Raw genomic sequence first — 57,671 nt, forward strand, 5'->3', positions numbered from 1 at the left:
GGGGCGGTCGTCTTCGATCAGAAGGAGTCGCATGAAGTTCGCTCAAGTACAATGGGTTGGCGGTTCAGGCACGCGGACAGCACGACGCCGTTTCCACAGGGGTGCCGCGACACCTGACATCAAGCATGGCGGCCAGCGAACGATTAAATCCAATCATGTCCGATATTTCGATCAACGACCTAGAAGCCGCGATCAATTTCTGGCGCGCCCGCTCGCCGTCGAGCGGCGACGAACTCAAACTCTGCGAAGAGGCCAGCGCGCTTTCCAAGCCGTATGCGCTGCTGATTGTACAGCGCCAAGGCGCGCTGCAACTGGAAGGTTTGGACCCCAAGGCACGGAATGCGTACGAGACTTACGTGCGCCTTAAGGATGGCTTGGAAAGCTGAAGGCTTTCGCTGACTACATCCTAGAAAACGTTCATCGAAATGAAAAGTTGACGCGCCGCGCATCGAAGGACGCGCGGCGGTAGAGGAAAGTGTCAGGCGGCCGGTTTCGCGTGCGCGCCGGCAAGGTCGATGAAAAGCGCCAGTTCGATGTCGCGTTCGGTCAGGCCGTCGGCGTCGTGGGTCGACAACGTGATGTCGACGCGGTTGTACACGTTGAACCATTCCGGATGGTGGTTCATTTCCTGCGCCTTGATCGCGACGCGCGTCATGAAGCCGAAGGCTTCGTTGAAATCGGCGAAGCGCAGGCTGCGCTGGATCGCGTCGCGGCCCGGTACGGCCGACCAGAGCGGCAGGCCTTCGAGCCGGGTCTTGCGTTCTTCTGATGTGAGCTTGTGGATCATCTTGCACCTCTCGTTCGGTAACGGCGCCCGCGCGCGGCTGCGCCGCGCGACGAAGCCGGCACCGGTCATTGTTTCATAGTTGTGGGACGGCCATCCGGCGACGGGCATCCGGGGACGGGCATCCGGCGACCATCGGCGCCCGCTCGCGGGTCACGCGTCGGCGTCGTCGGGCCAGCCTTCGCCGGTGCCGCGATGCAGCACGCGATCGGTATCGAGCACCGCGCCGGCCGCGAACTCGGGCAGCGCCGCCAGCCGGTCGGCCAGCGCGCGGCCGTCGACGTCGGCGAGCGCGAACAGCTGCGCGAAATCGTCGATCACGAAGTAGGTCTTCTGGAACGTGTCGATCCGGTACTGCGTACGCATCACGCGCTCGAGGTCGAAGCCGAGCCGGTTCGGCGCCGCGCTTTCCAGGCTGTACAGGCTTTCGCCCTTGCTCGACACGATCCCGGCGCCGTAGATCGACAGGCCGTTCGTGCCGCGCGGATCGCGGATCAACCCGAATTCCACCGTATACCAGTAGAGTCGCGCGAGCCGCGCCAGCGCCGCTTCGTCGTCGGCGACCGCGAGCGCGGTGCGGCCGTACGCCTGCATGTAGTCGGCGAACACCGGGTCGATCAGCAGCGGCACGTGGCCGAAGAGATCGTGGAAGCAGTCGGGTTCCTGCAGGTAGTCGAGCTGGTCGGGGCGGCGCATCCACCAGGTGACCGGGAAGCGCCGGTTCGCGAGATGCTCGAAGAACACGCGGTCGGGCACGAGGCCCGGCACGGCGACGATCTCCCAGCCCGTTGCCGGCTTCAGCTGGCGGTTCACGTCGGCGAACGACGGCACGCGATCGGCCGGCAGGTCGATCTTCCCGAGCCCCGCGACGAACGCGTCGCACGCGCGCCCGCGCAGCAGCGCCGACTGGCGTGCATAGAGCTGCTTCCACACCGCGTGGTCGACCTGGCCGTATCGCGCGAGCGGCTGGTCGATGGTGAAATCGGCGCGGGTTTCGAGGCCCGCATCGAACTGCTCCTGCAGTTTCGCGGTGACGACGGTGGACATGATCTGGCTCTGCACGTGGCGGTTGTGAACCATGCAAGTGTAGAGCGGGCTGCGCGCGGAATGGGCGCAATATTGGCGTTGATTCGCGCGATGATGCGATAATCGCGCATCAAATCAGGAATCAATGCGGAGAATGCTCATGCTGGAACTCGATCACTTCGATCTCGCGCTGCTGGACGTGCTGCAGCGCTTCGGCCGCGCGACGCATCAGCAGCTCGGCGAGGAGGTGCCGCTGTCGCCGTCGCAGATCGGCCGGCGGCTGCAGCGGCTCGAGGCGGCCGGCGTGATCGAAGGCTACCGCGTGATGCTCCGGCCCGAAAAGCTCGGGCTCGGCGTCACCGCGTTCACGAGCCTCAAGCTCAAGCACCACGGCGATTCGATCATCGAGCAGTTCCAGCAGCAGATCGACGTGCTGCCCGAAGTGCTCGAATGCCATGCGGTGGTGGGCGACGCGGACTACCTGCTGCGAATCGTCGCGCCCGACCTGAACGCGCTGTCGCAGTTCGTGATGAAGAAGCTGATGCGCGTGCCGGGCGTCGACAGCGTGCGCTCGAACATCGTGCTGACGACCTTCAAGCGCAACGGCGCGCTGCCGCTCGCGCACCTGGCGCCCGGCGCGGCCTGACACGGCGACAGGGCGACAGGGCGGCGGCGGGGCGTCAGGGTCGAAGGCGGCGCGGGTTGCGCCGCCCCGGCGCAGGGCCGGATCAGGCGGCTTCGGGCTGCGTGTCGGCGTTCAGCAGGTCGACGTATGCGACCGCGACGAGATCGTCCGGCGACACGCCGAGCTTCGCGAACACGGCGTGCGCTTCGGCTTCGCCGCCGGCTTCGTCGTCGTCGGGGCCGAGCACGACTTCCAGTTCGATGAAATCGCCGAGGCCGTCGACGCGGTCGAGATGGATGCGCGTGCGGCCCGCCAGGTACACGTGCCGTTCCTTCGTCACGATCCCGCGCGTGGTCAGCGCGGTGGCGAGCAGCGCGTGCATCGCGTCGGGGTTCGTCACCGGGCTGCGCGTGTAGTACGACGCCTTCGGGCCGTCGCGGTCGTCGCGCTGGTAGAAGATCAGTTCGGCCGGCGTGCCGTCCTCGAAGCGGCGCAGCTTCAGCCGGCCGCGCGGCACGTCATAGAAGAAATCCTGCTGCCGATAGAAGAGCGGCGCTTCGGTCGCGAGTTTGGCCGCCTGTTCGCGCAGCTGGTCGAATTCGCGGGCGCGGGCTTTGATCTCGATGTTGCGGGCCATGCGGGTCTCCTTCAATCGGGGTCTCGCGGTGTGCGAACGCACAATCTAGCAAAAACGCGGAGACGGTGGCGTGACGGCAGGGGCGGGGTGCGGCGCGATGACGCGTGTCGTGCCCGGCAGCGGAATGCCCGACGCCCGACGCCCGATGCCCGATGCCCGATGCCCGGAACGCGCACTTTCATCAGCACCGCTCATATCGCCCACTGCGCTTCGATCAGCCGCAGCGCCGCCGCGATCGCGGGTTCGTCGCGCCGCTCGGCGAGCGTCACGAACGTCAGTTCGGTCGGCACCGTCACGCGTTCGACGATCGTCAGCGCATGCGCGTGCGCTTCGGCCAGCGCGGTCGAGTCGCGCGCGAGCGTCAATCCGATGCCCGATTTGACGAGATCGAGCATCGACTGCTCCTGGTCGACCTCGGCAACCTTGAGCGGCTGCGCGCCGGCGTCGGCGAAGCGCCGCGACAGCAGCCGGTGGTGCGCGGATGCCGGCGGCGTCCAGATCCACGGCAGCGTGGCCAGCGAGCGCCAGTCGTTTACGCGCTGTACGCGCTCCTTCCATCCGGCCGGCGCGAGCACGCGGTACTCGAACTGCGTGAGCGTGACGGTGTGGAACAGTGCGCCGTCGAGCGGATCGTCCTCGCCCGGCCGGCCGATGTAGTAGCCGACGTCGAGCGCCTGCGTGCGCACCTGTTCGATGACCCACCCCGACATCCCGTGCCGCAGCGCGGTTTCGATCTGCGGATGGGTTTCGACGAGCGCGCGCAGGAAGCCGCCGAGCCGCAGGAAGCCCGGATCGAGGATCGTGCCGATCCGCAGCCGGCCGCGCACCTCATGCCGCAGCGCAGCAGCGGCGCGCTGTACGTCGGCGGCCGCGGCGAGCGCGCGTTCCGCATGCGGCAGCAGGGTCTGGCCATCGCGCGTGAGCGAGAGCCCGCGCGACGTGCGCGTAAACAGCGTGACGCCGAGCGTTTCCTGCAGATGCTTGATCTGCAGGCTGACGGCCGGCTGCGTCAGGTGCAGCTGCACGGCGGCGCGTGTCAGGTTGCCCTCGCGTGCGACCGTCGCGAACGCACGGAGCAGGGTGAGATCCATCGTCGTGATATGAGCGCGGCTTATAACGCAGTTCAGCATAACTCATTGGATCGCCAGCCGGCGGCGGGAGTACGCTTCATCGGTCGTGTCGGGCGGCCGCCAGCGCGGGCCGCGACGCACTATGCTGAAAATGCGCGCGGCACCGCGCCGCGCGGCGCACAACAACGAAGAAGGGGACACGCCGTGAGTACTCCACGCACGCTCGAAGGCGAATTCGACTACGTGATCGTCGGCGCGGGCACCGCGGGCTGCGTGCTCGCGAACCGCCTGACCGAGGATCCCGACATCCGCGTGCTGCTGCTCGAAGCAGGCGGCAAGGACGACTATCACTGGATCCACATCCCGGTCGGCTACCTGTATTGCATCGGCAACCCGCGCACCGACTGGCTGTACAAGACCCAACCCGAAGCGGCGCTCAACGGCCGGGCACTGTCGTATCCGCGCGGCCGCGTGCTCGGCGGCTGCTCGTCGATCAACGGGATGATCTACATGCGCGGCCAGCGCGAGGATTACGACAGCTGGGCGCAGGAAACCGGCGACGCCGGCTGGTCGTGGGACAGCGTGCTGCCGATCTTCAAGCGCAGCGAGGATCACCATGCGGGCGCGAGCGACGCACACGGCGCGGGCGGTTACTGGCGTGTCGAGAAGCAGCGGCTGCGCTGGGAGATCCTCGAATCGTTCGCGCAGGCCGCGCAGCAGACGGGCATCCCGGCAACCGACGACTTCAACCGCGGCGACAATTCCGGGGTCGGTTATTTCGAGGTGAACCAGAAGCGCGGCGTGCGCTGGAATACGTCGAAGGCGTTCCTGCGCCCCGCGATGGCGCGCCCGAACCTGACCGTGATCACCGGCGCGCACGCGCAGCGCGTGATTTTCGACGGGCGGCGCGCGGTCGGCGTCGAATATCGCGGCGGCGGCACCGATTACGTTGCGCGGTCGCGCGCGGAGGTGCTGCTGACGTCCGGCGCCGTGAATTCGCCGCAGCTGCTCGAACTGTCGGGCATCGGCGACGGCCGGCGGCTGCAGGCGCTCGGTATCGACGTCGTGCAGGATCTGCCGGGCGTCGGCGAAAACCTGCAGGATCACCTGCAATTGAGGATGGCGTTTCGCGTCGAAGGCGTGCGCACGCTCAACACGCTGTCCGCGCACTGGTGGGGCAAGCTGATGATCGGCGCGGAATATGCGTTGCTGCAGCGCGGGCCGATGTCGATGGCGCCGTCGCAGCTCGGCGCATTCGCGAAATCCGATCCCGACGATCCGGCACTCACGCGCCCCGATCTCGAATACCACGTGCAGCCGCTGTCGCTCGAACGTTTCGGCGAGCCGCTGCACAGCTTCAATGCATTTACGGCGTCCGTGTGCCATCTGCGGCCGACGTCGCGCGGCAGCGTGCATGTCGCGAGCGCCGATCCGGGTGTCGCACCCGCAATCGCGCCGAACTATCTGTCGACCGACCACGATCGCCACGTCGCCGCGAACGCGTTGCGCCTCACGCGCCGGATCGCGTCCGCGCCGGCGCTCGCGCGTTATCGGCCCGAGGAGATCCTGCCCGGCACGCAATACCGCAGCGAAGCCGAGCTGATCGACGCGGCGGGCGCCGTCGGCACGACGATCTTCCACCCGGTCGGCACCTGCCGGATGGGGCGGGCCGACGACGAGCGTGCGGTCGTCGACAGCCGGCTGCGCGTACGCGGGATCGCCGGGCTGCGGATCGTCGATGCGTCGGTGATGCCCTTCATTACATCGGGCAATACCAATTCGCCGACGCTGATGATCGCCGAGCGCGCGAGCGACATGATCCGTGCCGATCGCCGCGCGGCGCGCGAAGCGACGACGGTGCGAACGGAGCCCGCGGCGACGGCCGCGTGACGGAACGCTGACACGCACGACAGCGGGCCGTCATGATGACGCCCGCTGATTCGATATGCGAAACAAGCTGCCGGTGCCGATCGTGTCGATTGCGTCGCTTCACCGGCAAGATCCATGCAAGCCGTGCAGTCGCACGGCTTTCATGTTGCGTGCCTGCCGCGCCGCGCGAAGAGGCAACGGTCGATGATGCACGTGTCAAAAAAACGTGGCGAAAAACCGTGCACAGCCGCGTGCGACATGGCGGCCAGCCCTATAAGTGCAAATCCCGATGATTGCACTGCACCAACGGCGAGACAATGTGGCGCAGTGTGCATACGCGTCGGCGCGGGAGACCACCCTCGAGGCGTAACACGGCGCCCGGGGCAGCCTGCTCATCCGCTGACGTGTTTCGCGGCCGCTTCGCGCGAATCTTCCCGGTGCTTCGCCTGACTTCGTACGGAAGGGAACATGATTCTCGGCGACACGATTCTGGAAACACGCGGACTGACCAAGGAATTCAGGGGTTTCACGGCCGTCAACGGCGTGAACCTGCGTGTGCGTCGCGGTGCGATCCATGCGTTGATCGGACCGAACGGCGCGGGCAAGACGACCTGCTTCAACCTCCTCACCAAATTCCTGACGCCGACGGCCGGCCAGATCGTCTTCAACGGGATCGACATCACCGACGAGCGGCCCGCGCAGGTCGCGCGGCGCGGCATCATCCGTTCGTTCCAGATCTCGGCCGTCTTTCCGCACCTGACCGCACTGCAGAACGTGCGCATCGGCCTGCAGCGCGCGCTCGGCACCGAATTCCATTTCTGGCGCAGCGAACGCACGCTCAAGCGGCTCGACGACCGCGCAATGGATCTGCTCACGCAGGTCGGCCTCACCGATTTCGCGCAGGTGCCGACCGTCGAACTCGCATACGGCCGCAAGCGCGCGCTGGAGATCGCGACCACGCTCGCGATGGAGCCCGAGCTGATGCTGCTCGACGAGCCCACGCAAGGGATGGGCCACGAGGACGTCGATCGCGTGACCGCACTGATCAAGAAGGTCGCGAGCGGCCGCACGATCCTGATGGTCGAGCACAACATGAACGTGATCGCGGGCATCTCCGACACGATCACCGTCCTGCAGCGCGGCGAGGTACTGGCCGAAGGCTCGTATGCGGAAGTGTCGAAGAATCCGCTCGTCATCGAAGCCTACATGGGCAGCGCCGACGCGGCGCTCGCGGGGGCGCACGCATGAAGCACAGCGAACGGGAGGAACGCGAATTGAGCGGCGTCGAAAGCGGTACGCCCGCGCTGGAGATCACGGGCCTGGAGGCCTGGTACGGGGAATCCCACATATTGCACGGTGTCGACCTGACGGTGCATCGCGGCGAGGTCGTCACGCTGCTCGGCCGCAACGGCGCGGGCCGCACGACGACGCTGCGCGCGATCATGGGCCTCACGGGCCGCCGCAGCGGGTCGATCAAGGTCGCGGGCAACGAGACGATCGGCCTCGCGACACACCGCATCGCGCATTTCGGTGTCGGCTACTGCCCGGAGGAGCGCGGGATCTTCTCGAGCCTGTCGTGCGAGGAGAACCTGATGCTGCCGCCGCCGATCGGGCCGCGCGATCACGCGATGTCGATCGACGAGATCTACACGATGTTCCCGAACCTCGCATCGCGCCGGCAGAGCCAGGGCACGCGGCTGTCCGGCGGCGAGCAGCAGATGCTCGCGGTCGCGCGGATCCTGCGCACCGGCGCGAACCTGCTGCTGCTCGACGAGATCTCCGAAGGCCTCGCGCCGGTGATCGTGCAGTCGCTGGCGCGGATGATCGTCGCGCTGAAGGCACGCGGCTACACGATCGTGATGGTCGAACAGAATTTCCGCTTCGCGGCGCCGCTCGCCGACCGGTTCTACGTGATGGAGCACGGCAGCATCGTCGAACATTTCCAGGCGGCCGAACTGGAAAGCAAGATGCCGACCCTGCACGACCTGCTCGGGGTGTGACGCCGCCCCGTCTCTCTCGCCGCTAGCCGTGGCGGCTTCGAACAACCACAACGCATCAGAACAACAGGAGACGTCAATGAAAATGAAGACCCTCGCACAGGCCTGTCTCGCGCTCGCGGCCGCCGCGTTCACCGCCGGCGCCGCACACGCGGCGGATACCGTGAAGATCGGCTTCATCACCGACATGTCGGGGCTTTACGCGGATATCGACGGGCAGGGCGGCCTGGAGGCGATCCGCATGGCGGTCGCCGATTTCGGCGGCAAGGTGCTCGGCAAGCCGATCGAGGTCGTCTATGCCGATCACCAGAACAAGGCCGACATCGCCGCGTCGAAGGCGCGCGAATGGATGGACCGCGGCGGGCTCGACCTGCTGGTCGGCGGCACGAACTCGGCCACCGCGCTGTCGATGAACCAGGTCGCGGGCGAGAAGAAGAAGGTCTACATCAACATCGGCGCGGGCGCCGACACGCTGACGAACGAGCAGTGCACGCCGTATACGGTCCACTACGCATACGACACGATGGCGCTCGCGAAGGGCACTGGTTCGGCGGTGGTGAAGCAGGGCGGCAAGAGCTGGTTCTTCCTGACCGCCGACTACGCGTTCGGCAAGGCGCTCGAGAAGAACACGTCGGATGTCGTGAAGGCGAACGGCGGGCAGGTGCTCGGCACGGTGCGTCACCCGCTGTCCGCGTCGGACTTCTCGTCGTTCCTGCTGCAGGCGCAGGCGTCGAAGGCGCAGATCCTCGGCCTCGCGAACGCGGGCGGCGACACGATCAACTCGATCAAGGCCGCGAAGGAGTTCGGCATCACGAAGACGATGAAGCTCGCCGCGCTGCTGATGTTCATCGACGACGTGCACAGCCTCGGCCTCGAGACGACGCAGGGGCTCGTGCTGACCGACAGCTGGTACTGGAACCGCGATGCGGCGTCGCGCCAGTGGGCGCAACGCTACTTCGGCAAGATGAAAAAGATGCCGTCGAGCCTGCAGGCGGCCGATTACTCGTCGGTGACGACCTACCTGAAGGCCGTCCAGGCTGCCGGCACGACCGATTCCGACAAGGTGATGGCCGAGCTGAAGAAGATCAAGATCAACGACTTCTACGCGAAGGGCTACATCCGCACGGACGGCAGCATGATCCACGACATGTACCTGATGGAAGTGAAGAAGCCTGCTGAATCGAAGGAGCCGTGGGATTACTACAAGGTGCTCGCGACGATTCCGGGCGAACAGGCGTTCGGGACCAAGCAGGAATCGCGCTGCGCGTTGTGGAAGTAAGCGGGGCTTGGCGGCGCGCGAGTTGCGCGCCGCACGGTGGCGGCCGCAGCGATGTGCCCCGCTGCGCCGCCCGCGTGCGTGTCCCTGGAAGGTTGCGCACGCAACGAAACTCATACTGACGGCTAAGTCGATGGAAATCTTTGGCATTCCGTTGCCGGCGATGCTGAGCCAGTTGCTGCTCGGGCTCGTCAACGGCTCGTTCTACGCGATCCTGAGCCTCGGGCTCGCGGTGATCTTCGGGCTGCTCAACGTGATCAACTTCGCGCACGGCGCGCTGTTCATGCTGGGCGCGATGCTCGCGTGGATGGGCCTGTCGTACCTCGGGCTGCCGTACTGGGCGATGCTCGTGATCGCGCCGCTGGTCGTTGGTGCGTTCGGGATCCTGATCGAACGCTCGATGCTGCGCTGGCTGTACAAGCTCGATCACCTGTACGGGCTGCTGCTCACGTTCGGGCTCACGCTGGTCGTCGAGGGCGTGTTCCGGTCGATCTACGGCTCGTCCGGCCAGCCGTACGACGTGCCGTCGCAGCTGTCCGGCGCCACCAACCTCGGCTTCATGTTCCTGCCGAACTACCGCGCGTGGGTGGTCGTCGCGTCGCTCGCGGTGTGTCTCGTGACCTGGTTCGTGATCGAGAAGACGCGCCTCGGCGCCTACCTGCGCGCGGGCACCGAGAACCCGAAGCTTGTCGAGGCATTCGGCGTGAACGTGCCGATGATGATCACGCTCACCTACGGCTTCGGCGTCGCGCTCGCGGCGTTCGCGGGCGTGCTGGCCGCGCCGGTGATCCAGGTGTCGCCGCTGATGGGCCAGCCGATGATCATCACCGTGTTCGCGGTGGTTGTGATCGGCGGGATGGGGTCGATCCTCGGCTCGATCGTCACGGGCCTGATGCTCGGCGTGATAGAGGGTTTCACGCGCGTGTTCTACCCCGAAGCGTCGGCCACCGTCGTGTTCGTGATCATGGCGATCGTGCTGCTGTTCCGCCCGGCGGGCCTCTTCGGCAAGGAAAAATGATGCAGAGAAAAGTGCTCTACGGCGTGCTGCTTGCCGCACTGCTCGCCGCGCCGTTCATCGGCGCGTACCCGGTGTTCGTGATGAAGGTGCTCACGTTCGCGCTGTTCGCGGCCGCATTCAACCTGCTGATCGGCTATACGGGGCTGCTGTCGTTCGGCCATGCGATGTTCCTCGCGACCGCCGGTTATGCGACCGGTTATTCGATGCAGACGCTCGGCTTCACGCCGGAACTCGGGGTGCTCGTCGGCACCGTCGCCGCGACGCTGCTCGGGCTCGTCGTCGGGCTGTTCGCGATCCGCCGGCAGGGCATCTACTTCGCGATGATCACGCTCGCGTTCGCGCAGATGGTCTATTTCATCTACCTGCAGGCGCCGTTCACGCACGGCGAAGACGGGTTGCAGGGCGTGCCGCGCGGCCACCTGTTCGGGCTGCTCGACCTGTCGAACGACGTTGCGCTGTACTACGTCGTGGTGGCGGTGGTCGTCGCCGCGTGCGCGTTCATCGTGCGGGTCGTGCATTCGCCGTTCGGCCAGGTGCTCGTCGCGATCAAGGAGAACGAGGCGCGCGCGATCTCGCTCGGCTACGACACCGACCGTTTCAAGCTGCTCGCGTTCATCCTGTCGGCGAGCATCGCGGGGCTGGCCGGCTCGCTGAAGGTGCTCGTGCTCGGCTTCGAGACGCTGTCGGACGCGTACTGGACGATGTCGGGCCTGGTCGTGCTGATGACGCTCGTCGGCGGCATGGGCACGCTGTTCGGGCCGCTGCTCGGCGCCGCGCTGATCGTCGCGCTCGAAGACCGGCTCGGCGACATCGGCGAATGGCTCGCGTCGACGACGGGCGTCGCGTGGTTCCATTCGCTCGGCGAATCGGCGACGATCGTCACGGGGCTGATCTTCATCGTGTGCGTGCTCGCCTTCCGGCGTGGCATCGTCGGCGAGATGGTCGCGCGGATCAAGCCGCTCAGGGCCTCCTGAGCGCATGCCGCGCACGTCGCCGCGGGTTGATGCGAAGCACCATCCGGCATGCTCGTGAAGCGCGTCGCAGCGCGCTCGGGGCGGCACCGCGCGGCTGGCTGCTGCCCCATTTTCGTGCGGCGATGCACCATAGGGGTAAATGCTAAGTTGCCGTGGTGCTTAAGCCTCTTTAAGATTCATTTCAGTTCTGATGCACCGCGAAACGAATTTGCAGGTGGAGAACGAGGAGACAATCGAGGCACAAAGTGCCCGGACCCTAAAGCGCTGTTGGACGGAATCCAACAGCGCTTTTTCATTTGGTGCACGAATTTCCATCGACGGTGCAGGCAAATCGCGCTGCGTTCCGCGCGCCCGTGTTCTGCCTCGCGTCACTCGCGCGTCATCCCGTCCCCCGATTTCATCCATTCCTGCCGGTCGATCGCCGCCGGCGCGCAGCCGTGCGCGTGCCGTCCGGGCTTACCCGGTTGGCGTGCGCAAAAAGCGTCCGTTACACTCAGCTTTCGCCGACCGTGCGGTCGGGAAAACGGTCGGCAGTTCTCCTACAAGCACAATGCAGAAGAGGGAGTGCGGTTGGATGAGAAGCGCGGGACGAAGGATCGGGGCGGGAGGGGCGGCTGGCGCCGCTCGTTCGGGGGCGGACGTGCATCGGTATGCCGCGGCTTTCACGAGCCGCCCTGCGGCCGGCATGTGCGTTCCGATGCAATCTGCCGGCACGATGGTGTGTCCGGTCGTTGCGTTCGCATCCGATGTGTCGTTCGCATTCGCATGAACGGCCGTTTTTCCGATCCTGCATTGCCCGCGCGTGGGGCCGTATCAGGCCCGGCCGGCCGACCTTCCGGCGATCGTTGCGGCCGCATCGATCGCGTTTCGCGCAGCGCCGCTTTTCTCCGTTCCCTTCATCCTGACGACATTGCCGCCGCGCATCGTGGCGGTCGAACGACCGTATCGGCACGCACCGCGGCGCGTGCATGTGCAGTATCGCCGGGGCTCGATGGCGGCGCCGGCGTGTCACGGGAAAACGAGTGTAGGCGGGGCAAGGCGAGATAGTTAAATTATTAACTTGTTTGGAGACCGGGAGCCGCCCGAGCGACCCGAGGCTTTTTCGAGCAGCGTTTGGAGACGACATAAATGAAGATGAATCGATGGATGGAAGTTCTGCTTGCCGCGGGCCTCGTGTGCGCGGCCGCCACGGCGTCGGCGCAGGTGAAGATCGGCGTGACGCTGTCGGCCACCGGCCCGGCCGCGTCGCTCGGGATTCCGGAAAAGAACACGATCGCGCTGCTGCCGAAGGAAATCGCGGGCAAGAGCGTGCAGTACATCGTGCTCGACGACGCATCCGACACGAGCCGCGCGGTGCAGAACGTGCGCAAGCTGATCGACGAGGATCACGTCGACGCGATCATCGGTTCGTCCGTCACGCCGAACTCGCTCGCGATGCTCGATCCCGTGTCGCAGGGCAAGACGCCGACGATCTCGCTCGCGGCGAGCGCGCAGATCATCTCGCCGATGGATGCGAAGCGCGCCTGGATGTTCAAGGTGCCGCAGAACGACCAGCTGATGGCCGACGCGATCGCCGGCTACATGGCGAAGCACGGCGTGAAGACGGTCGGCTTCATCGGCTTCGCCGATGCGTACGGCGACAGCTGGTACAACACGTTCAACGCGGCGGCCGCGAAGAACGGCCTGAAGGTCGTGTCGAACGAGCGCTTCAACCGGACCGACGCGTCGGTGATGGGGCAGGTGCTGAAACTGATGGGCTCGAATCCGGATGCGGTGCTGATCGCCGGCTCGGGCACGCCGGCGGCGCTGCCGGCGAAGACGCTGAAGGAGCGCGGCTACAAGGGCAAGGTGTACCAGACGCACGGCGTCGCGAACAACGACTTCCTGCGTGTGTGCGGCAAGGACTGCGAAGGCGAGATCCTGCCGGCCGGCCCGGTGCTCGTGACCGACCAGCTGCCCGATTCGAATCCGGTGAAGAAACCGGCGCTCGGGTACAAGGCCGCGTACGAGAAGGCCTACGGCGCGGGCTCGCTGGCGACGTTCGGTGGCCATGCGTGGGATGCGGGGCTGCTGCTGCAGCGCGCGATTCCGGAAGCGCTGAAGAAGGGCCAGCCGGGCACCGAGGCGTTCCGCGAAGCGCTGCGCGCGTCGCTCGAAAGCGTGAAGGACCTGCCCGTGTCGCACGGCGTGATCAACATGACGCCGACCGATCACAACGGCTTCGATACGCGTGCGCGCGTGATGGTGCAGATCGTCGACGGCAAGTGGAAGCTGCAGGCCGAGTAAGCATCACGTGAAACCGGCGTGCGCGGCGCGAACGGCGCCGTGCGTGCCGTCGGCAGGGGGCGGGGCCCGACGGGTCGCGCCCGTGCCGCCTGGAACCGCCGGGGCCCGTCGCCGGGTGCCTGCGCACCGGTCTTGCCGTCCGCGCGCCCCGGCCGTTTCCGTCTTTCGTTTCTCCGCAGCATTCTCGATACACGAAACGTATGGATCTCTCGATTGCAGCGATCCTCGCGCAAGACGGCATCACGACCGGCGCCATATATGCATTGCTGTCGCTGGCGCTCGTGCTGGTATTTTCCGTCACGCGGGTGATCTTCATTCCCCAGGGCGAATTCGTCGCCTACGGTGCGCTGACGCTTGCCGCGTTGCAGGCGCAGAAATTTCCCGCCACCTGCTGGCTGTTGTTCGTGATGGGCATCGCGTGCTTCCTGCTCGAAGTCGGCGGCCTGATCCGGCATCGCGAACGGCGCCATCAGCTCGGCCGCACACTCGCGACACTCGGCAGCCGCTACATCCTGCTGCCGCTCGCGGTGTTCGCGATCACGCGCAGCTTTGCCGCGCAGCCGCTGCCGATGCTCGCGCAGATCGCGCTGACGCTTGCGATCGTCGTGCCGATGGGGCCGTTCGTCTACCGGCTTGTGTACCAGCCGATCGCCGAAGGTACGACGCTGCTGCTGCTGATCGTGTCGGTCGCCGTCCACTTCGCGATGGTCGGCCTCGGGCTCGTGATGTTCGGCGCGGAGGGTTCGCGCACCAACGGGTTCTCGGATGCGTCGCTCGCGATCGGCAGCATGACCGTGTCGGTGCAGAGCATCCTGGTCGTCGTGACGGCACTCGTGCTGATCGGCGCGCTCTACGTGTACTTCGGCCGCACGATCGCCGGCAAGGCGCTGCGCGCGACGTCGGTGAACCGGCTCGGCGCGCGGCTCGTCGGCATCGGCACGACCGAGGCGGGGCGGCTCGCGTTCACGTTCGCGGCGGGGCTCGGCGTGCTGTCCGGGATCCTCGTCGGCCCGCTGACGACGATCTACTACGACTCGGGCTTCCTGATCGGCCTGAAGGGTTTCGTCGGCGCGATCATCGGCGGGCTCGTCAGCTATCCGCTCGCGGCCGCCGGCTCGCTGCTCGTCGGCGTGCTCGAATCGTATTCGTCGTTCTGGGCGAGCGCGTACAAGGAGGTGATCGTGTTCACGCTGATCATTCCGGTGCTGCTGTGGCGGAGTTTCGCGACGCCGCACGCGGAAGAGGAAGAGGAGTGACACGATGAAGACGATGGTACGCAACAAGACCTTCTGGGTGTTTCTCGTGGTGCTGTTCGCGCTGCCGGTGCTGCCTGGTGCGCTGCAGGTGCCCGAATACTGGATCACGCTGCTGAACTACATCGGCCTCTACGCGATCGTCGCGATCGGGCTCGTGCTGCTGACGGGCGTCGGCGGGATGACGAGCTTCGGGCAGGCCGCGTTCGTCGGCATCGGCGCCTATGCGACCGCGTTCCTGACGACGCGCTACGGCGTGTCGCCGTGGCTCGCGCTGATCGTCGGCGTCGTACTGACGGCGCTCGTCGCGCTCGTGCTCGGCGCGGTCACGATGCGGCTGTCCGGCCACTTCCTGCCGCTCGGCACGATTGCGTGGGGCCTCGCGCTGTTCTACCTGTTCGGCAACCTCGAACTGCTCGGCAAGTACGACGGCATCAACGGGATTCCTGCGCTGAACCTGTTCGGCATCGAGCTTGGCAGCGGGCGCAGCCTGTATTTCCTGATCTGGGCCGTCGTGCTGGCCGCGATCGTGTCGGTGCAGAACCTGCTGAACAGCCGCCCGGGCCGTGCGATCCGCGCGCTGCGCGGCGGCGGCGTGATGGCCGAGGCGATGGGCGTGAACACCGCGTGGATGCGCGTCGTGATCTTCGTCTATGCGGCCGTGCTCGCGGCCGTGTCGGGCTTCCTGTACGCGCACCTGCAGCGCGCGGTGAACCCGACGCCGTTCGGGCTGAACCACGGGATCGAGTTCCTGTTCATGGCCGTGGTCGGCGGCGTGTCGCACGTGTGGGGCGCGGTGCTCGGCGCGGCGATCCTGACCGTGCTGCAGGACTATCTGCAGACGCTGCTGCCGAAGCTGCTCGGCTCGGAAGGCAACTTCGAGATCATCGTGTTCGGCGTGCTGATGGTGCTGCTGCTGCAGTACGCGCGCCAGGGCGTGTGGCCGTTCGTCGCGAGGCTGTTCCCGCGCGGGCCGCGCGCGCATGTGCCCGAGCACGCCGATCCATTGCCGCAGCGCGCGAAGCCGACGGCCGGCGAGCCGCTGCTCGTCGTCGACAACGCGCGCAAGCAGTTCGGAGGGCTCGTGGCCGTCAACGACGTCAGCTTCGACGTAAAAGCGGGGCAGATCATCGGGCTGATCGGCCCGAACGGCGCCGGGAAGTCGACCACGTTCAACCTCGTGACGGGTGTGCTGAAGCCGACGGGCGGCACGATCACGTTCCGTGGCGAGCGTATCGACGGGCTCACTTCGCGCCAGATCGTCCGCCGCGGCGTCGGCCGGACGTTCCAGCACGTGAAGCTGTTGCCGGCGATGACGGTGCTCGAGAACGTCGCGATCGGTGCGCACCTGCGTGGCCGTACGGGCGTGTGGCGCAGCGTCGCGCGGCTCAATGCCCATGAGGAAGCGCAGCTGCTGGCTGAGGCCGCACGCCAGATCCGCCGCGTCGGGCTCGAAAAGCACATGTACGACGAAGCGGGCAGCCTTGCGCTGGGGCAACAGCGGATTCTGGAAATCGCGCGGGCGCTGTGCTGCGATCCGACGCTGCTGCTGCTCGACGAGCCGGCCGCCGGGCTGCGTTACCAGGAGAAGCAGCAACTCGCCGATCTGCTGCGGCGGCTGAAGGCGGAAGGCATGAGCGTGTTGCTCGTGGAACACGACATGGATTTCGTGATGAATCTCACCGATCGTTTGGTGGTGATGGAGTTCGGCACGCGGATCGCGGAAGGACTGCCGCAGGACGTGCAGCAGGATCCGGCGGTGCTGGAAGCGTATCTGGGCGGGGTGGAGTGATGACGGACACGACGATGCCGATTCTCGAAGTGCGCGGGCTGGCAGTCCGATACGGGAAGGTGGAGGCGCTGCACGGCGCGGCGATCAAGGTTGGCGCGGGGCAGATCGTCAGCGTGATCGGCCCGAACGGCGCCGGCAAATCGACGCTGCTGAACGCGATCATGGGCGCGCTGCCGGTGACCGGGCATGCATCGGGTGCGGTCGTGTACCGCGGTCATGACGTCGGTGCATTGCCGGTCGAGCAGCGCGTCGCACGCGGGATGTGCCTCGTACCGGAGAAGCGTGAGCTGTTCAGCACGATGACGGTCGAAGACAACCTCGTATTGGGTGCGTATCGGCGCAAGCAGGCCGGTGAAGCGAACTTCCTCGACCAGCTCGATCACGTGTTCACCCTGTTTCCGCGGCTGAAGGAGCGCCGCAAGCAGGCGGCCGGCACGCTATCCGGCGGCGAGCGGCAGATGCTTGCGGTTGGACGCGCGCTGATGGGCAAGCCCGATCTGCTTATGCTCGACGAGCCTAGCCTCGGGCTGGCGCCGCTGATCGTGAAGGAGATTTTTCATATCATCAGCGCGTTGCGCGGTACGGGCGTGGCGACGCTGCTGATCGAGCAGAACGCACGGGCTGCCCTGCAGATCTCCGATTACGGGTATGTACTGGAGACAGGCGAATTTGCGCTGGAAGGGCCGGCGGCCGAACTCGCGCAGAATCCACGCGTGATCGAGACGTACCTCGGGTTGGCGAAGAAAACGGCCTGATCGGTGGCGTGGTAGGCGGGAAACGGGCGGCGTGTTTCACGTGAAACACGCCGTTTTTGTTTTTGGGTGAGATGCGACCTCGACACACGACGGCTAGTAACCGGGGGATAAGTGCCACGGAAACAGTCGGAAGCTCTGTGCAAGCGGATGACGATCCGGAGCATCGTTCGCGGGTGGCTGCCGCCTGTTCCACACACCGGGGATGTTGTGCCGGGTCACAGGGGATAAGTGTCGGGCGAACCGTCCGAAATTCTGTGAGGGAGAGGTGGGCGCGGTCGCACAGGGTGTTCCGTCCAGATTGCCGTGCGGGGCACGGGCATCGAACGGGTATGTGTTCCACGTGAAATTTCCCGGCAAGCGAATTTTTTGCACAGGCGTAACGATGTGCTGCCGGCGGGCCGGAAGCGTTGCCGGAGCGGGCTCTGCGCCACGGATTCGGCGTCTGAGCACAGAAAAATCGCCGAAATGCACAGACCCTACCATTCGGACGGCCTTCGGGTGAAAAGCGAACCCGCTATAATTCGGCCCATACATTTCTCAGATAGGTTCGTGCGCAGTCCTGCGTACGGAATCCACCATGCTTTTTCCCACAGAATTTGACGTCATCGTCGTCGGTGGCGGTCATGCCGGCACGGAAGCCGCGCTGGCGTCCGCCCGCATGGGCGCAAAGACATTACTGCTGACCCACAACATCGAAACGCTTGGGCAGATGAGCTGCAATCCGTCGATCGGCGGCATTGGCAAGGGCCATCTGGTCAAGGAAGTCGATGCGCTGGGCGGCGCAATGGCAGCCGCAACCGACGAGAGCGGTATTCAGTTCCGGATCCTCAATTCGTCGAAAGGGCCGGCCGTGCGCGCGACGCGTGCGCAGGCCGATCGCATCCTGTACAAGGCCGCGATTCGCCATCGGCTCGAGAATCAGCCGAACCTGTGGCTGTTCCAGCAGGCCGTCGACGACCTGATGGTCGAAGGCGACCGCGTGGTGGGCGCCGTCACGCAGATCGGCATCCGCTTCCGTGCGCGTGCGGTCGTGCTGACCGCCGGTACGTTCCTCGACGGCAAGATTCACGTCGGCCTGAACAACTATACGGGCGGCCGTGCGGGCGATCCGGCGGCCGTGTCGCTGTCGTCGCGCCTGAAGGAGCTGAAGCTGCCGCAGGGCCGCCTGAAGACCGGTACGCCGCCGCGTATCGATGGTCGTTCGATCGACTTCTCGCAGCTGGATGAACAGCCGGGCGATCTCGATCCGATCCCCGTTTTCTCGTTCCTGGGCCGTGCGGAGCAGCATCCGCAGCAACTGCCGTGCTGGGTCACACATACGAACGAGCGCACGCACGAGATCATTCGTGGCGGCCTCGACCGTTCGCCTATGTATACAGGCGTGATCGAAGGCGTCGGGCCGCGCTATTGCCCGTCGATCGAGGACAAGATTCACCGGTTCGCTTCTAAGGAATCGCACCAGATCTTCCTGGAGCCGGAAGGGCTGACGACCAACGAGTTCTACCCGAACGGGATCTCGACGAGCCTGCCGTTCGACGTCCAGCTCGAGCTCGTGCACTCGATGCGCGGCCTCGAGAACGCGCATATCCTGCGCCCCGGCTACGCGATCGAGTACGACTACTTCGACCCGCGTGCGCTGAAGGCGTCGCTCGAAACGAAGGCGATCAACGGGCTGTTCTTTGCGGGACAGATCAACGGGACGACGGGCTATGAAGAAGCGGCCGCGCAGGGGCTGCTGGCCGGTCTCAACGCCGGCCGCTACGTGCAGGAGAAGGACGCATGGTGCCCGCGCCGTGACCAGGCCTATCTTGGCGTGCTGGTCGACGATCTCGTGACGCGCGGGGTGGCCGAGCCGTACCGGATGTTCACGAGCCGCGCCGAGTATCGCCTCAGCCTGCGTGAAGACAATGCCGACATGCGCTTGACCGAGATCGGCCGCGAACTGGGGCTCGTCGACGACGCGCGCTGGGATGCATTCAGCCGGAAGCGCGACGCTGTTTCACGTGAAACCGAACGCCTGAAGTCGACGTGGGTCACGCCGAAGACGTTGCCGCCGGAAGAGGCGACCGCGCTCCTCGGCAAGGCGATCGATCACGAATACAGCCTCGCCGAACTGCTGCGCCGTCCGGGTATCGGCTACGACGGTGTGTGCGGACTGAAGGGCGGCGAGTGCGGCCCCGCAGAGCCGCTGGCCGACGATCCGGTGCTGCTCGAGCAGATCAAGGAGCAGGTCGAGATCGGCATCAAGTATCAGGGCTACATCGAGCGGCAGGCATCGGAAATCGAACGCAACGATGCGAACGAGAACACGCGTCTGCCCGACGGTATCGATTACCGCGAAGTCCGCGGCCTGTCGTTCGAGGTGAGCCAGAAGCTCAACGAGTTCCGGCCGGAAACGATCGGGCAGGCGTCGCGCATCTCGGGTGTCACGCCGGCGGCAATCTCGCTGCTGATGGTGCACCTGAAGCGTCGCGGCCTGGGCCGTCGTAATGGCACGGCCGAAGCGGCAGCGGAGCAGGGGGACGGCGCCGTCCCGACGCAACAATGACGGCGCGTCGCGCGCCGGCGGTTAATCGGGACGTACTGGAACAGATGCTCGTCGAAGGCACGACGGCGCTCGGCCTCACGCTGACGGATGCACAGCGCAACCAGCTGCTCGACTACGTCGCGCTGCTCGGCAAGTGGAACGCGGTCTACAACCTGACCGCGATCCGCGACCCGAAGCAGATGCTGATCCAGCACATCCTCGATTCGCTTTCCATCGTTCCGCATCTGCGTGGCCGTGCATCGGCCCGCGTGCTCGACGTCGGCTCGGGCGGCGGGTTGCCCGGTATCGTGCTGGCGATCGTCGAGCCGGATTGGCAGATCACGCTGAACGATATCGTGCAGAAGAAGTCTGCATTCCAGACCCAGATGCGTGCGGAGCTGAAGCTCGCGAACCTGTCGGTGGTCACGGGGCGGGTCGAATCGCTGCAGCCGGGTGTCGAAGTGCCGGAAAAATTCGACATGATCGTCTCCCGCGCTTTCGCGGACCTGTCCGACTTCGTTAAACTTGCTCGTCACCTGGTTGCGCCGGGCGGATCGATCTGGGCAATGAAGGGTGTTCATCCGGACGACGAGATTGCGCGGTTGCCGGAAGGCAGCCGCGTGAAGCAGACGATACGGCTGGCGGTGCCGCTGCTCGATGCCGAACGGCATCTGATCGAAGTGGCCGTCGACGAAGCGAATTGAAGGGCCGGCGCGCGATGGCGCGCCGTTTGTTTGAAGGTAAAGGGAACACACCAACGATGGCAAAGATCTTCTGCGTTGCGAACCAGAAGGGGGGCGTCGGCAAGACGACGACATCGGTCAATCTCGCCGCAAGCCTTGCAGCGCAGGAGCAACGAGTCCTGCTGATCGATCTCGACCCGCAGGGTAACGCGACGATGGGCAGCGGGATCGACAAGGCTGCTTGCGAAGCGACCGTGTACGAGGTGCTGGTCGACGGCGTGTCGGTGACCGACGCGCGCATCCGGCCGGACGGCGTCACCTACGACGTGCTGCCCGCGAATCGCGAGCTGTCCGGTGCCGAGATCGAACTGATCAGCATCGACAACCGCGAGCGCCGGCTGAAGGCCGCGCTCGAGCACGTGGCCGACGACTACGATTTCGTGCTGATCGATTGTCCGCCGACGCTGTCGCTGCTGACGCTGAACGGCTTGTGCGCGGCGCATGGCGTCGTGATCCCCATGCAGTGCGAGTACTTCGCACTGGAGGGGTTGTCTGACCTCGTCAACACGATCAAGCAGGTTCACGCGAACATGAACCGCGACCTGAAGATCATCGGCTTGCTGCGTGTGATGTTCGATCCGCGCATCACGCTGCAGCAGCAAGTCTCCGATCAACTGAAAGCGCACTTCGGCGACAAGGTGTTCGACGCGGTGATTCCGCGCAACGTGCGCCTGGCGGAAGCGCCGAGTTACGGGCTGCCGGGCGTCGTGTTCGACCGCAGCTCGCGCGGTGCGCAAGCGTATCTCCAGTTCGGTGCCGAGATGATCGACCGCGTTCGCGCGTTCGAGGTGTCGTGATCCGGACATGAGCGAAGCGAGGAAGAAAGACATGAACGCGGTACCAAAGAAGAAGGGCTTGGGACGTGGCCTCGAAGCGCTGCTCGGCGGCAGTGCCGATATCACCGAAGCGGTGAAGATCGAAGGGGCACCGAACACGCTCGCGCTCGGCAAGCTGCAGGCCGGCAAGTACCAGCCGCGGACGCGGATGGACGAAGGCAGCCTGCAGGAGCTCGCGGCGAGCATTCGCGCACAGGGCGTGATGCAGCCGATCCTGGTACGGCCCATTTCATCAGACAAATACGAGATCATCGCGGGCGAGCGCCGTTTCCGCGCGGCGCGCCTGGCGGGCCTCGATGAAGTGCCGGTGCTCGTGAAGGATGTGTCCGACCAGGCCGCCGCGGCGATGGCGCTGATCGAGAACATCCAGCGCGAGGATCTGAACCCGCTTGAAGAGGCGCACGGTATCCAGCGCCTGCTCGACGAGTTCGGTTTCACGCACGAACAGGCGGCCGAATCGGTCGGCCGTTCACGCAGCGCGGTGTCGAACCTGCTGCGCCTGCTGAACCTGGCTTCGCCGGTGCAGACGATGCTGCTGGCCGGTGATCTCGACATGGGGCACGCGCGCGCGCTGCTCGCCGTCGATGCAGCCACGCAGATCACACTCGCCCATCAGGTCGTCAACAAGCGCATGTCGGTGCGGGAGACCGAGAAACTCGTCTCGCACACGACGAAGGAAGCGCCGGCCGTGAAGGCGCGCGCGAAGGACGACGGCGGCCGCGATACGCGCCGTCTCGAGGAGGAGTTGTCCGACCTGCTCGCGTCAACGGTGAAGATCAAGCTCGGCCGCCGCGGGCGAGGGCAGGTCACGATCGACTTCGGCAACCTCGACGCGCTCGAGGGCATTCTCGTGCGGCTGCGCGGCAACGTCGCGACCGAAGAGTAACGCGGTGCCGATGGAGAAGACGGGCGCGCCGACTCCGCGCCGGTGGTTGGGATGGCTTGCGCAGGAGCCGGTGCTGTCGGTTCTCGTACTTGGCCTGATCGTGCTGCAATGGGTGCGTCCGCAACCATTTTCCGTGTTGGCCGGTCGTGTCGACTGGCAGACGGTCGCAACGCTGGCGGGCCTGCTGATGCTGACCAAGGCGCTCGAGTTGTCCGGCTGCCTGATGTGGCTCGCACACCGCATCGTGCATCACGTGCATTCCGAACGCGGGCTCGCGTTGTTGCTCGTGGGGTTCGCCGCGTTGTTGTCGATGTGGCTCACCAACGACGTCGCGCTGTTCGTCGTCGTGCCTTTGATGGTCTCGTTGCGTGCGCTGACGCCATTGCCGTTCCGGCGGCTCGTGATCGTCGTCGCGCTGGCGGTCAACGCGGGGTCCGTCGCGACGCCGCTCGGCAATCCCCAGAATCTTTTCCTGTGGCAATTGAGCGGCGTGTCGTTCGGCCGCTTCGTCGTCACGCTCGGGCCGCTCGCGATCGCGCTGATGGCGCTGCTGCTCGTGCTGACCGCATGCGCGTTTCGCGCAAAGCCGCTCGACTTGTCCGGTGATGCCACTGCGCTGCCCGTGCAACGCATGCACGCGCTGATCGCGGCGGTGCTGTTCGCCGCGTTCGTGCTGCTCGCCGATGCGCATCATCCGCTGCCTGGTCTCGTCGGTGTAGCCATCGTGCTGCTCGCCGTCAAACGCGACGCAGTCCTGAAGATCGACTGGCTGCTGCTGCTGATCTTCGTACTGATGTTCGTCGTGCTGCGTACCGCGGCTGCGCTGCCCGTCGTGCACGACACGATTGCGAATGCGCAACTCGATTCGCCGCTGCGCGTCTACGCGGCCGGCGCGCTGTTGTCACAGGTCATCAGCAATGTACCGGCCGCGATCCTGTTGTCGGAATTCACGCATGACTGGCGTGCGCTCGCGTTCGGCGTATCGGTCGGCGGCTTCGGCTTCGCGATCGGCTCGCTTGCGAACCTGATCGCGGTGCGTCTCGCGAAGGAGCCGCGCATGTGGCTGCCGTTCCATCTGGTCTCGATTCCGTTCGCACTCGCCAGCGCGGCGGTCGGCGCGTGGCTGCTCGTTCATGGTTGAGTGACGCGGCTGCGCGCGGCACAGCCGTGCGATTCGGGTGGCGGGGCGGGTGCACAGTGTTCGCGCTGGTTGCGGGGCTGTTGATAAGTCCGGCAATTCACAGTCGATTGCCTGTGGTGGCATGACAACTGATTGGATGATCCGACGCGTCGACGTCGGCCCGGATTTCGTGCATCCGGTGCTGCCGGGTGGTCACAGGGTTTTGCCTGCTCGGTGCTTCGTGCCGGGCGCGAGCGCGGGGCCGCGTCACGGCGCGGATTCCGGACGGCGTTCGTGCCGTCCCGCCGGCACCCGCATCGGGCCTCGTTTCCTTGCCATTTCCTCGTCGCCGGGTTTTTTCGAGCAAGAAATACCGGTGCAAAAAAGCGACCTTACAACTGTCATCGTACGTCGTCGAATCGCGTGTTTTTTCACATGATGAGGCGTCGTTTTACGCAGGTTTTTGTCGCGTCTAAAGCCTTGAATCACTTGCAACTATCGCTTACAATCGCCCGGATTTGTTAGCTAGGCACCCCTGAAAGCTTTCAGAAAGCTTGGGGCCGGGTTCAAGGATTTTGCGGAAGATTGCGATGGCGGGTCAGGCGCCGGACGACAGGCACGATGATCAGCGCACGCAACGCACCGCTTCGGCGGCCGGCGAGCGGCGCGAATCCGACGATGACTGGGACGCCGAGCAGCAAGATAACAACATCGTTCCGCTCACGCGGGCAGAAGCCGAAAAGCTGTTCGGCCCGAACGTGAGCAAGCCCTCGCGCGTGACCCCCTATAAGGTGGTATTCGCGCAAGTGGTTCTGTCCCTGGTTGCAACGCTGGCGTGGTGGCTGTTTTCGAAGTCGCCGGGCGCCGCTGCGCAATCCGCGTTTCTGGGCGGAGCGATCGGCTGGGTGCCAAGTGCGGTATTCGTGGCACGACTGAAGGCAGGTGGTTCGGCCACCGTGATGAGCTGGGTGATGGGCGAAGCCCTGAAGCTCGCTCTGACGATCGGGATGTTCACTGCAGTGGCGTTCGGCTGGGCCGGCGTGCACTGGGTGCCGTTCCTCGTCACATACCTCGTCGTGCTGAAGACGTACTGGATCGCGCTGGCCTGGCGGTAAGGAACAAGCAGCGTGCGGTTTCGACAACGAACCGCACCGGCCCGTTCCCGCAATAGCGTGTTGCGGAACGGGCAAAACGATTTTCGACAATTTGGGTGGCATTAACGATATGGCAGCTAGCGAAGGCACGCGCGGTCCGGATCCGTCCGAGTACATTGCGCACCACTTGCAGAATTTCTCCACCTCGCATCAGACGTCGATTTTCGACATCCACGTCTGGAATCTCGACACGCTGTTCTGGTCGATCGTTTGCGGCATCGTGACGATCGTCTTGCTGCGTCTGGCTGCCCGCAAGGCGACGTCGGGCGTGCCGGGCCGTTTCCAGTGCGCGATCGAGATGCTCGTCGAGATGGTCGAAGACCAATCGAAGGCCATCGTTCACGGCAATCGTACCTTCATCGCTCCGCTCGCGCTCACGGTGTTCGTGTGGGTCGCGCTGATGAACTCCCTCGACTTCCTCCCGGTCGACCTGCCGGGTCGCGTGATCGGCCTGCTCGGTCTGTCGGACGTGATTTCCCACCATCGCATCGTCCCGACGGCCGACCTGAACGGCACGCTCGGCATCGCGCTCGGCGTGTTCGTCCTGATGATCTACTACAGCATCAAGATCAAGGGCGCGGGCGGCTTTGTGCATGAGCTGCTGTCGGCACCGTTCGGCGCCCACCCGCTGCTGTGGATCCCTAACCTCGCGCTCAACATCGTCGAATATCTCGCCAAGACCGTCTCCCTCGGTATGCGGCTGTTCGGCAACATGTACGCGGGTGAGCTGTTGTTCCTGTTGATCGCCCTGCTCGGCAGCATGTGGAGCTTCGGTGGCGACGCAACGTTCCTCGGCTTCGTTGGCCACGTGATCGCGGGCAGCGTCTGGGCAATCTTCCACATCCTGATTGTTCTGTTGCAGGCATTCATTTTCATGATGCTGACGCTGGTGTATCTCGGCCAGGCGCACGACAAGCACTAAGCGCGGCGTGCAAAAAAGAGTTTCCGTTTTAGTTTTTTAAATCTCAGTTCCAAGTCTTTTCACAAAGGAGTGATCATGCAAGCTTACATCGCCAACATCCAGGGTCTGACCGCCATCGGTATCGGCATCATCATCGGCCTGGGTGCAATCGGCGCCTGTATCGGTATCGCGCTGATGGGTGGTAAGTACATCGAAGCCTGCGCACGTCAGCCGGAACTCATCAACCCGCTGCAAACGAAGATGTTCCTGCTGGCTGGTCTGATCGACGCGGCATTCCTGATCGGCGTGGGTGTTGCAATGCTGTTCGCGTTCGCGAACCCGCTCCTGTCGAAGCTCGTCGCAGGCTAAGGTTCCTCGGAAATATGCGTCCGGCGTGAGCCGGCGCAGGGCGGAACGGAGACTTGGGGCGCTGATCGAATGCAACTCGATGAGCGCCTTACCGTTTCATTTTTCCGGAATAGCAGATAAGGAAACACCGTGAATCTCAACGCAACTCTGTTTGCGCAAATGGTCGTGTTCCTGGTCCTCGCGTGGTTCACGATGAAGTTCGTGTGGCCGCCGTTGATCAACGCCCTCGACGAACGTTCGAAGAAGATCGCCGACGGCCTCGCCGCCGCCGAGAAGGGCAAGGCAGAACTCGACGCAGCGCACAAGCGCGTGGACCAGGAACTCGCGCAGGCCCGCAATGACGGCCAGCAGCGCATCGCCGACGCTGAAAAGCGTGCCCAGGCGGTCGCCGAGGAAATCAAGGCCAACGCCCAGGCTGAAGCCGCCCGCATCGTCGCCCAGGCGAAGGCGGAAGCAGAACAGCAAATCGTGAAGGCGCGCGAAGCGCTGCGTGGCGAAGTCGCTACGCTGGCCGTGAAGGGCGCCGAGCAGATCCTGAAGCGCGAAGTCGATCAAACGGCCCACGCCCAACTGCTGAATCAACTGAAAGCCGAGCTCTGATCATGGCCGAACTTGCAACCATCGCCCGCCCTTACGCAGAAGCGCTGTTCCGCGTGGCCGAGGGCGGTGACATCGCCGCCTGGTCCACGCTCGTGCAAGAGCTGGCCCAGGTTGCGCGTCTGCCGGAAGTGCTGTCGGTCGCGTCGAGCCCGAAGGTGACGCGCACGCAAGTAGCCGAGTTGCTGCTTGCTGCTGCGAAGTCGCCGCTCGCGGCCGGCGCCGAAGCGAAGAACTTCGTGCAGATGCTGGTCGACAATCATCGCATCGCGCTGCTGCCGGAAATTGCCGAGCAGTTCGAGGCGCTCAAGAACGAACGTGAAGGTGCAGCCGACGCCGAGATCGTGAGCGCGTTCCCGCTGAACGGCGCGGATCTCGACAGTCTCGTCTCGGGCCTCGAACGCAAGTTCAAGCGCAAGCTGAAACCGACGGTCGAAGTCGATTCGTCGCTGATCGGCGGCGTGCGCGTGACGGTCGGCGACGAAGTGCTCGACACCTCGGTTCGCGCGCGCCTCGCATCGATGCAGGCTGCCTTGACCGCCTGAGCGCCACGCCGGCACGCAACAGAATTGACTATCAGGAGCGAATAATGCAACTCAATCCCTCTGAGATCAGCGAGCTGATCAAGAGCCGGATCCAGGGCCTTGAAGCGAGCGCAGACGTTCGCAACCAGGGCACCGTGATCTCCGTGACCGACGGTATCGTGCGTATCCACGGCCTGTCGGACGTGATGCAGGGCGAAATGCTCGAGTTTCCGGGCAACACGTTCGGCCTCGCGCTGAACCTCGAGCGCGACTCGGTCGGCGCGGTGATTCTCGGCGAATACGAACACATCTCGGAAGGCGACATCGTCAAGACGACGGGCCGCATTCTCGAAGTCCCGGTTGGCCCGGAACTCGTCGGCCGCGTGGTCGATGCGCTCGGCAACCCGATCGACGGCAAGGGCCCGGTCAACGCGAAGCTGACCGATGCGATCGAAAAGATCGCCCCGGGCGTGATCTGGCGTAAGTCGGTGTCGCAGCCGGTGCAGACGGGCATCAAGTCGATCGACGCGATGGTGCCGATCGGCCGTGGCCAGCGTGAGCTGATCATCGGCGACCGTCAGTGCGGCAAGACCGCGGTGGCGCTCGACGCGATCATCAACCAGAAGGGCAAGGACCTGATCTGTATCTACGTCGCGATCGGCCAGAAGGCTTCGTCGATCATGAACGTGGTTCGCAAGCTCGAAGAAACGGGCGCGATGGAATACACGATCGTCGTCGCCGCTTCGGCTTCGGATTCGGCAGCGATGCAGTACCTCGCACCGTACGCCGGCTGCACGATGGGCGAATACTTCCGCGATCGCGGCCAGGACGCGCTGATCATCTATGACGACTTGACCAAGCAAGCCTGGGCATACCGTCAGATCTCGCTGCTGCTGCGCCGCCCGCCGGGCCGTGAAGCGTACCCGGGCGACGTGTTCTATCTGCACTCGCGTCTGCTCGAGCGTGCGGCTCGCGTGTCGGAAGAGTACGTCGAGAAGTTCACGAACGGCGAAGTGAAGGGCAAGAGCGGCTCGCTGACGGCACTGCCGGTCATCGAAACGCAGGCTGGCGACGTGACCGCGTTCGTTCCGACGAACGTGATCTCGATTACCGACGGCCAGATCTTCCTGGAAACCGACCTGTTCAACGCAGGCATCCGCCCGGCAATCAACGCCGGCGTGTCGGTGTCGCGCGTCGGTGGCGCCGCTCAGACGAAGGTCGTGAAGAAGCTGTCGGGCGGTATCCGTACCGACCTCGCGCAGTACCGTGAACTGGCGGCATTCGCGCAGTTCGCATCGGACCTCGACGAAGCGACCCGCAAGCAGCTCGAGCGCGGCCGCCGCGTGACGGAACTGCTGAAGCAGCCGCAGTACCAGCCGCTGCAGGTCTGGGAACTGGCCGTGTCGCTGTACGCCGCGAACAACGGCTACCTCGACGACCTCGACGTCAAGCAAGTGCTGTCGTTCGAGAAGGGCCTGCGCGAAAACCTGAAGACCAGCCACGCTGACCTCATCAAGCGCATCGAAGACACCAAGGATCTCTCGAAGGACGACGAAGGCGCACTGCGCTCGGCGATCGAATCCTTCAAGAAGTCCGGTGCCTATTGATCCGCGAGTGACACACTGAGGCCGCGCGGGTGCTGATGCGCCCGCGCCGCTTCGGTGAGCGATGCATGAGCCCCGAGTAAAGCGCTAAAGCGCTAACTCGGGGCGCAAAGGAGCAAGCTATGGCTGGAATGAAGGAAATTCGCGGGAAGATCAAGAGCGTGCAGAACACGCGCAAGATCACGAAGGCGATGGAGATGGTGGCCGCATCGAAGATGCGTCGCGCGCAGGAACGCATGCGCGCCGCTCGTCCTTATGCGGACAAGGTCCGTGCCATCGCCGCGCACATGAGCCGTGCGAACCCGGAGTACCGTCACCCGTTCATGGTGGCGAACGAAGGTGCGAACACGGCCGGCATCATTCTCGTTACGACGGACAAGGGTCTGTGCGGCGGTCTGAACACCAACGTGCTGCGTGCGACGGTTCAGAAGTTCAAGGAGCTGGAAGAGAAGGGCCAGAAGGTCGAAGCTACCGCGATCGGTAGCAAGGGCCTCGGGTTCCTGAACCGCTTCGGCGCGAAGGTGATGTCGCAGGTCGTGCACCTCGGCGACACCCCGCATCTGGACAAGCTGATCGGCGCCGTGAAGACGCAGCTCGATCTGTACTCGGAAGGCAAGCTGTCGGCGGTTTATATCGCTTACACGCGCTTCGTCAACACGATGAAGCAGGAAGCCGTGATCGAGCAGTTGCTGCCGCTGTCGTCGGAACACTTCGAAGCCGATGACGGTACGCCGGCCACGTCGTGGGACTACATCTACGAGCCGGACGCGCAGGCAGTCGTCGACGAACTGCTCGTGCGTTACGTCGAGGCGCTGGTGTACCAGGCCGTCGCGGAAAACATGGCGTCCGAGCAATCGGCGCGCATGGTCGCGATGAAGGCCGCGTCCGACAACGCGAAGACGGTGATCAGCGAACTGCAGCTCGTATACAACAAGAGCCGCCAGGCCGCGATCACGAAAGAACTGTCGGAGATCGTCGGCGGCGCAGCCGCTGTTTAAGCGCGCGCCACGGACGACAACTGCGCCTTTGCGCGAGTAAAGAATCAGGTATTTAAAGGAAAAGCGATGAGTACTGCTGCTTTGGTAGAAGGCAAGATCGTACAGTGCATCGGCGCCGTTATCGACGTGGAATTCCCGCGCGACAGCATGCCGAAGATCTACGACGCGCTCATTCTCGATGGCTCGGAACTGACGCTCGAAGTCCAGCAACAGCTGGGCGACGGCGTGGTCCGTACCATTTGTCTGGGTGCATCCGACGGCCTGCGCCGCGGCCTGACCGTGAAGAACACGAGCAAGCCGATTTCGGTGCCGGTCGGCAAGCCGACCCTCGGTCGTATCATGGACGTCCTCGGCCGTCCGATCGACGAAGCCGGCCCGATCGAAAGCGAACATACGCGTTCGATCCACCAGAAGGCTCCGGCGTTCGACGAACTGTCGCCGTCGACCGAACTGCTCGAAACGGGTATCAAGGTCATCGACCTGATCTGCCCGTTCGCAAAGGGCGGCAAGGTCGGCCTGTTCGGCGGTGCAGGCGTGGGCAAGACCGTCAACATGATGGAGCTCATCAACAACATCGCGAAGGAGCACGGCGGTTACTCCGTGTTCGCGGGCGTGGGCGAGCGTACCCGTGAAGGGAACGACTTCTACCACGAAATGAAGGACTCGAACGTTCTCGACAAGGTCGCGCTGGTGTACGGCCAGATGAACGAGCCGCCGGGCAACCGTCTGCGCGTCGCGCTGACCGGCCTGACGATGGCCGAGCACTTCCGTGACGAAGGCCTCGACGTGCTGTTCTTCGTCGACAACATCTACCGTTTCACGCTGGCCGGTACCGAAGTGTCGGCACTGCTCGGCCGTATGCCGTCGGCAGTGGGCTATCAGCCGACGCTGGCTGAAGAAATGGGCAAGCTGCAAGAGCGCATCACGTCGACCAAGAAGGGCTCGATTACGTCGGTCCAGGCCGTGTACGTCCCTGCGGACGACTTGACCGACCCGTCGCCGGCTACGACCTTCGGCCACCTGGACGCAACCGTCGTTCTGTCGCGTGACATCGCTTCGCTGGGTATCTACCCGGCGGTCGACCCGCTCGACTCGACGTCGCGCCAGATCGACCCGAACGTGATCGGTGAAGAGCACTACTCGATCACCCGTCGCGTTCAGCAGACGCTGCAGCGCTACAAGGAACTGCGCGACATCATCGCGATTCTGGGCATGGACGAACTGTCGCCGGAAGACAAGCTGTCGGTCGCACGTGCGCGTAAGATCCAGCGTTTCCTGTCGCAGCCGTTCCACGTCGCTGAAGTGTTCACGGGCTCGCCGGGCAAGTACGTGCCGCTGAAGGAAACGATCCGTGGCTTCAAGATGATCGTCGACGGCGAGTGCGACCACCTGCCGGAACAGGCGTTCTACATGGTCGGCACGATCGACGAAGCCTTCGAAAAGGCCAAGAAGATCTCGTAAGGGTCAGGCGTAACGCAGCGGGCGCCGCTACGTCCGTGACGGATACCTTGATGGTATCCGTTCGCGGACAGGCGCTCACGTAATACGCTCAACCCGCCGTGCATGGGATCGGAACCGGCGCTGAAGCGCTCGTTCCGATCGACAGGAGTCGATATGGCAACCATCAAAGTAGACGTCGTCAGCGCGGAAGAGCAGATCTTCTCGGGCGAGGCGAAATTCGTCGCGCTGCCGGGCGAAACGGGTGAGCTGGGCATTCTGCCGGGTCACACGCCGCTGATCACGCGGATTCGTCCGGGTGCGGTGCGCATCGAAGTCGAGGGCGGCAACGACGAATTCGTGTTCGTCGCGGGCGGCATTCTCGAAGTGCAGCCGGGTGCCGTGACGGTGCTCGCCGACACCGCGATCCGCGGCAAGGACCTCGACGCGGCGAAAGCCGAGGAAGCACGCAAGCGTGCCGAGGAAACGCTGCAGAACGCGAAGTCGGATCTCGACCTCGCGAAGGCGCAATCCGAGCTCGCGACCGCGATGGCGCAGCTCGAAGCGATCCAGCGTCTGGCGAAGATCCGCAGCCGGCACTGAGCCGCGCCGCGTATCCCGCGAAAGAAAGCAGCCTTCGGGCTGCTTTTTTTTCGCCCGTCGTTTTCATCCGTTTTTACGGGTCGGATCATACCGTCCGGTCGTGCTATTTCACCCGTCCGTCGCGATTCGATGTCAGAGTGTCGTCAGCCGCGCACGGCATCATCCGCTCAGAGGCTATCCGTCGCGACGGCGGCGGAGCAGACACGCGTGAGCCGCATGTCGGGCCGGTCAGACAAAAACGGACGGAGACATTCATGGCAGCAGACCTTGGCGTGGGGGCGCTGATCGCGCCCGAAAACGGATTGTCGTACGTGCGCGGCACGACCGACGTGCCGCTCTCCGAAGCGACGATCGGCCGGTTCCTGCTCGACACGGCCGGCCGCTTTCCCGATCGTCCGGCCGTCGTGTTCCGCGAGCAGCAGGTGCGCTGGACCTGGCGCGAGTTCGCGAACGAGGTCGACGTGCTGGCGGCCGGGCTCGCCTCGCTCGGCATCGTGAAGGGCGATCGCGTCGGCATCTGGTCGCCGAACCGCAGCGAATGGCTGCTCACGCAGTTCGCGACCGCGCGGATCGGCGCGGTGCTCGTCAACATCAATCCGGCCTACCGGCTCGCGGAGCTCGAATACGCGCTGAACAAGGTCGGCTGTAAAGCCGTGATCGCCGCCGAGCGCTTCAAGACGTCCGCGTACGTCGAGATGCTGCAGACCATCGCGCCGGAACTCGCGACCGCGACGCCGGGCGACCTGCATGCGGCGCGCGTGCCGAGCCTGCGCACGGTCGTGTCGATGGGCGACGTCGCGCCGGCCGGCATGTTCCGCTTCGCGGACGTGATGGCGCGCGGCCGCCAGGCCGTCGATCCGGCGCTGCTCGATGCGATCGGCGCGACGCTCTCGGCGACTGATCCGATCAACATCCAGTTCACGAGCGGCACGACGGGCAGCCCGAAGGGCGCGACGCTCACGCATCGCAACGTCGTCAACAACGGGCGCTCGATCGCGACCGCGATGCGGTTCACCGAGCAGGACACGCTGTGCATCCCGGTGCCGCTCTATCACTGCTTCGGGATGGTGCTGGCTGTGCTTGCATGCGTGTCGAAGGGCGCCGCGATGGTATTCCCGGGCGAAGCGTTCGACCCGGTCGCGACGCTCGCGGCGGTGGCCGAAGAGCGCTGCACCGCGCTGCACGGCGTGCCGACGATGTTCATCGCGGAGCTCGATCATCCGGCGTTCGCGCAATTCGACCTGTCGACGCTGCGCACCGGGATCATGGCCGGCTCGCCGTGCCCGATCGAGACGATGAAGCGCGTCGTGTCGCAGATGCACCTGTCCGAAATCACGATCGCATACGGGATGACGGAGACGAGCCCCGTGTCGTTCCAGAGCTCGACCGATGATCCGCTCGAGAAGCGCACGACGACGGTCGGCCGTATCCAGCCGCATCTCGAGGTGAAGATCGTCGATCCGAGTGGCGATATCGTGCCGGTCGGCGCGACGGGCGAGCTGTGCACGAAGGGCTATTCGGTGATGCTCGGCTACTGGGACGACGACACGAAGACGCGCGAGGTGCTCGTGGACGGCTGGATGCATACGGGCGACCTCGCGACGCTCGACGCGGACGGTTACTGCAACATCGTCGGCCGGTTGAAGGACATGGTGATTCGCGGCGGCGAGAACGTCTATCCGCGCGAGATCGAGGAATTCCTGTTTCGGCATCCGAAGATTCAGAGCGCGCAGGTATTCGGCGTGCCCGATGCGAAGTACGGCGAGGAGCTGTGCGCGTGGATCGTGCTGCGCGCGGACGAGCAGATGACCGAGGACGACGTGCGTGCGTTCTGCAACGGGCAGATCGCGCACTACAAGATCCCGCGCTACATCCGCTTCGTCGACGAGCTGCCGATGACGGTGACGGGCAAGGTGCAGAAGTTCGTGATGCGCGACAGGATGATCGAGGAACTGAAGCTCGACGTGCAGAAGACCGCCTAGCGCGGTATGAAGAAGGGAAAACGCGCTGGAAAAATGCGGCGGCCTGCGGGCCGTTGCGTTTTCGATGGACGAAAAAAAGCGGGCTTATTAGCCCGCTAAAAACCACACGCTACGGGGTTAGCGCGAGGAGACCAAAGATGAAACCGAATCCGGCGGGGGGCCGGAAACGACTCCAACAGGGATGCCCCTCGGAAGGGCTTCGGTACGTGACCGACTGGCTCGCAGCGCTTCGCGTCCGCTCACACTTGGCACACGAGACCGCATCCGTGTTGAAACCGTTGAGGCCATTGTGGGCGAATTAATGACCCCTCGCGGTAACAAAGTGTTTCAGGTTGTAACGCCCGCCAGATAAGGCTTTCCGGGATTTTTTGCTGTTTTTGAGGGCCCGAAAAAGGTCATTTTTACCCATATTTTCCGCAGCGTTTTCAGCGCGTGCGCACGATGCGTTTTTCATGCGTATCAGGCTCGACGAATTGCCGATTTGCACGCGAGAAAATGCGCGGTTCGGCAGATGCCGCGCACGACGATTCATTCGTCAGAAAGATTTTGAAACGTGATTGGCCGGCGCGGAAGTCGACCGTTCGGCCAGTTCGCCGGCATCGGGCCGATTTTGCCGGCGCGTCGAAGTGTAACGGCGGCGATTCGGTCGCCGCCGCCCTGCGATTTTCGCGGCCGGCGGCCGCGGGGTCGGTGCCCGCTAAAGTCGCTGCGGGACGCCGTGTGCGAGCCCGCTTACTTCAGCCATTTGTCCGAGATCGCCTGGTATTCGCCGGTCGACAGCGCGAGATGCAGCCACTGGTCGACGTACTGCTGGAACGCGACGTCGCCGCGCGGCACCATGTACGCCTTCTCGCCGAACTGGAACGGCTTGTCCGGATGCACCGAGCACAGGCCCGGATTCAGCTTTTGCTGCAGCAGCGTCTCGGACGCATCCGTCACCATCACGTCCGCCTTGCCCGCGAGGATTTGCTTGAAGATCGTTACGTTGTCCGGATAGACCGTGAGGTTCGCGTGCGTGAAATACTGCTTCGCGAAACGCTCGTTGGTGCCGCCCGGGTTCACGATCACGCGCGTTTCCGGCCGGTCGATCTGCGCGACGGTCTGGTATTTGTCGGCGTCCGCGCAGCGCACGATCGGCGTCTTGCCGTCCACGACGTACGGCTGCGTGAAGAACACGCGCTTCTGGCGCTCGAGCGTCGTCGAGACGCCGCCCACCGCGATGTCGCATTTCGCGACGAAGTCGCCGGTCAGGTTCGGCCAGCTCGTCTTCACGTAGTCGGTCTTCACGCCGAGCGACTTCGCGAGCGATTCGGCCATGTCGATGTCGATGCCCTCGAAGCGGCCGTCCGCACGGTAGTACGAATACGGCTTGTAGTCGCCCGTCGTGCAGACGCGCAGCGTGCCGCGCGCGAGCACGTCGTCGAGCCGCGAGCCGGCGCCCGGTGCGGCAGCGGCTGCGCCCGCGGCGGTCTGCGCGTGCGCGGCGGCGCAGCAAAACAACGCGGCGGCGGCGAGCGTGGCGAATGGTTTCATCGGTCTCCTCCTTCGTTTCGTTCGATATGAGCGTCCGATCATAACGGAGCCATCGCGCGCGTCATATGGCCGCCATTGCGCCGGCATGCGCAGCCTTGCGGCGGCTGTCCGGTAAAATGCCGCTTTGCCTTCGCACCGTCGCTCCTACCGTGGCCCATACCCTGCTCAACGACACCTTCCTGCGTGCGCTTCTGCGCGAGCCGACCGACTACACGCCGATCTGGCTGATGCGCCAGGCCGGCCGCTACCTGCCCGAATACAACGCGACGCGCGCCCGCGCCGGCAGCTTCCTCGGTCTCGCGAAGAATCCCGACTACGCGACCGAAGTGACGCTGCAGCCGCTCGAGCGCTTTCCGCTCGACGCCGCGATCCTGTTCTCGGACATCCTGACGATTCCGGACGCGATGGGCCTCGGCCTCGACTTCCAGGTCGGCGAAGGGCCGAAGTTCGCGCATCCGGTGCGTACCGAGGCCGACGTCGCCAGGCTCGCGGTGCCGGACATTGAAGAGACGCTCGGCTACGTGACGGGCGCGGTGCGCGAGATCCGCCGCGCGCTCACCGACGGCCAGGGCCGCCAGCGCGTGCCGCTGATCGGCTTTTCGGGCAGCCCGTGGACGCTCGCGTGCTACATGGTCGAAGGCGGCGGGTCGGACGATTTCCGCACCGTGAAGTCGATGGCGTATTCGCGCCCCGACCTGATGCACCGGATTCTCGACGTGAACGCGCAGGCCGTGGCTGCTTACCTGAACGCGCAGATCGAAGCGGGCGCGCAGGCCGTGATGATCTTCGACACGTGGGGCGGCGCGCTGGCGGACGGCGCGTACCAGCGCTTCTCGCTGGACTACATCCGCCGCGTGGTGGCGCAGCTCAAGCGCGAGCATGACGGCGAGCGCGTGCCGGTCATCACGTTCACGAAGGGCGGCGGGCTGTGGCTCGAGGAGATCGCGGCGACCGGCGTCGACGCGGTCGGGCTCGACTGGACGGTCAACCTCGGCGCCGCGCGCGAGCGCGTCGCGGGGCGAGTCGCACTGCAGGGCAACCTCGACCCGACGATCCTGTTTGCGCCGCCCGCCGCGGTGCGCGAGCAGGCGCGCGCGGTGCTCGACAGCTACGGCAACCATCCGGGCCATGTATTCAACCTCGGACACGGTATTTCGCAATTCACGTCGCCCGATCACGTCGCCGAACTCGTCGACGAGGTGCATAACCACAGCCGCGCGATCCGTAGCGGAGCCGCCGGCTGAACGCAAACGCTGTCATGCTGCACTGCGGGGTGACAGCGTTTCGTTTTCGGCGCTAAACAGGGCGCAACCCCGCACCGGTTGCCGATTCAGTGCTTGTCAAGACTTGACTTATACACATTTTCCTCGTTGCAGCGCGGTAGAGCCCTGTGTCGGTCAAATTGCCTCGCTATGGTTCGGTAATTTGAATAGCAGCCTTATGGAATAAGGCTCCGCGGGGCACCGCAACAAGCGGCGAAAATCAGCGGAAAGCGCGGCCCCGCGTGCGTTGCGGCCGGTGAGCGGCGAGTTCTCAACAAAGTTATCCACAGGCTGGGCAGGGTATACGGCGATTCCTAATGCGAATCCAAAACTTAGCGCCGAATCTGAAGTTTTACTTTAAGTCCGCCGCCACGATGCGGGCGCGGATGCCGGCCGCCCATCTCGATGCGGTGCGTGCCGCCGCCGGAGCGCCGCGATGAGCGGCACCTACCTGCGCGTCGCGCTCGACCATCCGCTCGCCACCCTGTTCGACTATCGCTGCGACGCGCAACCGGCGCCCGTGCCGGGCACGCTCGTGCAGGTGCCGTTCGGCAAGCGGCAGGCGGTCGGGCTCGTCTGCGAAGTGACGACTCACACCGACGTGCCGCCGTCCCGGCTGCGCGCGGTCGACGCGATCTGCACCGACCTGCCGCCGTTGTCGCCGGACTGGCTCGCGCTCGTGTCGTTCGCCGCCGATTACTACCAGCGCGGGCGCGGCGAGGTCGCGCTGCCGGCACTGCCGCAGGCGCTGCGCGATGCGGGGCGCTGGGGGCGGCTGCTCGCGCCCGAGGTGCGCTACCGGCCGACGGAGGGCGGCCGCGCGGCGCTGCCCGATGCGTTGCCCGCACGCGGGGCCGCGCTGCGGCGGCTCGCGCAGGCGCTGGTCGACACCGGCTCGCTCGCGCTGCCCGATGCGCGCGCGCTGCACCCGAAGGCGGCCGCGACGCTCGACGACTGGGCGGCGCGCGGCTGGGTTGACGTCAAGGAGATCGGCTGGGCCGATGCGCCTGTGCCCAAAGCTGTGGATAACCTGTTGGCAGCCGGTGGACGAACTGTGCCGCCGGCGCTCACGGACCAGCAGGCCGAGGCGCTCGACGCGATCCGCGCCGCGCAGGGCTTTGCGCCGTTCCTGCTGCACGGCGTGACGGGCAGCGGCAAGACCGAGGTCTATCTGCACGCGCTCGCGTCGCTGCTCGACGCCCGGCCGGACGCGCAGGCGCTCGTGCTCGTCCCCGAAATCAACCTGACGCCGCAGTTCGAGGCCGCGTTTCGCGCGCGCTTCGCGGGTGCGCTCGCCGACGACGCGATCGTCACGCTGCACAGCGGGCTCGCCGAGGGCGAGCGGGCGCGCAACTGGCTCGCCGCGCATACGGGGCGTGCGCGGATCGTGCTCGGCACACGCCTCGCGGTGCTCGCGTCGATGCCGGCGCTCGCGCTGATCGTCGTCGACGAGGAGCACGAGCCCGCGTACAAGCAGCAGGAAGGGCTGCGCTATTCGGCACGCGATCTCGCCGTGTGGCGCGCGAAGCAGCTCGGCATCGGGGTCGTGCTCGGCTCGGCCACGCCGTCGCTCGAAAGCTGGTGGCAGGCGGAGCAGGGCCGCTACACGCGGCTCACGCTGTCGCGCCGCGCGGTGGCCGACGCGACACTGCCGACCGTGCGGCTGATCGACCTCGAAGAGGAGCGGCGGCGCGGCCGCGCGTCGATGGGCGGGCTGTCGGGGCCGCTCGTCGCGGCGCTGAAGGCGCGGCTCGAACGCGGCGAGCAGAGTCTCGTGTTCCTGAACCGGCGCGGTTACGCGCCGCAGCTCGCGTGCGACGCATGCGGCTGGGTCGCGGGCTGCCCGCGCTGCAGCGCGTACGTCGTGCTGCACAAGCCCGAGCATGCGCTGCGCTGCCATCACTGCGGCTGGGAAGCCCGCATTCCGCGATCGTGCCCCGAGTGCGGGAACGTCGACATCGCGCCGCTCGGGCGCGGCACGCAACGCATCGAGGAGGCGCTCGCCGAGGCCGTGCCGGGCGCGCGCGTGCTGCGGATCGACGCGGACAGCACGCGCCGCAAGGGTAGTGCGCAGGCGCTTTTCTCCGATGTGCATGCGGGCGAGGTCGACATCCTCGTCGGCACGCAGATGATCGCGAAGGGGCACGACTTCCAGCGCGTGTCGCTCGTCGGCGTGCTCAATGCCGACACGGCGCTGTTCTCGCATGACTTCCGCGCGAGCGAACGGCTGTTCGCGCAGCTGATGCAGGTGAGCGGCCGCGCGGGGCGCGCCGGGCTGCCGGGCGAGGTGCTCGTGCAGACGCGCTACCCGCGTCACGCGCTGTATCACGCGCTCGGGCGGCAGGACTACGTCGGCTTCGCGAATTCGACGCTCGGCGAGCGCCGCGACGCGCACCTGCCGCCGTTCGTCTACCAGGCGCTGCTGCGCGCCGAGGGGCGCACGCTCGACGCGGCGCTCGCATTCCTGCTGCAAGCCGCGGCCGCATTGCCGGGGTTGCCGGGCGCCGATCGCGTGACCGTGTACGACGCGGTGCCGATGACGATCGTCAAGGTCGCGAACGTCCACCGCGCGCAATTGCTGCTCGAAAGCGCGTCGCGGGCGGCGCTCCAGCATGCGCTGCGCGCGTGGCAGCCGGAGCTGCGCGCGCTGAAGGGCGTGCTGCGGTGGAGCGTCGAGGTCGATCCGCTGGATATCTGAGCGGCGCGCCATGCGGCCGTCGTGCCGCACACCGCACACCGCACACCGCACACCGCACACCGCACACCGCACACCGCACACCGCACACCGCACACCGCACACCGCACACCACGTGCCGCTGCGTCGACACCCGGGCCGTCGGGCAGCCCCGAACCGTCTCTTGCCGCACGGCCATCCCCGGGCGCGCCACCCGCTGCCACCCCAGTGCAACCCGTTTTCGTCCGCCGCCGCGCGCGGGGAAGGTTGCGCACGCATGTCAAATCGGCCTGCTCAGGGAAAACACCGATCCCCCGACCACGGGCAACTCCTAGGTTGCAACCGCATAAGTGGCTGATTATATTGACTAACCCAAGGGTGCAACCCATCTCGCAATTTGGTTGCACCTTTTTATTGCGTGCCGTAGGATTTCGCGCATCCTCTCACACCACATTGCCGGGCTCGCACCGGCGCACGAACCCACCATGGCAAGCACGACTCTCGGCGTCAAGGTCGACGACCTTCTCCGCTCGCGCCTCAAGGACGCAGCCGCGCGTCTCGAGCGCACTCCCCACTGGCTGATCAAGCAGGCGATCTTCGCGTATCTCGAGCGGATCGAGCACGGCCAGTTGCCGCCCGAGCTGTCGGGCCACAGCGGCGTCACGGAGCTCGCCGACGGCCAGGCTGCGGACGGCGACGACGACAACTCGCCGCATCCGTTTCTCGAATTCGCGCAGAACGTGCAGCCGCAATCGGTGCTGCGCGCGGCGATCACGGCCGCGTACCGCCGCCCCGAGCCGGAATGCGTGCCGTTCCTGCTCGGCCAGGCGCGCCTGCCCGCGAACCTGCAGGCGGACGTGCAGGCGCTCGCGACGAAGCTCGTCGAGGCGCTGCGCGAGAAGAGCTCGGGCGGCGGCGTCGAAGGGCTGATCCACGAATTCTCGCTGTCGAGCCAGGAAGGCGTCGCGCTGATGTGCCTTGCCGAGGCGCTGCTGCGCATTCCCGATCGCGCGACGCGCGATGCGCTGATCCGCGACAAGATCAGCAAGGGCGACTGGCGCTCGCACGTCGGCCACGCGCCGTCGCTGTTCGTGAACGCGGCGACCTGGGGGCTGATGATCACCGGCAAACTCGTGACGACCAACAGCGAAGCGGGGCTGTCGTCGGCGCTCACGCGCCTGATCGGCCGCGGCGGCGAGCCGCTGATCCGCAAGGGCGTCGACATGGCGATGCGCCTGATGGGCGAGCAGTTCGTCACCGGCGAGACGATTTCCGAAGCGCTCGCGAACAGCCGCAAGTACGAAGCACGCGGCTTCCGCTACTCGTACGACATGCTCGGCGAAGCGGCGACGACCGAAGAGGACGCGCAGCGCTACTACGCGTCGTACGAACAGGCGATCCACGCGATCGGCAAGGCGGCCGGCGGCCGCGGCATCTACGAAGGCCCGGGCATCTCGATCAAGCTGTCGGCGCTGCACGCGCGCTACTCGCGCTCGCAGCAGGACCGCACGATGAGCGAGCTGCTGCCGCGCGTGCGCGCGCTCGCGCTGCTCGCGCGCCGCTACGACATCGGCCTGAACATCGACGCGGAAGAAGCCGACCGCCTCGAACTGTCGCTCGACCTGCTCGAGGCGCTGTGCTTCGATCCGGATCTCGCGGGCTGGAACGGCATCGGCTTCGTGGTGCAGGGCTACCAGAAGCGCTGCCCGTTCGTGATCGACTACCTGATCGATCTCGCGCGCCGCAGCCGTCACCGCCTGATGATCCGTCTGGTCAAGGGCGCGTACTGGGATACCGAGATCAAGCGTGCGCAGGTCGACGGCCTCGAAGGTTATCCGGTCTATACGCGCAAGATCTACACGGACGTGTCGTACCTCGCGTGCGCGAAGAAGCTGCTCGCCGCACCCGACGCCGTCTATCCGCAGTTCGCGACGCACAACGCGTACACGCTCGCCGCGATCTACCAGCTCGCGGGCCAGAACTACTACCCGGGCCAGTATGAATTCCAGTGCCTGCACGGGATGGGCGAGCCGCTGTACGAGGAAGTCACCGGCCGCGACAAGCTGAACCGGCCGTGCCGCGTGTACGCACCGGTCGGCACGCACGAGACGCTGCTCGCGTACCTGGTGCGTCGCCTGCTGGAAAACGGCGCGAACACGTCGTTCGTGAACCGCATCGCGGACAAGACCGTGTCGGTGAAGGAACTGGTCGCCGATCCGGTCGACGAAGCGTCGAAGGTCGTGCCGCTCGGCGCGCCGCACGCGAAGATCCCGCTGCCGCGCAACCTGTACGGCGACGAGCGTCCCAACTCGATGGGCCTCGACCTGTCGAACGAACACCGCCTCGCGTCGCTGTCGTCCGCGCTGCTCGCGAGCGCGCACTTCCCGTGGCGCGCGGCGCCGATGCTCGCCGACGACACGCTCGCCGACGCGCCGGCCCGCGACGTGCGCAACCCGGCCGACCAGCGCGACACCGTCGGCACCGTCAGCGAAGCGACGGCCGAACACGTGAGCGCGGCACTCGCGCATGCGGTGGCCGCCGCGCCGATCTGGCAGGCGACGCCGGTCGACGCACGCGCCGATTGCCTGGTGCGCGCAGCCGACCTGCTCGAAGCGCAGATGCACACGCTGATGGGCCTGATCGTGCGCGAAGCCGGCAAGTCGCTGCCGAACGCGATCGCCGAGATCCGCGAAGCGGTCGACTTCCTGCGCTACTACGCCGCGCAGATCCGCGACGAATTCTCGAACGACACGCACCGTCCGCTCGGCCCCGTGGTCTGCATCAGCCCGTGGAACTTCCCGCTCGCGATCTTCATGGGCCAGGTGGCCGCCGCGCTCGCGGCCGGCAACACGGTGCTCGCGAAGCCGGCCGAACAGACGCCGCTGATCGCCGCCCAGGCCGTGCGCCTGCTGCGCGAGGCCGGCGTGCCGGCCGGCGCGGTGCAGCTGCTGCCGGGCGACGGCGAGACCGTCGGTGCGGCGCTGGTCGCCGATCCGCGCACGCGTGCGGTGATGTTCACCGGTTCGACCGAAGTCGCGCGCCTGATCAACAAGACGCTGTCGGCGCGCCTCGACCCGGACGGCAAGCCGATCCCGCTGATCGCGGAAACGGGCGGCCAGAACGCGATGATCGTCGACTCGTCGGCGCTCGCGGAGCAGGTTGTCGCGGACGTGATGCAGTCGTCGTTCGACTCGGCCGGTCAACGGTGTTCGGCGCTGCGCGTTCTGTGTCTGCAGGACGATGTCGCGGACCGCACGCTGACGATGCTGAAGGGCGCGATGCACGAGCTGGCGCTCGGCAACCCCGACCGGCTGTCGACGGACGTCGGCCCGGTGATCGACGGTGAAGCGAAGCAGACGATCGACACGCACGTCGCGGCGATGAAGGAGAAGGGCCACGCGGTCACGCAGCTGCCGATGCCGGACGCGTGCGCGCACGGCACGTTCGTGCCGCCGACGCTGATCGAGATCGGCAGCATCGACGAGCTGAAGCGCGAAGTGTTCGGCCCCGTGCTGCACGTGGTGCGCTACCGCCGCAGCCAGCTCGACAAGCTGCTGGAGCAGATCCGCGCGACCGGCTACGGCCTGACGCTCGGCATCCACACGCGGATCGACGAGACGATCGCGCACGTGATCTCGAATGCGCACGTCGGCAACATCTACGTGAACCGCAACGTGATCGGCGCGGTGGTCGGCGTGCAGCCGTTCGGCGGCGAAGGGCTGTCGGGCACGGGCCCGAAGGCCGGCGGCGCGCTGTACCTGCAGCGCCTGCTCGCGACGCGTCCGTCGGGCCTGCCGCGTTCGCTCGCGCAGACGCTGATCGCGGACGGCGCGGTCGAAGGCGATGCGCGCGGCAACCCGGCGGCAGCGCTCACGACGCTGCGCGACTGGCTGATCGAGCAGCGCGAGCCGGCACTGGCCGCGCGTTGCGACGGTTACCTGGCGCAGGTGCCGGCCGGTGCGACCGCCGTGCTGACCGGCCCGACGGGCGAGCGAAACACGTATACACTCGGCCCGCGCGGCACGGTGCTGTGTGTCGCGGCGACGCCGGGCGGCGCGCGCGCGCAGTTCGCGGCGGTGCTGGCGACCGGCAACCGCGCGCTGTTCGCGGGCGCGGCCGGCGAGGCGCTGGTCGCCGCGCTGCCGGCGTCGCTGAAGGCGCATGCGACCGTGCGCAAGCAGGCCGATACGCCGTTCGACGCGGTGCTGTTCGAAGGCGACAGCGACGAACTGCAGACGCTCGTGAAGGACGTCGCGCAGCGGCCGGGCCCGATCGTGTCGGTGCAGGGCGTGTCGGTGGGTGCGTTCGAGAACGGTGATGCGGAAGATTACGCGCTGGAACGGCTGCTGACGGAGCGCTCGGTGAGCGTGAACACGGCCGCGGCGGGCGGCAATGCGAATTTGATGACGATCGGCTGATCATCCTTGCCGTTCGGATCAAACAAAGGAAGCGGCCAGGCGATCCCGAAGCCGCTCCATTTACCCTGGTACCAAGGAGATGCTATGCAACACACGATGAAAAAGGTGGCAGGCGCGACGCTCGTCGCGGTCATGTCGCTGGCGGGGACGGCCCATGCGGATGACGTGAAGATCGGTTACGCTGGGCCGATGACGGGCGCGCAGGCGCACTACGGCAAGGATATGCAGAACGGGATCGTGCTCGCGATCGAGGATTTCAACGCGACGAGCCCGAAGATCGGCGGCAAGCCGGTGAAGTTCGCACTCGACACGCAGGACGACCAGGCTGACCCGCGCACCGGCACGACGGTCGCGCAGAAGCTCGTCGACGACGGCATCAAGGGCATGCTCGGCCACTTCAACTCGGGCACGACGATTCCGGCCTCGCGCATCTACGCGAACGCGGGCATTCCGCAGATCGCGATGGCGACCGCACCGGAATACACGCAGCAGGGTTACAAGACGACCTTCCGCATGATGACGTCCGACACGCAGCAGGGCTCGGTGGCCGGCACGTTCGCGTCGAAGGATCTCGGCATGAAGAAGATCGCGATCGTCGACGACCGCACGGCCTACGGCCAGGGTCTCGCCGACCAGTTCGAGAAGGCCGCGAAGGCCGGCGGCGCGACGATCGTCGACCGTGAATTCACGAACGACAAGGCGGTGGACTTCAAGGCGATCCTGACCAAGCTGAAGGCGGCGAAGCCGGATCTCGTCTACTACGGCGGCGCGGATTCGCAGGCTGCACCGATGGTCAAGCAGATGAAGACGCTCGGCATCACCGCCCCGCTGATGAGCGGCGAAATGGTGAAGACGCCGACGTTCCTGAAGATCGCGGGCAACGCGGCCGACGGCACGATCGCCTCGCTGGCAGGCCTGCCGCTCGAAGAAATGCCGGGCGGCAAGACGTACGCCGACAAGTACAAGAAGCGCTTCGGCGAAGACGTGCAGACCTACTCGCCGTATGCGTACGACGGCGCGATGGCGCTGTTCAACGCGATGAAGAAGGCCGATTCGACCGATCCGGCGAAGTACCTGCCGGTGCTCGCGAAGACCGACATGGCCGGCGTGACGTCGACGCACGTCGCGTATGACGCGAAGGGCGACCTGAAGAACGGCGGCATCACGATGTACAAGGTCGAGAAGGGCGAGTGGAAGCCGCTGAAGAGCATCGGCGGCAAGTAAGCAGCCTGATGTGACGCGCGGGCGGCGTTGCAATGCGTCGTCCCGCTCCTCGTGCGAAAAAGCCACCTGGCCGTCGGGCCGGGTGGCTTTTTCTTTGGTGGGACACACCCGACAGGGCATAGGGATGTTGCAGGCAGTGGTGCGGCAGGGTCGCCCCATGTGTACGTAGATACCGCATCGCCGTGATCGGCGGCAGCATGACGTTACTAGCCGTCGCAGCACTTGTTAGGGCAATCGGGCAGGAAGGAAATTTCCACACGTCGCCCATTTTCCACGTCGCCATGCGAATAGACGCGGGCGCTCTTCTTGATGGTTCCGCGCAAAAAGCCGAGTTGCTCCAACAGCGCATACGCGACTTGCAATCTTGATTGCGCAAGGGCCAGTGCTCCCGGCTCACTTTCCTCGGCATGGCCGCTGATCAGTGTTGTCTCTTTGGTCAGGTGATTTGCGTAATTGAGCCTTTGGTCGGCTGTCCATTTTGCAATGCGGACGATCTCTGCATTTGATAGGTGCGAGCTGTCTCTCGAAAAGTAGATGTCGAAGTTCTCGCTGGCGATGCATGCGAATACCGGATTGGAGACGAGAAGGCTTAGGGCAAGAATAAATTTAAGCATTGTAAATGACGTATCCTGCAATGCTGTCGGCATTGTTGATTGCTTGATTCGGGTTTTCGGCTCCAAACGTCAAACACTCCTCCATGAAATATCTGTGATCCCGGGTTCCCATTGTGTCGTCGAAATGACTCGCCTCATGAATCAGGGTGGAAACTACGGAATCTTTTTCCCATGAGAAGTCTCGCATTGTACAAAAATCGGGATGTATTGCGATCGTATGAGTTGCGGTATCCGGCGAACACACTGATGCCGCGACTCCCGATTTGTTCGGATTTGGAACGCATCCAATATGTTTGAATCGATCGCTATCCCATCGCGTGAAATTGTATCCGGTGAGTGCCTTTAGTACGCGGACGATTGCAGTCAGACCTGTTAATAGCGTTATGCGAGTGCCTTCATCATTTCTGCCGAACCACTGTAATACGCGTGCCTTATCAGTGTTGGACCAGCGCTGCAGATCCTTGATTCTTTTGTCGACGAGAAAAACGGCTCGATCGCGTTTGCTCAATACCATTTCCCGGAATTCCTTGTTTGTCATGTTGTGACATATTCTTTCGGTATTGATCGTTACTTCCACCGTCGACCCAGGATTGGTATTGGTGACGGCGCCTGTGTGTACGAGGAACCATTCTCCGCCGTCATTCGCATCAAAATTTTTCATTGCTTCAATGTTCCGTCGTATAGATTTTCAGAGTTGCCGAGGCGTCGGTGGCGATTCGATGTGTTTGCCCGGCCGTGTCCGTGGTGCCCGTGAAAATCTGCCCGGTGTCGGTAACGATTCGGTAGCGAATGTTCGCGAGCGGGCGGCGGGAGTCATCGAGCAAGGTGAATTGCTCGTCGTGTACGACAGCCGATCGAGCAAACGACCGCTCGGCTGCATCAGGTTGGTGCCCATTCAGCGTTGCAGTCTCTCCCGCAGTAAAAATCATCCGCATGCCGCGCTCAGCGTGGAAGATCGGCGGTGGGTTGCATCCGCAGACATTGATATCCCCGCTCAATGCCCACTGTTTGCCGTTCGGACCGGTACCTGGCCAGCGCGGACCTTGCGGTGCGATGTACCCTTCACGCTTGCAGGCAGAACAGTAGGTCTTCATATCCAGCGTGGCGATATGAACCCTCGGCGGCGGATTGGAGCAGGTCACGGTGTCGAGGCCTTCGACAATCACCGCTTCCCCGGCGCGGTCGCCTTTGGCAAGAAAGTAGCGGATCATGGACGCTACCTCAGCGGGGCACGGACGAGCGGGTGACGACGCGAAATACAACGGATGAAGCTACGCCTTGTCGCTCGGGACTATCGGTGATCATGTCGCCGTTATCGAGTTCGCTGCCAACGAATGCGAGCGGTGCGAAGTCGGGCCTGTCGACCAAACCCAGACCGCTCGTCACGCGCGCGGTTGAACCGTCCGGATAGTGGATCAGGTCGCCCACCGTGGCAGCCCTGCCCAAGTGCGGCGCTACTTCCCATGTGCCGGACGGCTCGCGCAATGCGCCGCCGCGCGCGGTTGTTGCGCCACGTACCGCCAATCTGTAGGCGGGCGGCGCGGGCGGCGGCACATAGGTCGGATCGAACAGGCCCGCAGCGCTTTGCCCATCCCGCACGTGCATGCCCCATGAGGTGCGCAGCGTTTCGGTAATGCGGTCACCGTTGCTCAATCGGCTGCCGACCAACGCGAACGGCTTGCCTCCGCTGTGGTTGTTTCCCGCGCCGTCGACAATCGCGGCCTCGCTGCCGTCGTCATAGGTCACTACGTCGCCGACGCAGGCGACTTCTAGTCCAGCCAGGGTCAGGCCGCTGGTTGCGGTGGTGACGCGTCCGCCGCGTTCCGTGAGCGCACCAACAGTGGCGAAAAGATAGGTCGGTGTTTTGAGTTCGTCTTTCATCCGGCTTCCCTGTCTCAGTAAATGGAATGGCTGCCTAGAGACGCTATTCCAGATGGGAAACGTCGATCAATCGGACGAATATGATTCAGGGTTGCTAATTTCTATTACTTGTTCCGTTCTGCCTTTTGCATTGACCGCACGTGCGCGAGTGCGTTGGTCAGGTGACGTGGATAAGGAGTGATGTCGTATCTCGCTTTGCGGTTCGCAAGGGGAATCTGAGTACGTGAGTGCGCTGGTGCAATCGTGGATACTTAGTCTTCGCGACGCACACGCAGCAGGAACTTCTGCAGCTTGCCCGTAGGCGTGCGCGGCAGCGCCTGCACGAACGTGAACTCACGCGGAATCTTGTACGCGGCGAGCCGCTCGCCGCAGAACGCGCGCAGCGCGTCCGCGTCGGGCGCCGTGCCCGCGCGCGGCACGACGTGCGCGACGACCGTCTCGCCCCAGTCGGGATGCGGGACACCGACGACGGCCGCCTCGGCGATGTCCGGGTGCGCGCCGAGTACGTCCTCCACTTCCTTCGAATAGACGTTCTCGCCGCCCGTCACGATCATGTCCTTCAGCCGGTCGACGATGAACAGGTAGCCGTCCTGATCGATCCGCGCGATGTCGCCGGTGCGATACCAGCCGTGCGGCGCGAACGCGGCGCGGGTCGCGGCCGCATCGTCGAGATAGCCGAGCATCATGCTGTCGGTCTTCAGCCAGATCTCGCCGGTCTCGCCCGGCTGCGCATCGATGCCGTCCATCCGCACGACGCGCAGGTCGACGCCCGGGCCGCCGTGGCGGCCGATCGAACCGGCCTTCGCGATCTGCTCGTCCGGATACAGCGTCGTGCCGGCCGGGCCCGCTTCCGTCATGCCGTACACCTGGAAGAACGCGTCGCTGCGATACGCGCGCGCGAGCCGTTCGGCCTGCGCGGCGCCGATCGGGCCGCCGCCGTACAGCCATGCGCGCACGCTCGACAGGTCGAACGCCGCGAAACCGTCGATCGTGTCGAGCGGCAGCAGGTACGACACCGGCGCGCCGAAATACAGCGTCACGCGCTCGCGCTCGACGGTCTGCAGGAACCGCAGCGGATGGTATTCGCGCAGCAGCACGACGGTGCCGCCCGCATACAGCGTGCCGCCGAACCAGTTGTTGAGCGGCGACGAATGCCAGATCGGCATCGCCATCAGCGTGCGCTCGTTGCGGCCGATGCCGGTCGCGAGGGCCGCCTGCATCGCGGCGAGCGTCACGGTGCGGTGGCTGTGCACGCAGCCTTTCGGGTGGCCGGTCGTGCCGGACGTATAGAGGATCTGCGCGATGTCGCCGTCGGCCGGCTCGATGCCCGCGAGGCCGTCCATCGTCGCGCACAGCGTGTCGAAGCACGGCACGCCGTCGAGCTCGCCTTCGGTCACGAGCCGTCGCGCGGGATGCACGATGCGCTCGACCACCGGCGCGAGCGTCACGTCGAACAGCAGCGCCTTGCTGCGGCTGTGTTCGAGCACGTAGTCGACTTCCGGCGCCTGCAGCTTGTGGTTGATCGGCACGAACGTCGCGCCGAGCCGCCACGCGCCGAACATCAGGTCGACGAAGGCCGGCGTGTTGAAGCACATCGCGGCGACACGGTCGCCGGCCGCGACGCCGAGCGCGCTCAGCACGGCCGCCGCGCGGTGCGAGCGCTCGCGCGCGGCGGCATAGGTGATCGTCGCGGATTCGCTGACGAGGAACGGTTTGTCGGGCGTCGCGCGGGCGGCGCGGTCGAGGGCGGCGACGAGGTTCATCGGGGCTCCGGGCGGGCGAACGAAGGCGAACGGGGAAACCGGGCTGGGCGAACGGGCGTCAGGCCGGGTACGCGCGCTGCAGCAGCGCGGCGACGTCGATCGCGTGCGGGTCGAAGCCGCCCGCGACGCGGCCCCAGTCGGGCGCGGCAAGCCGTGTCGCGACGAACGCGTCGGCGACGGCCGCCGGCGCGTCGCGGCGCAGCAGGCACGCCTGCGCGACGAGCGCGAGGCGCTGCGCGAACACGCGGCCCGACGCCTCGAGCGTGTCGGCCGGTGCGTCGAGCATCGCGCGCAGCGCGTCGAGCGCCGCGCGGATGCGCGGTTCGCCCGCGCCGAGATCGGCGAGTTCGGTGAACAGCGCGGCAGCCGCGTCGGGTTCACGCGACACCGCGCGCAGCACGTCGAGGCACATCACGTTGCCCGAACCTTCCCAGATCGAGTTGACGGGCGCCTCGCGGAACAGCCGCGCGATCGGGTCGTCGTCGACATAGCCGTTGCCGCCGAACACTTCCATCACCTCGCCGGTCAGTTCGACCGCGCGCTTGCACACCCAGAATTTCGCGGCGGGCGTGACGATGCGCTTCCAGGCGCGTTCGCGCGGCGAGTCGTCGCGCTCGAACGCGTCGGCCAGGCGCATCGCCAGCACGAGCGCGGCTTCGCTTTCGAGCGCGAGATCGGCCAGCACGGTGCGCATCAGCGGCTGTTCGGCGAGCGCGCGGCCGAATGCATGGCGCTGGCGCGTGTACGCGATCGCCTGCACGACGCCCTGGCGCAGCATCGCCGCACTGCCGAGCACGCAGTTCAGCCGCGTGTAGGTGGCCATCTCGATGATGGTCGGAATGCCGCGGCCTTCGTCGCCGAGCATGATGCCCCACGCGTCGTTCAGCTCGATCTCGCTGCTCGAGTTGCTGCGGTTGCCGACCTTGTCCTTCAGCCGCTGGATCTCGACCGCGTTCTTCGTGCCGTCCGGCCGCCAGCGCGGCACGTAGAAGCACGACGGACCGCCGCCTTCGGTCTGCGCGACGACGAGGTGCGCGTCGCACATCGGCGCGGAGAAGAACCACTTGTGGCCGCGCAGCCGGTATTCGCCGCCGCGCCCGCCCGCGCCGACGGCGGTCGCGAGCGTCGTGTTCGCGCGCACGTCGGAGCCGCCCTGTTTCTCGGTCATGCCCATGCCGAACCAGATCGAGCGCTTGTCGGCGACCGGCACGTCGCGCGGATCGTAGTCGTCGCTGTAGAGCTTGTCGCGCAGCAGCGCCCACAGCGCGGGCTCCTTCTGCAGCACGGGGATCGCGGCCTGCGTCATCGTCGCCGGGCACAGCGTGCCGGCCTCGATCTGGCCATGCAGGTAGAAGCCGGCCGCGGTCGCGGCCCAGCGGCCGCGGCGCGACTCGCGGAACGCGAGCGACACGAAGCCTTCCTGGCGGTAGCGGCCGAGCAGCGCGTGCCACACCGGGTGAAAGTCGACGCGGTCGATGCGCCGGCCGCGCCGGTCGAACGTGTTCAGTTCCGGCGTGTGACGGTTCGCTTCGTCGGCAAGCCGCGCGGTGTCGGCGCTGCCGAGCCACGCGCCGTATGTGTCGAGTTGCGGCACGGCCCAGTCGGCGCCCGCGCGGGTGAGCGCGTCGCGCAGCGCGATGTCCGTCGTGAAGAGGTTATAGTCGACCAGTTCGTCGAACTGGTTCGTGACGGCGTGAGTCGATTCGGTCATCGAGGTTGTCTCCGGTCTCATGCTTCGCGGGCGGCCGGCGTCATGCCGCACGGATGACGCTTCGGCGCCGGTTCCGGCCCCCGGTAAAACGCATGCCCTGCTGATTTCCAGAGTAGCAAATATGCCGCCGCGACATGTTCAGGTTCCGGCGCCGCCCGGCCAGCCGGCGGCGCAACCCGCGCCCGCGTTGCGCCGCCGGCCGCGCCAGTCGCGCGCGCAGGCGAGTTCCGACGCGCTGCAGCAGGCGTTCGTTCAGCTTTTGCTCGAACGCGGCTACGCGAAAGCGACGATCCGCGAGATCGCGGCCGTCGCGGGCGTCAGCATCGGCACCTTCTACGAGTATTTCGGCGACAAGCAGAGCCTCGCGGCGCTCTGCATCCATCGGCACGTGCAGGCGCTGGCCGACCGGCTGCGCGACGCGGTGGCGCGGCTGCGCGGTGCGCCGCGGGCCGAACTCGCCGCCGCGCTGGTCGACCTGCAGGTCGACGCGATCGGCGCCGACGCGGCGCTGTGGGGCGCGCTCTTCGCGCTGGAGCGGCAGGTGTCGCCGCTCGCCGCCTACCGCCGGCATTACGACGCGTACGTCGCGCTGTGGCGCGACGCGCTCTCGCACGCGGCCGATCCGCCGCCGGCCGCGCGGCTCGACGGGATCGCGCGGATGGCGCACACGCTCTGCTACGGCGGGCTCTCGCAGGCGCTGCTGACGCTCGGGCCCGCGTTCGACATCGCCGCGCTGCGCGATGAACTGCGGGCCGTGCTGCTCGCCTATCTGGCGGCGGCCGGCCGGTAGCATCCCGTTAGGGAAATGCCTGATTCGCATGTCGGCCGGGCAGGCGAGCCTTGCCGCCGAGTGCTTCTCTCCATGGGCCATGAGAAAAATACATGGCCGCCATGACGAACTTTCGTTTGTCCGCCGATATTGGCTCGGGCTAAATCATGCGGCAGATGCAGGCCGCGCGCGTCGCGCGGGGCCGCCCGAAGGACATCAGAAGGAGGAGTCATGCGAAGCGCCACCGCGCCCCGTTCGAAACTGCCCGACGTCGGGACGACGATCTTCACGGTGATCGGCCAGCTGGCCGCCCGGCACGATGCGTTGAACCTGTCGCAGGGGGCGCCGAATTTCGCGCCCGATCCGGCGCTCGTCGAAGGCGTCGCGCGCGCGATGCGCGACGGGCACAACCAGTACGCACCGATGGCCGGCGTGATGGCGCTGCGCGAGCGGCTCGCGGAAAAGACCGAGGCGCTGTACGGCGCGCGCTACGACCCGGCCACCGAGATCACGGTGATCGCGAGCGCGAGCGAGGGGCTGTACGCGGCGATCAGCGCGCTCGTGCATCCGGGCGACGAGGTGATCTACTTCGAGCCGTCGTTCGACAGCTATGCGCCGATCGTGCGGCTGCAGGGCGCGATGCCCGTGGCGATCAAGCTGTCGCCGGAGCACTTCCGCGTGAACTGGGATGAAGTGGCGGCTGCGATCACGCCGCGCACGCGGATGATCATCGTCAACACGCCGCACAACCCGACCGCGACCGTGTTCTCGGCCGACGATCTCGAGCGGCTCGCGCAGCTCACGCGCGACACGGGCATCGTCGTGCTGTCCGACGAGGTCTACGAGCACGTCGTGTTCGACGGCGCGCAGCACCAGAGCGTCGCGCGCCACCGCGAGCTGGCCGAGCGCAGCGTGATCGTGTCGTCGTTCGGCAAGTCGTTCCACGTAACGGGCTGGCGGGTCGGCCATTGCCTCGCGCCGGCCGAACTGATGGACGAGATCCGCAAGGTGCACCAGTTCATGGTGTTCTCGGCCGATACGCCGATGCAGTTCGCGTTCGCGGAGATCCTCGCGCGGCCGGACAGTTATCTCGGCCTGTCGGCGTTCTACGAGGCCAAGCGCGACCTGCTCGCGCGCGAGCTGGCCGATTCGCGTTTCGAGCTGCTGCCGAGCGAGGGCTCGTTCTTCATGCTCGCGCGTTTCCGGCACTTCTCGGACGAAAGCGACAGCGATTTCGTGCTGCGCCTGATCCGCGACGCGCGCGTCGCGACGATTCCGCTGTCGGCGTTCTACACCGACGGCACCGACGCCGGCGTGATCCGGCTCAGCTTTTCGAAGGACGACGCGACGCTGGTCGAAGGCGCGCGGCGGCTGCGTTCGCTGTAACCCCCCGTACGGCATCCGGCCACGGGCATCCGGCGACGGGTACGTCGCATCGACCAGACACAGGAGATCACGATGAAGCACACGGCCACCCTGAAACTCGCGTTCGCACTCGCGTGCGCCATCGGTTCCGGCGCGGCGCTCGCCGATGCGCAGACGCTGCGCTTCGGCCTCGAGGCGCAATACCCGCCGTTCGAATCGAAAGCGCCGAACGGCGACCTGCAGGGCTTCGACATCGACGTCGGCAACGCCGTCTGCCAGACGGCGAAGCTGTCGTGCAAATGGGTCGAGACGTCGTTCGACGGCCTGATTCCCGCGCTGAAGGGCCGCAAGTTCGACGCGATCAACTCGGCGATGAATGCGACCGAGCAGCGGCGCCAGGCGATCGACTTCACGACGATCATCTATCGCGTGCCGACCCAGCTGATCGCGCGCACCGGCAGCGGCCTGCTGCCGACGCCGGAATCGCTGAAGGGCAAGCGGGTCGGCGTGCTGCAGGCGTCGATCCAGGAAACCTTCGCGAAGGCGCACTGGGAGCCGGCCGGCGTCGCGGTCGTCGCGTACCAGGACCAGAACCAGGCGTATGCGGATCTGGTCGCGGGCCGTCTCGACGCGACGCTCGTGCTCGCGCCGTCCGGCCAGCGCGGCTTCCTGTCGCGTCCGGACGGCAACGGTTTTTCGTTCGTCGGCCAGCCCGTGCACGACGACCGGATCCTCGGCAGCGGCATCGCCTTCGGGCTGCGCAAGGGCGACAGCGCGCTGAAGGCGAAACTCGATGCGGCGATCGACAAGCTGAAGGCGGACGGCACGGTGAAGTCGCTCGGCCTGAAGTATTTCGGCGATATCGACATTTCGGCGAAGTAAGCGGGGCTGCGCGATGCAGAACCGGAACACGACCGCCGCGGGCGGCGGACCGGCGGGCACGCCGCTGTCGGGTGACGCGCTCGAAGCCGTGCTCGTCGCCGAACTGGGCGATGCGCTCGTCACGCGCGCGGCCGACATCGATCCGCGTTATTTCACCGCCTACAACGAGCCGGCCGGCGCGCGGCCGCGTGCGCTGGTGCGCCCGCGCAGTGTCGACGACGTGTCGCGCACGCTCGCGCTGTGCGCGCGGCTCGGCCAGGCGGTCGTGCCGCAGGGGGGCCTGACGGGGCTCGCGCGCGGCGCGGTCGCGCTCGGCGGCGAGGTCGTGCTGTCGATGGAACGCTTCACGGGCGTCGACGCGCTCGACGCGGCGGCCGGCACGATGACCGTGCGCGCCGGGACGCCGCTGCAGACGGTGCAGGAAGCCGCGGAAGCGGCGGGTTTCACGTTCGGTGTCGATCTCGGCGCACGCGGCTCGTGCCAGATCGGCGGGATGCTCGCGACCAACGCGGGCGGCACGCGCGCGATCCGCTACGGGATGATGCGCGAGCAGGTGCTCGGGCTCGAGGCCGTGCTCGCGGACGGCACGGTCGTGTCGTCGATGAACCGGATGCTGAAGAACAACGCGGGCTACGACCTGAAGCAGCTGTTCATCGGCAGCGAGGGGACGCTCGGCGTCGTCACGCGTGCGGTGCTGCGGCTGCATCCGTTGCTCGCCGCGCCGGCCACGGCGCTCTGCCGCGTGCGCGACTACGACGCGGTCATCGCGCTGTGGCATCGCGTGCGCACGCTGCCGGAGGTCGTCAGTTTCGAGGCGATGTGGCCGGCGTTCTACGACTACGTTGCGCGCCACACGCCGGGCGTCTCGGCGCCGTTTGTCGGCGACGACGGCTTCGCGGTGCTGATCGAATGCGCGACGAGCGCACCGGGCGGCGATGCGCACCAGGCGCTGGAAACCGGCCTCGCGGCGGGGATCGAGGCCGGGCTCGTGGAGGATGCGGTGCTCGCGACGTCGGAGCGGCAGGCGCGGGACTTGTGGACGCTGCGCGAAGGCCTCGCGATCGACGCGCTGCCGCATCTGGTCAACTTCGACGTGAGTTTGCCGACCGGCGAACTCGGCGTGTTCGCCGAACGCTGCGAAGCGGCGCTGCGCATGCAATGGCCGGATGCCGTGTGCCTGTTCTTCGGGCACGTCGGCGACGGCAACGTGCATATCGGCGTGTCGCTGGCCGGGATGAGCGATGCGGACGCCGATGCGCTCGATCACTGCGTGTACGCGGTGGTGTGGGACATGGGCGGTTCGGTGTCGGCCGAGCACGGGATCGGCGTGCTCAAGCGGCCCTATCTCGCGCACACACGCAGCGACGCGGAAATCGGGCTGATGCGACGCCTGAAGGCCGCCCTCGATCCGGGCGGCATCCTGAATCCGGGCAAGGTGCTTTGACGGCGGCGTTGCCTGCGGCCGCCGGCCGCCCGCCTGCGTGATTCGTCAGCCGTCCACCCAGCGCAGCGCGCCGATCTTCAGGTGTTCGACGACGCTGCGCGCCCATCCGAGCTCGGCATTGAGCAGCACGAGCGCATGTTCGTTCTGCAGCAGGAACAGGCGCGGCACCTGGTCGGCCTGCGCGGCGTTGCGCAGCGTTTCGAGGCGCTCGCGCTCGGCGTCGAGCCGGGCGATCCGAATCTCGAGCTGGTGGCGGGCATCTTCGGCGTCGAGCAGCGGCAGGAAGGCGAGGCCGGCGCCGAACGCCGGGAATTCGCGCGCGGGCTCCGCGAGCAGCGCATGCAGCCACGCCTGCCCGGCCGTGTGCCCGGCCTCGGTCAGCGCATACAGCGTGCGCTCGGGAAACGCGCCATCGCGCTCGGTGTCGTGAACGGCGATCAGCCCGTCGCGCAGCAGCCGGTCGATCGTCTGGTAGAGGCTCGTGCGCTGCCGGACGTTGACGACTTCGTCGTACCCGCGGGCCTTCAGTTGCTGCAGCATCCCGTACGGATGCATCGGCGTTTCGGTGAGCGTCGCGAGGACGGCCAGCGCGAGCGGGGACGGGCGACTAGCGGACATGAATAGTTATCGTATATCTAGTAAGAATATAACTATTCTCGACGAAACTATCATATTCGACAAGGGTTTCAGCCGAGGTGCGAGCGCTTTGCGGCCGGCGCGACGGTTTCCATCGTCGCGAGACCGTGCACGATGCCGCAATCCTCGACCGAATGCTCGCCGACGCACTGCCGCCGCAATTCGGTGAGCTGGTCGCGCAGATGCGTGAGTTCCGCGAGGCGCGCATCGACGTGGCCGATGTGCTCGTCGAGCAGCGCATTGATCGAATCGCAGGGATCGGCCGGCGTGTCGGTGAGCTGCAGCAGCGCGCGGATTTCGTCGTGGGCCATGTCGAGTGCGCGGCAGTTGCGGATGAAGCGCAGCCGTTCGACATGCACGTCGGTGTAGTTGCGGTAGTTCGAGTCGGTGCGCTCCGCATCCGGCATCAGTCCCTCTTTCTCGTAGAAACGGATCGTCTCGGGTGTGCAGCGGGCCGCCTTGGCCAGTTCGCCGATCTTCATGTCTTTCTCCCGTGCAAGGGTTGACCTTGTAGTGGCTTCAGGGTGTTAACTCTACTCCGTCAAGCCATTGAAAGCCATTGAGGAGGTTGTCATGACCGATGCCCAGCGTACCCACGACCCACGACACCGTCATGCCGGCGGCGCCGATGCGTGCTGCGCCGATTCGCGCGACACGCAGACGGCGACCGTTGCCGACGCGGTGCCGGCGGGCGGCGAGCGCGCGCACGGCCACGACCATGATCACGGCGATCACGGCGACGCGCATCGGCACGGCGCGGCGTGCACGCATGACCACGGCGCGCACGACCATTCGGGTCATGGCCACGATCATGCGGAAGGCAACGCCCATGTACACGGCGACGCGTGCTCTGACGACCACGGCAAGCACGACCATGCCGGTCACGACCACGACCACGACCACGACCACGACCACGCGGCCGGCAACTGCTGCGCGCCTGCCGCGCTGACGCTCGCGCCGCTGCCGGTCGCGCAGGCGACCGCGTCGGGCCACGTGCGCTCCGCGTTCCGGATCATGCAGATGGACTGCCCGACCGAGGAAACGCTGATCCGCAAGAAGCTCGGCGGGATGCAGCAGGTCTCGGCGCTCGAATTCAACCTGATGCAGCGGATGCTGAGCGTCGAGCACGTGCCCGGCGCGCAGCCGGCGATCGAAAGCGCGATCCGCTCGCTCGGCATGACGCCGGAAGCCGCGTCGGCCGACGCACCGGCAGCGCCCGCCGCGCCGCCGCCCGCGAAGCCGTGGTGGCCGCTGGCGCTGGCCGGCGTCGCCGCGATCGCATCCGAGGGCGCGACGTGGGCCGGGCTGCCGGTGTGGCTCGCGGCCGCGCTCGCGCTCGCCGCGGTACTCGCGTGCGGGCTCACCACCTACAAGAAGGGCTGGATCGCGATCCGCAACGGCAACCTGAACATCAACGCGCTGATGAGCATCGCGGTGACGGGCGCGATGGCGATCGGCCAGTGGCCCGAAGCCGCGATGGTGATGGTGCTGTTCACGATTGCCGAGCTGATCGAGGCGAAGTCGCTCGACCGCGCGCGCAATGCGATCCAGGGCCTGATGCAGCTCGCGCCGGACACCGCGACCGTGCAGGACGCCGACGGCTCGTGGCGCACGATCGAGGCCGCGCAGGTGGCGCTCGGCGCGGTCGTGCGCGTGAAGCCGGGCGAGCGGATCGGGCTGGACGGCGAGGTCGTCGCCGGCCGCTCGACGGTGAACCAGGCGCCGATCACCGGCGAGAGCCTGCCCGTCGAAAAGGCGACCGGCGACGCCGTGTACGCGGGCACGATCAACGAATCGGGTTCGTTCGAATACCGCGTGACGGCGGTGGCGGCCAACTCGACGCTCGCGCGGA

At 66.0% G+C, this 57,671-nt stretch carries 50 protein-coding genes (2 of these 50 only partly in view); 36 read left to right on the forward strand and 14 right to left on the reverse strand.

Going from position 1 to position 57,671, the window contains the following annotated elements; genetic code table 11:
* On the reverse strand, positions 1-33 hold the beginning of the coding sequence (locus AB3K92_RS22730) for a response regulator transcription factor (protein WP_006401494.1). The gene continues 660 nt to the left of window position 1, outside the view; only the first 33 of its 693 coding nucleotides appear in the window; the start codon lies at positions 31-33; the stop codon falls past the left edge of the window.
* A gap of 122 nt (positions 34-155) precedes the next feature.
* Here AB3K92_RS22730 and AB3K92_RS22735 point away from each other — a divergent pair, with 122 nt between their 5' ends.
* Positions 156-386 carry a DUF3717 domain-containing protein gene (locus AB3K92_RS22735; protein WP_021160419.1) on the forward strand — a complete coding sequence of 77 codons (231 nt, stop codon included), beginning with the start codon at positions 156-158 and terminating at the stop codon, positions 384-386.
* A 92-nt stretch (positions 387-478) separates the two neighbouring features.
* Here AB3K92_RS22735 and AB3K92_RS22740 read toward each other — a convergent pair whose 3' ends face one another.
* Positions 479-856, reverse strand: a complete 378-nt coding sequence (locus AB3K92_RS22740; RefSeq protein WP_255221837.1) for a 4a-hydroxytetrahydrobiopterin dehydratase — start codon at positions 854-856, stop codon at positions 479-481.
* Between the two features lie 81 nt (positions 857-937).
* Positions 938-1,831, reverse strand: a complete 894-nt coding sequence (gene phhA, locus AB3K92_RS22745; protein WP_059857622.1) for a phenylalanine 4-monooxygenase — start codon at positions 1,829-1,831, stop codon at positions 938-940.
* A gap of 139 nt (positions 1,832-1,970) precedes the next feature.
* Between phhA and AB3K92_RS22750 the strand changes: the two genes are divergently transcribed.
* Complete coding sequence (locus tag AB3K92_RS22750) at positions 1,971-2,456, forward strand: Lrp/AsnC family transcriptional regulator (RefSeq protein WP_006408082.1); 486 nt, start codon at positions 1,971-1,973, stop codon at positions 2,454-2,456.
* 82 nt (positions 2,457-2,538) lie between these two features.
* Here the strand turns inward: AB3K92_RS22750 and AB3K92_RS22755 are convergent, their stop codons facing one another.
* On the reverse strand, positions 2,539-3,072 hold the full coding sequence (locus AB3K92_RS22755) for a class IV adenylate cyclase (RefSeq protein ID WP_048023987.1): 534 nt from the start codon (positions 3,070-3,072) through the stop codon (positions 2,539-2,541).
* Positions 3,073-3,263: 191 nt separating this feature from the next.
* Entirely contained in the window at positions 3,264-4,163 is a 900-nt protein-coding gene (locus AB3K92_RS22760; RefSeq protein WP_124467960.1) for a LysR family transcriptional regulator, read from the reverse strand.
* Between the two features lie 183 nt (positions 4,164-4,346).
* Between AB3K92_RS22760 and AB3K92_RS22765 the strand changes: the two genes are divergently transcribed.
* From AB3K92_RS22765 to AB3K92_RS22885, 25 genes are all read left to right on the forward strand, one after another.
* On the forward strand, positions 4,347-6,032 hold the full coding sequence (locus AB3K92_RS22765; protein WP_369465866.1) for a GMC family oxidoreductase: 1,686 nt from the start codon (positions 4,347-4,349) through the stop codon (positions 6,030-6,032).
* A 447-nt stretch (positions 6,033-6,479) separates the two neighbouring features.
* Entirely contained in the window at positions 6,480-7,259 is a 780-nt protein-coding gene (locus AB3K92_RS22770) for an ABC transporter ATP-binding protein (RefSeq protein WP_021160426.1), read from the forward strand.
* A complete protein-coding gene (locus AB3K92_RS22775; RefSeq protein WP_021160427.1) occupies positions 7,256-8,011 on the forward strand; it encodes an ABC transporter ATP-binding protein in 756 nt (251 codons plus the stop codon). Before AB3K92_RS22770 ends, AB3K92_RS22775 begins: the two co-directional genes overlap by 4 nt.
* 76 nt (positions 8,012-8,087) lie before the next feature.
* Complete coding sequence (locus AB3K92_RS22780; protein WP_021160428.1) at positions 8,088-9,287, forward strand: ABC transporter substrate-binding protein; 1,200 nt, start codon at positions 8,088-8,090, stop codon at positions 9,285-9,287.
* Positions 9,288-9,417: 130 nt separating this feature from the next.
* On the forward strand, positions 9,418-10,302 hold the full coding sequence (locus tag AB3K92_RS22785) for a branched-chain amino acid ABC transporter permease (protein WP_059816891.1): 885 nt from the start codon (positions 9,418-9,420) through the stop codon (positions 10,300-10,302).
* Positions 10,302-11,276 carry a branched-chain amino acid ABC transporter permease gene (locus AB3K92_RS22790; protein WP_048024050.1) on the forward strand — a complete coding sequence of 325 codons (975 nt, stop codon included), beginning with the start codon at positions 10,302-10,304 and terminating at the stop codon, positions 11,274-11,276. Before AB3K92_RS22785 ends, AB3K92_RS22790 begins: the two co-directional genes overlap by 1 nt.
* Before the next feature lie 1,128 nt (positions 11,277-12,404).
* Complete coding sequence (locus tag AB3K92_RS22795; protein ID WP_021160432.1) at positions 12,405-13,562, forward strand: ABC transporter substrate-binding protein; 1,158 nt, start codon at positions 12,405-12,407, stop codon at positions 13,560-13,562.
* Positions 13,563-13,762: 200 nt separating this feature from the next.
* A complete protein-coding gene (locus tag AB3K92_RS22800) occupies positions 13,763-14,818 on the forward strand; it encodes a branched-chain amino acid ABC transporter permease (protein WP_021160433.1) in 1,056 nt (351 codons plus the stop codon).
* Between the two features lie 4 nt (positions 14,819-14,822).
* Positions 14,823-16,607, forward strand: a complete 1,785-nt coding sequence (locus AB3K92_RS22805) for a branched-chain amino acid ABC transporter ATP-binding protein/permease (RefSeq protein ID WP_318826348.1) — start codon at positions 14,823-14,825, stop codon at positions 16,605-16,607.
* Positions 16,607-17,362, forward strand: a complete 756-nt coding sequence (locus AB3K92_RS22810) for an ABC transporter ATP-binding protein (RefSeq protein ID WP_059676013.1) — start codon at positions 16,607-16,609, stop codon at positions 17,360-17,362. The genes AB3K92_RS22805 and AB3K92_RS22810 overlap by 1 nt, the downstream gene beginning before the upstream one ends.
* Positions 17,363-17,939: 577 nt before the next feature.
* The gene (gene mnmG / locus AB3K92_RS22815) at positions 17,940-19,910 is read left to right on the forward strand and encodes a tRNA uridine-5-carboxymethylaminomethyl(34) synthesis enzyme MnmG (protein WP_104766626.1); all 1,971 of its coding nucleotides are present in this window, start codon (positions 17,940-17,942) and stop codon (positions 19,908-19,910) included.
* Positions 19,907-20,593, forward strand: a complete 687-nt coding sequence (gene rsmG, locus AB3K92_RS22820; RefSeq protein WP_042975631.1) for a 16S rRNA (guanine(527)-N(7))-methyltransferase RsmG — start codon at positions 19,907-19,909, stop codon at positions 20,591-20,593. The genes mnmG and rsmG overlap by 4 nt, the downstream gene beginning before the upstream one ends.
* 56 nt (positions 20,594-20,649) lie before the next feature.
* Complete coding sequence (locus tag AB3K92_RS22825; protein WP_027788714.1) at positions 20,650-21,429, forward strand: ParA family protein; 780 nt, start codon at positions 20,650-20,652, stop codon at positions 21,427-21,429.
* 31 nt (positions 21,430-21,460) lie between these two features.
* Positions 21,461-22,354: a ParB/RepB/Spo0J family partition protein gene (locus AB3K92_RS22830; RefSeq protein WP_021160439.1), complete on the forward strand. Its 894-nt coding sequence runs from the start codon at positions 21,461-21,463 to the stop codon at positions 22,352-22,354.
* A 10-nt stretch (positions 22,355-22,364) separates the two neighbouring features.
* Complete coding sequence (locus AB3K92_RS22835) at positions 22,365-23,495, forward strand: SLC13 family permease (RefSeq protein WP_042975633.1); 1,131 nt, start codon at positions 22,365-22,367, stop codon at positions 23,493-23,495.
* Positions 23,496-24,064: 569 nt separating this feature from the next.
* Positions 24,065-24,589, forward strand: coding sequence for an ATP synthase subunit I (locus tag AB3K92_RS22840; RefSeq protein WP_021160441.1), 525 nt, complete (start codon positions 24,065-24,067; stop codon positions 24,587-24,589).
* A 109-nt stretch (positions 24,590-24,698) separates the two neighbouring features.
* Positions 24,699-25,550: a F0F1 ATP synthase subunit A gene (gene atpB, locus AB3K92_RS22845; protein WP_012492242.1), complete on the forward strand. Its 852-nt coding sequence runs from the start codon at positions 24,699-24,701 to the stop codon at positions 25,548-25,550.
* A gap of 75 nt (positions 25,551-25,625) precedes the next feature.
* On the forward strand, positions 25,626-25,898 hold the full coding sequence (atpE, locus tag AB3K92_RS22850; RefSeq protein WP_021160442.1) for a F0F1 ATP synthase subunit C: 273 nt from the start codon (positions 25,626-25,628) through the stop codon (positions 25,896-25,898).
* Positions 25,899-26,027: 129 nt separating this feature from the next.
* The gene (locus AB3K92_RS22855; RefSeq protein WP_021160443.1) at positions 26,028-26,498 is read left to right on the forward strand and encodes a F0F1 ATP synthase subunit B; all 471 of its coding nucleotides are present in this window, start codon (positions 26,028-26,030) and stop codon (positions 26,496-26,498) included.
* 2 nt (positions 26,499-26,500) lie between these two features.
* On the forward strand, positions 26,501-27,040 hold the full coding sequence (locus AB3K92_RS22860) for a F0F1 ATP synthase subunit delta (protein ID WP_006482713.1): 540 nt from the start codon (positions 26,501-26,503) through the stop codon (positions 27,038-27,040).
* Between the two features lie 44 nt (positions 27,041-27,084).
* The gene (atpA, locus tag AB3K92_RS22865) at positions 27,085-28,626 is read left to right on the forward strand and encodes a F0F1 ATP synthase subunit alpha (RefSeq protein ID WP_021160444.1); all 1,542 of its coding nucleotides are present in this window, start codon (positions 27,085-27,087) and stop codon (positions 28,624-28,626) included.
* Positions 28,627-28,745: 119 nt separating this feature from the next.
* Positions 28,746-29,621: a F0F1 ATP synthase subunit gamma gene (atpG, locus tag AB3K92_RS22870; RefSeq protein ID WP_021160445.1), complete on the forward strand. Its 876-nt coding sequence runs from the start codon at positions 28,746-28,748 to the stop codon at positions 29,619-29,621.
* Between the two features lie 66 nt (positions 29,622-29,687).
* Positions 29,688-31,082: a F0F1 ATP synthase subunit beta gene (atpD, locus tag AB3K92_RS22875; RefSeq protein ID WP_021160446.1), complete on the forward strand. Its 1,395-nt coding sequence runs from the start codon at positions 29,688-29,690 to the stop codon at positions 31,080-31,082.
* Between the two features lie 153 nt (positions 31,083-31,235).
* Positions 31,236-31,661 carry a F0F1 ATP synthase subunit epsilon gene (locus AB3K92_RS22880; protein ID WP_006477288.1) on the forward strand — a complete coding sequence of 142 codons (426 nt, stop codon included), beginning with the start codon at positions 31,236-31,238 and terminating at the stop codon, positions 31,659-31,661.
* A gap of 254 nt (positions 31,662-31,915) precedes the next feature.
* The gene (locus AB3K92_RS22885) at positions 31,916-33,643 is read left to right on the forward strand and encodes an AMP-binding protein (RefSeq protein ID WP_059816885.1); all 1,728 of its coding nucleotides are present in this window, start codon (positions 31,916-31,918) and stop codon (positions 33,641-33,643) included.
* Between the two features lie 732 nt (positions 33,644-34,375).
* On the opposite strand, the gene AB3K92_RS22890 is transcribed toward AB3K92_RS22885, so the two are convergent.
* The gene (locus AB3K92_RS22890; protein ID WP_027788707.1) at positions 34,376-35,176 is read right to left on the reverse strand and encodes a transporter substrate-binding domain-containing protein; all 801 of its coding nucleotides are present in this window, start codon (positions 35,174-35,176) and stop codon (positions 34,376-34,378) included.
* A 149-nt stretch (positions 35,177-35,325) separates the two neighbouring features.
* On the opposite strand from AB3K92_RS22890, the gene hemE reads away from it, so the two are divergent.
* The 4 genes from hemE (at position 35,326) to AB3K92_RS22910 (ending at position 44,754) form a co-directional block, all read left to right on the forward strand.
* Positions 35,326-36,420 (forward strand): uroporphyrinogen decarboxylase, encoded by a 1,095-nt coding sequence (gene hemE, locus AB3K92_RS22895; RefSeq protein WP_034195829.1) that lies wholly within the window; start codon positions 35,326-35,328, stop codon positions 36,418-36,420.
* A gap of 454 nt (positions 36,421-36,874) precedes the next feature.
* The gene (locus AB3K92_RS22900) at positions 36,875-39,136 is read left to right on the forward strand and encodes a primosomal protein N' (protein WP_369465867.1); all 2,262 of its coding nucleotides are present in this window, start codon (positions 36,875-36,877) and stop codon (positions 39,134-39,136) included.
* Between the two features lie 461 nt (positions 39,137-39,597).
* A complete protein-coding gene (putA, locus tag AB3K92_RS22905) occupies positions 39,598-43,530 on the forward strand; it encodes a trifunctional transcriptional regulator/proline dehydrogenase/L-glutamate gamma-semialdehyde dehydrogenase (RefSeq protein ID WP_249452863.1) in 3,933 nt (1,310 codons plus the stop codon).
* Positions 43,531-43,614: 84 nt separating this feature from the next.
* Complete coding sequence (locus tag AB3K92_RS22910) at positions 43,615-44,754, forward strand: branched-chain amino acid ABC transporter substrate-binding protein (RefSeq protein ID WP_318826350.1); 1,140 nt, start codon at positions 43,615-43,617, stop codon at positions 44,752-44,754.
* Between the two features lie 206 nt (positions 44,755-44,960).
* Here the strand turns inward: AB3K92_RS22910 and AB3K92_RS22915 are convergent, their stop codons facing one another.
* The 6 genes from AB3K92_RS22915 to AB3K92_RS22940 form a co-directional block, all read right to left on the reverse strand.
* Positions 44,961-45,368: a hypothetical protein gene (locus AB3K92_RS22915; RefSeq protein ID WP_048028327.1), complete on the reverse strand. Its 408-nt coding sequence runs from the start codon at positions 45,366-45,368 to the stop codon at positions 44,961-44,963.
* Positions 45,361-46,029 carry a M35 family metallo-endopeptidase gene (locus tag AB3K92_RS22920; RefSeq protein ID WP_369465868.1) on the reverse strand — a complete coding sequence of 223 codons (669 nt, stop codon included), beginning with the start codon at positions 46,027-46,029 and terminating at the stop codon, positions 45,361-45,363. The genes AB3K92_RS22915 and AB3K92_RS22920 overlap by 8 nt, the downstream gene beginning before the upstream one ends.
* Positions 46,030-46,033: 4 nt before the next feature.
* Positions 46,034-46,579 carry a hypothetical protein gene (locus AB3K92_RS22925; protein ID WP_081057204.1) on the reverse strand — a complete coding sequence of 182 codons (546 nt, stop codon included), beginning with the start codon at positions 46,577-46,579 and terminating at the stop codon, positions 46,034-46,036.
* Between the two features lie 10 nt (positions 46,580-46,589).
* Positions 46,590-47,249, reverse strand: coding sequence for a PAAR domain-containing protein (locus tag AB3K92_RS22930; protein ID WP_369465869.1), 660 nt, complete (start codon positions 47,247-47,249; stop codon positions 46,590-46,592).
* Between the two features lie 251 nt (positions 47,250-47,500).
* A complete protein-coding gene (locus AB3K92_RS22935; protein WP_369465870.1) occupies positions 47,501-49,012 on the reverse strand; it encodes a class I adenylate-forming enzyme family protein in 1,512 nt (503 codons plus the stop codon).
* Positions 49,013-49,070: 58 nt separating this feature from the next.
* Positions 49,071-50,723 carry an acyl-CoA dehydrogenase family protein gene (locus AB3K92_RS22940; RefSeq protein ID WP_369465871.1) on the reverse strand — a complete coding sequence of 551 codons (1,653 nt, stop codon included), beginning with the start codon at positions 50,721-50,723 and terminating at the stop codon, positions 49,071-49,073.
* A gap of 121 nt (positions 50,724-50,844) precedes the next feature.
* Here AB3K92_RS22940 and AB3K92_RS22945 point away from each other — a divergent pair, with 121 nt between their 5' ends.
* The 4 genes from AB3K92_RS22945 to AB3K92_RS22960 all read left to right on the forward strand — a co-directional run bounded on the left by AB3K92_RS22945 (position 50,845) and on the right by AB3K92_RS22960 (position 55,183).
* Positions 50,845-51,513: a TetR/AcrR family transcriptional regulator gene (locus AB3K92_RS22945; RefSeq protein ID WP_059493873.1), complete on the forward strand. Its 669-nt coding sequence runs from the start codon at positions 50,845-50,847 to the stop codon at positions 51,511-51,513.
* A gap of 210 nt (positions 51,514-51,723) precedes the next feature.
* Entirely contained in the window at positions 51,724-52,878 is a 1,155-nt protein-coding gene (locus AB3K92_RS22950) for a pyridoxal phosphate-dependent aminotransferase (RefSeq protein WP_369465872.1), read from the forward strand.
* A gap of 72 nt (positions 52,879-52,950) precedes the next feature.
* Complete coding sequence (locus tag AB3K92_RS22955) at positions 52,951-53,739, forward strand: ABC transporter substrate-binding protein (protein ID WP_048026164.1); 789 nt, start codon at positions 52,951-52,953, stop codon at positions 53,737-53,739.
* 13 nt (positions 53,740-53,752) lie between these two features.
* On the forward strand, positions 53,753-55,183 hold the full coding sequence (locus tag AB3K92_RS22960; RefSeq protein ID WP_318826353.1) for an FAD-binding oxidoreductase: 1,431 nt from the start codon (positions 53,753-53,755) through the stop codon (positions 55,181-55,183).
* Between the two features lie 45 nt (positions 55,184-55,228).
* On the opposite strand, the gene AB3K92_RS22965 is transcribed toward AB3K92_RS22960, so the two are convergent.
* Together AB3K92_RS22965 and cadR are read right to left on the reverse strand one after the other, a co-directional pair.
* Complete coding sequence (locus AB3K92_RS22965; RefSeq protein WP_318826354.1) at positions 55,229-55,801, reverse strand: PadR family transcriptional regulator; 573 nt, start codon at positions 55,799-55,801, stop codon at positions 55,229-55,231.
* 68 nt (positions 55,802-55,869) lie between these two features.
* On the reverse strand, positions 55,870-56,301 hold the full coding sequence (gene cadR / locus AB3K92_RS22970; protein ID WP_014895515.1) for a Cd(II)/Pb(II)-responsive transcriptional regulator: 432 nt from the start codon (positions 56,299-56,301) through the stop codon (positions 55,870-55,872).
* A 91-nt stretch (positions 56,302-56,392) separates the two neighbouring features.
* Here cadR and AB3K92_RS22975 point away from each other — a divergent pair, with 91 nt between their 5' ends.
* Positions 56,393-57,671, forward strand: the 5' portion of a protein-coding gene (locus AB3K92_RS22975; protein WP_369465873.1) for a heavy metal translocating P-type ATPase. Its footprint extends 1,277 nt past the window's final position; the window shows 1,279 of its 2,556 coding nt (coding positions 1-1,279); it begins with the start codon at positions 56,393-56,395; the stop codon falls past the right edge of the window.

Origin of the sequence: Burkholderia sp. Bmkn7 (genome assembly GCF_041103175.1) — a bacterium.
GTDB lineage: Bacteria > Pseudomonadota > Gammaproteobacteria > Burkholderiales > Burkholderiaceae > Burkholderia > Burkholderia cepacia.

Coding starts and splice junctions, on each gene's coding strand:
- AB3K92_RS22735 (WP_021160419.1), top strand. CDS start 156: ATGTCCGATATTTCGATCAACGACCTAGAAGCCGCGATCAATTTCTGG.
- AB3K92_RS22740 (WP_255221837.1), bottom strand. CDS start 856: ATGACCGGTGCCGGCTTCGTCGCGCGGCGCAGCCGCGCGCGGGCGCCG.
- phhA (WP_059857622.1), bottom strand. CDS start 1,831: ATGTCCACCGTCGTCACCGCGAAACTGCAGGAGCAGTTCGATGCGGGC.
- AB3K92_RS22750 (WP_006408082.1), top strand. CDS start 1,971: ATGCTGGAACTCGATCACTTCGATCTCGCGCTGCTGGACGTGCTGCAG.
- AB3K92_RS22755 (WP_048023987.1), bottom strand. CDS start 3,072: ATGGCCCGCAACATCGAGATCAAAGCCCGCGCCCGCGAATTCGACCAG.
- AB3K92_RS22760 (WP_124467960.1), bottom strand. CDS start 4,163: ATGGATCTCACCCTGCTCCGTGCGTTCGCGACGGTCGCACGCGAGGGC.
- AB3K92_RS22770 (WP_021160426.1), top strand. CDS start 6,480: ATGATTCTCGGCGACACGATTCTGGAAACACGCGGACTGACCAAGGAA.
- AB3K92_RS22775 (WP_021160427.1), top strand. CDS start 7,256: ATGAAGCACAGCGAACGGGAGGAACGCGAATTGAGCGGCGTCGAAAGC.
- AB3K92_RS22780 (WP_021160428.1), top strand. CDS start 8,088: ATGAAAATGAAGACCCTCGCACAGGCCTGTCTCGCGCTCGCGGCCGCC.
- AB3K92_RS22785 (WP_059816891.1), top strand. CDS start 9,418: ATGGAAATCTTTGGCATTCCGTTGCCGGCGATGCTGAGCCAGTTGCTG.
- AB3K92_RS22790 (WP_048024050.1), top strand. CDS start 10,302: ATGCAGAGAAAAGTGCTCTACGGCGTGCTGCTTGCCGCACTGCTCGCC.
- AB3K92_RS22795 (WP_021160432.1), top strand. CDS start 12,405: ATGAAGATGAATCGATGGATGGAAGTTCTGCTTGCCGCGGGCCTCGTG.
- AB3K92_RS22800 (WP_021160433.1), top strand. CDS start 13,763: ATGGATCTCTCGATTGCAGCGATCCTCGCGCAAGACGGCATCACGACC.
- AB3K92_RS22805 (WP_318826348.1), top strand. CDS start 14,823: ATGAAGACGATGGTACGCAACAAGACCTTCTGGGTGTTTCTCGTGGTG.
- AB3K92_RS22810 (WP_059676013.1), top strand. CDS start 16,607: ATGACGGACACGACGATGCCGATTCTCGAAGTGCGCGGGCTGGCAGTC.
- mnmG (WP_104766626.1), top strand. CDS start 17,940: ATGCTTTTTCCCACAGAATTTGACGTCATCGTCGTCGGTGGCGGTCAT.
- rsmG (WP_042975631.1), top strand. CDS start 19,907: ATGACGGCGCGTCGCGCGCCGGCGGTTAATCGGGACGTACTGGAACAG.
- AB3K92_RS22825 (WP_027788714.1), top strand. CDS start 20,650: ATGGCAAAGATCTTCTGCGTTGCGAACCAGAAGGGGGGCGTCGGCAAG.
- AB3K92_RS22830 (WP_021160439.1), top strand. CDS start 21,461: ATGAACGCGGTACCAAAGAAGAAGGGCTTGGGACGTGGCCTCGAAGCG.
- AB3K92_RS22835 (WP_042975633.1), top strand. CDS start 22,365: ATGGAGAAGACGGGCGCGCCGACTCCGCGCCGGTGGTTGGGATGGCTT.
- AB3K92_RS22840 (WP_021160441.1), top strand. CDS start 24,065: ATGGCGGGTCAGGCGCCGGACGACAGGCACGATGATCAGCGCACGCAA.
- atpB (WP_012492242.1), top strand. CDS start 24,699: ATGGCAGCTAGCGAAGGCACGCGCGGTCCGGATCCGTCCGAGTACATT.
- atpE (WP_021160442.1), top strand. CDS start 25,626: ATGCAAGCTTACATCGCCAACATCCAGGGTCTGACCGCCATCGGTATC.
- AB3K92_RS22860 (WP_006482713.1), top strand. CDS start 26,501: ATGGCCGAACTTGCAACCATCGCCCGCCCTTACGCAGAAGCGCTGTTC.
- atpA (WP_021160444.1), top strand. CDS start 27,085: ATGCAACTCAATCCCTCTGAGATCAGCGAGCTGATCAAGAGCCGGATC.
- atpG (WP_021160445.1), top strand. CDS start 28,746: ATGGCTGGAATGAAGGAAATTCGCGGGAAGATCAAGAGCGTGCAGAAC.
- atpD (WP_021160446.1), top strand. CDS start 29,688: ATGAGTACTGCTGCTTTGGTAGAAGGCAAGATCGTACAGTGCATCGGC.
- AB3K92_RS22880 (WP_006477288.1), top strand. CDS start 31,236: ATGGCAACCATCAAAGTAGACGTCGTCAGCGCGGAAGAGCAGATCTTC.
- AB3K92_RS22885 (WP_059816885.1), top strand. CDS start 31,916: ATGGCAGCAGACCTTGGCGTGGGGGCGCTGATCGCGCCCGAAAACGGA.
- AB3K92_RS22890 (WP_027788707.1), bottom strand. CDS start 35,176: ATGAAACCATTCGCCACGCTCGCCGCCGCCGCGTTGTTTTGCTGCGCC.
- AB3K92_RS22900 (WP_369465867.1), top strand. CDS start 36,875: ATGAGCGGCACCTACCTGCGCGTCGCGCTCGACCATCCGCTCGCCACC.
- putA (WP_249452863.1), top strand. CDS start 39,598: ATGGCAAGCACGACTCTCGGCGTCAAGGTCGACGACCTTCTCCGCTCG.
- AB3K92_RS22910 (WP_318826350.1), top strand. CDS start 43,615: ATGCAACACACGATGAAAAAGGTGGCAGGCGCGACGCTCGTCGCGGTC.
- AB3K92_RS22915 (WP_048028327.1), bottom strand. CDS start 45,368: ATGCTTAAATTTATTCTTGCCCTAAGCCTTCTCGTCTCCAATCCGGTA.
- AB3K92_RS22920 (WP_369465868.1), bottom strand. CDS start 46,029: ATGAAAAATTTTGATGCGAATGACGGCGGAGAATGGTTCCTCGTACAC.
- AB3K92_RS22925 (WP_081057204.1), bottom strand. CDS start 46,579: ATGATCCGCTACTTTCTTGCCAAAGGCGACCGCGCCGGGGAAGCGGTG.
- AB3K92_RS22930 (WP_369465869.1), bottom strand. CDS start 47,249: ATGAAAGACGAACTCAAAACACCGACCTATCTTTTCGCCACTGTTGGT.
- AB3K92_RS22935 (WP_369465870.1), bottom strand. CDS start 49,012: ATGAACCTCGTCGCCGCCCTCGACCGCGCCGCCCGCGCGACGCCCGAC.
- AB3K92_RS22940 (WP_369465871.1), bottom strand. CDS start 50,723: ATGACCGAATCGACTCACGCCGTCACGAACCAGTTCGACGAACTGGTC.
- AB3K92_RS22945 (WP_059493873.1), top strand. CDS start 50,845: ATGCCGCCGCGACATGTTCAGGTTCCGGCGCCGCCCGGCCAGCCGGCG.
- AB3K92_RS22950 (WP_369465872.1), top strand. CDS start 51,724: ATGCGAAGCGCCACCGCGCCCCGTTCGAAACTGCCCGACGTCGGGACG.
- AB3K92_RS22955 (WP_048026164.1), top strand. CDS start 52,951: ATGAAGCACACGGCCACCCTGAAACTCGCGTTCGCACTCGCGTGCGCC.
- AB3K92_RS22960 (WP_318826353.1), top strand. CDS start 53,753: ATGCAGAACCGGAACACGACCGCCGCGGGCGGCGGACCGGCGGGCACG.
- AB3K92_RS22965 (WP_318826354.1), bottom strand. CDS start 55,801: ATGTCCGCTAGTCGCCCGTCCCCGCTCGCGCTGGCCGTCCTCGCGACG.
- cadR (WP_014895515.1), bottom strand. CDS start 56,301: ATGAAGATCGGCGAACTGGCCAAGGCGGCCCGCTGCACACCCGAGACG.